This is a genomic window from Streptomyces sp. NPDC126510, assembly GCF_040302345.1.
Classification (GTDB): Bacteria; Actinomycetota; Actinomycetes; order Streptomycetales; family Streptomycetaceae; genus Streptomyces.
The window spans coordinates 1-55,802 of sequence record NZ_JBEORR010000024.1; the positions used below are offsets into that span (position 1 = coordinate 1).

General features: G+C 71.5%; 55 protein-coding genes, 1 pseudogene and 1 riboswitch (1 of these 57 running past the window's edge). Of the genes and pseudogenes, 29 read left to right on the forward strand and 27 right to left on the reverse strand.

The features are described from left to right. Positions 1–91: 91 nt before the first annotated feature. Entirely contained in the window at positions 92–1,066 is a 975-nt protein-coding gene (locus ABTX60_RS29305; RefSeq protein ID WP_352100025.1) for a WD40 repeat domain-containing protein, read from the reverse strand. 123 nt (positions 1,067–1,189) lie between these two features. On the opposite strand from ABTX60_RS29305, the gene ABTX60_RS29310 reads away from it, so the two are divergent. Together ABTX60_RS29310 and ABTX60_RS29315 are read left to right on the forward strand one after the other, a co-directional pair. Further along, positions 1,190–1,864, forward strand: coding sequence for an SGNH/GDSL hydrolase family protein (locus ABTX60_RS29310; protein ID WP_352100026.1), 675 nt, complete (start codon positions 1,190–1,192; stop codon positions 1,862–1,864). Between the two features lie 81 nt (positions 1,865–1,945). Continuing rightward, the gene (locus ABTX60_RS29315; protein ID WP_352100027.1) at positions 1,946–2,938 is read left to right on the forward strand and encodes an aldo/keto reductase; all 993 of its coding nucleotides are present in this window, start codon (positions 1,946–1,948) and stop codon (positions 2,936–2,938) included. A gap of 198 nt (positions 2,939–3,136) precedes the next feature. On the opposite strand, the gene thpR is transcribed toward ABTX60_RS29315, so the two are convergent. After that, a complete protein-coding gene (gene thpR, locus ABTX60_RS29320) occupies positions 3,137–3,709 on the reverse strand; it encodes an RNA 2',3'-cyclic phosphodiesterase (RefSeq protein WP_352100028.1) in 573 nt (190 codons plus the stop codon). Positions 3,710–3,734: 25 nt separating this feature from the next. Here thpR and ABTX60_RS29325 point away from each other — a divergent pair, with 25 nt between their 5' ends. Further along, entirely contained in the window at positions 3,735–4,256 is a 522-nt protein-coding gene (locus tag ABTX60_RS29325; protein ID WP_352100029.1) for a GNAT family N-acetyltransferase, read from the forward strand. 98 nt (positions 4,257–4,354) lie between these two features. Continuing rightward, a complete protein-coding gene (locus ABTX60_RS29330; RefSeq protein ID WP_352100030.1) occupies positions 4,355–4,942 on the forward strand; it encodes a Uma2 family endonuclease in 588 nt (195 codons plus the stop codon). Between the two features lie 7 nt (positions 4,943–4,949). On the opposite strand, the gene ABTX60_RS29335 is transcribed toward ABTX60_RS29330, so the two are convergent. Further along, entirely contained in the window at positions 4,950–6,314 is a 1,365-nt protein-coding gene (locus ABTX60_RS29335; protein ID WP_352100031.1) for an MFS transporter, read from the reverse strand. Positions 6,315–6,343: 29 nt separating this feature from the next. After that, entirely contained in the window at positions 6,344–6,781 is a 438-nt protein-coding gene (locus ABTX60_RS29340) for a MarR family winged helix-turn-helix transcriptional regulator (RefSeq protein ID WP_053672640.1), read from the reverse strand. A 155-nt stretch (positions 6,782–6,936) separates the two neighbouring features. On the opposite strand from ABTX60_RS29340, the gene ABTX60_RS29345 reads away from it, so the two are divergent. After that, complete coding sequence (locus tag ABTX60_RS29345; RefSeq protein WP_352100032.1) at positions 6,937–7,164, forward strand: ribbon-helix-helix protein, CopG family; 228 nt, start codon at positions 6,937–6,939, stop codon at positions 7,162–7,164. On the opposite strand, the gene ABTX60_RS29350 is transcribed toward ABTX60_RS29345, so the two are convergent. After that, positions 7,134–8,585, reverse strand: a complete 1,452-nt coding sequence (locus tag ABTX60_RS29350) for an NCS2 family permease (RefSeq protein ID WP_352100033.1) — start codon at positions 8,583–8,585, stop codon at positions 7,134–7,136. The genes ABTX60_RS29345 and ABTX60_RS29350 overlap by 31 nt on opposite strands. 116 nt (positions 8,586–8,701) lie before the next feature. On the opposite strand from ABTX60_RS29350, the gene ABTX60_RS29355 reads away from it, so the two are divergent. The 3 genes from ABTX60_RS29355 to ABTX60_RS29365 all read left to right on the forward strand — a co-directional run bounded on the left by ABTX60_RS29355 (position 8,702) and on the right by ABTX60_RS29365 (position 12,726). Next, positions 8,702–8,971, forward strand: coding sequence for a DUF2530 domain-containing protein (locus ABTX60_RS29355; RefSeq protein WP_352100034.1), 270 nt, complete (start codon positions 8,702–8,704; stop codon positions 8,969–8,971). A 382-nt stretch (positions 8,972–9,353) separates the two neighbouring features. Next, positions 9,354–10,199, forward strand: coding sequence for a class I SAM-dependent methyltransferase (locus ABTX60_RS29360; protein ID WP_352100035.1), 846 nt, complete (start codon positions 9,354–9,356; stop codon positions 10,197–10,199). Positions 10,200–10,332: 133 nt separating this feature from the next. Further along, positions 10,333–12,726 carry an HAD-IC family P-type ATPase gene (locus ABTX60_RS29365; RefSeq protein WP_352100036.1) on the forward strand — a complete coding sequence of 798 codons (2,394 nt, stop codon included), beginning with the start codon at positions 10,333–10,335 and terminating at the stop codon, positions 12,724–12,726. A 91-nt stretch (positions 12,727–12,817) separates the two neighbouring features. On the opposite strand, the gene ABTX60_RS29370 is transcribed toward ABTX60_RS29365, so the two are convergent. The 4 genes from ABTX60_RS29370 to ABTX60_RS29385 form a co-directional block, all read right to left on the reverse strand. Further along, positions 12,818–13,672 carry a hypothetical protein gene (locus ABTX60_RS29370; RefSeq protein ID WP_352100037.1) on the reverse strand — a complete coding sequence of 285 codons (855 nt, stop codon included), beginning with the start codon at positions 13,670–13,672 and terminating at the stop codon, positions 12,818–12,820. Positions 13,673–13,878: 206 nt separating this feature from the next. Beyond that, positions 13,879–14,745, reverse strand: a complete 867-nt coding sequence (locus tag ABTX60_RS29375) for a DUF5707 domain-containing protein (protein ID WP_352100038.1) — start codon at positions 14,743–14,745, stop codon at positions 13,879–13,881. A gap of 187 nt (positions 14,746–14,932) precedes the next feature. Then, positions 14,933–18,061 (reverse strand): sacsin N-terminal ATP-binding-like domain-containing protein, encoded by a 3,129-nt coding sequence (locus ABTX60_RS29380; protein WP_352100039.1) that lies wholly within the window; start codon positions 18,059–18,061, stop codon positions 14,933–14,935. A 112-nt stretch (positions 18,062–18,173) separates the two neighbouring features. Then, complete coding sequence (locus tag ABTX60_RS29385) at positions 18,174–19,100, reverse strand: DUF3027 domain-containing protein (protein WP_352100040.1); 927 nt, start codon at positions 19,098–19,100, stop codon at positions 18,174–18,176. Between the two features lie 273 nt (positions 19,101–19,373). On the opposite strand from ABTX60_RS29385, the gene ABTX60_RS29390 reads away from it, so the two are divergent. The 4 genes from ABTX60_RS29390 to ABTX60_RS29405 all read left to right on the forward strand — a co-directional run bounded on the left by ABTX60_RS29390 (position 19,374) and on the right by ABTX60_RS29405 (position 22,931). After that, positions 19,374–20,807: an MFS transporter gene (locus tag ABTX60_RS29390; protein ID WP_352100041.1), complete on the forward strand. Its 1,434-nt coding sequence runs from the start codon at positions 19,374–19,376 to the stop codon at positions 20,805–20,807. A 93-nt stretch (positions 20,808–20,900) separates the two neighbouring features. Continuing rightward, a complete protein-coding gene (locus tag ABTX60_RS29395) occupies positions 20,901–21,374 on the forward strand; it encodes a DUF2771 domain-containing protein (protein WP_170320984.1) in 474 nt (157 codons plus the stop codon). Between the two features lie 29 nt (positions 21,375–21,403). Continuing rightward, on the forward strand, positions 21,404–22,054 hold the full coding sequence (locus ABTX60_RS29400) for a futalosine hydrolase (protein WP_502992418.1): 651 nt from the start codon (positions 21,404–21,406) through the stop codon (positions 22,052–22,054). Beyond that, positions 22,044–22,931 (forward strand): 1,4-dihydroxy-6-naphtoate synthase, encoded by an 888-nt coding sequence (locus ABTX60_RS29405; RefSeq protein ID WP_352100042.1) that lies wholly within the window; start codon positions 22,044–22,046, stop codon positions 22,929–22,931. Before ABTX60_RS29400 ends, ABTX60_RS29405 begins: the two co-directional genes overlap by 11 nt. A 4-nt stretch (positions 22,932–22,935) precedes the next feature. Here ABTX60_RS29405 and ABTX60_RS29410 read toward each other — a convergent pair whose 3' ends face one another. After that, entirely contained in the window at positions 22,936–23,319 is a 384-nt protein-coding gene (locus tag ABTX60_RS29410; RefSeq protein ID WP_003991106.1) for a cold-shock protein, read from the reverse strand. A 164-nt stretch (positions 23,320–23,483) separates the two neighbouring features. Here ABTX60_RS29410 and ABTX60_RS29415 point away from each other — a divergent pair, with 164 nt between their 5' ends. After that, positions 23,484–23,732: a hypothetical protein gene (locus ABTX60_RS29415; protein ID WP_053672617.1), complete on the forward strand. Its 249-nt coding sequence runs from the start codon at positions 23,484–23,486 to the stop codon at positions 23,730–23,732. On the opposite strand, the gene ABTX60_RS29420 is transcribed toward ABTX60_RS29415, so the two are convergent. Then, on the reverse strand, positions 23,711–24,334 hold the full coding sequence (locus tag ABTX60_RS29420) for an HAD family hydrolase (RefSeq protein ID WP_352100043.1): 624 nt from the start codon (positions 24,332–24,334) through the stop codon (positions 23,711–23,713). The two genes, ABTX60_RS29415 and ABTX60_RS29420, sit on opposite strands and share 22 nt — an antisense overlap. 63 nt (positions 24,335–24,397) lie before the next feature. Next, positions 24,398–25,396, reverse strand: a complete 999-nt coding sequence (locus ABTX60_RS29425) for a hypothetical protein (RefSeq protein ID WP_352100044.1) — start codon at positions 25,394–25,396, stop codon at positions 24,398–24,400. A 152-nt stretch (positions 25,397–25,548) separates the two neighbouring features. On the opposite strand from ABTX60_RS29425, the gene ABTX60_RS29430 reads away from it, so the two are divergent. From ABTX60_RS29430 to ABTX60_RS29440, 3 genes are all read left to right on the forward strand, one after another. Next, positions 25,549–28,089: a helicase-associated domain-containing protein gene (locus ABTX60_RS29430; protein WP_352100045.1), complete on the forward strand. Its 2,541-nt coding sequence runs from the start codon at positions 25,549–25,551 to the stop codon at positions 28,087–28,089. A 166-nt stretch (positions 28,090–28,255) separates the two neighbouring features. Then, positions 28,256–28,387, forward strand: a complete 132-nt coding sequence (locus ABTX60_RS29435; protein ID WP_352100046.1) for a hypothetical protein — start codon at positions 28,256–28,258, stop codon at positions 28,385–28,387. 105 nt (positions 28,388–28,492) lie between these two features. Next, the gene (locus tag ABTX60_RS29440; protein ID WP_352100047.1) at positions 28,493–28,681 is read left to right on the forward strand and encodes a hypothetical protein; all 189 of its coding nucleotides are present in this window, start codon (positions 28,493–28,495) and stop codon (positions 28,679–28,681) included. Here ABTX60_RS29440 and istB read toward each other — a convergent pair. Further along, positions 28,659–29,936 carry an IS21-like element helper ATPase IstB gene (gene istB, locus ABTX60_RS29445; protein ID WP_502992419.1) on the reverse strand — a complete coding sequence of 426 codons (1,278 nt, stop codon included), beginning with the start codon at positions 29,934–29,936 and terminating at the stop codon, positions 28,659–28,661. The genes ABTX60_RS29440 and istB overlap by 23 nt on opposite strands. Before the next feature lie 181 nt (positions 29,937–30,117). Here istB and ABTX60_RS29450 point away from each other — a divergent pair, with 181 nt between their 5' ends. Continuing rightward, entirely contained in the window at positions 30,118–31,761 is a 1,644-nt protein-coding gene (locus tag ABTX60_RS29450; RefSeq protein WP_352100049.1) for a DNA repair helicase XPB, read from the forward strand. Positions 31,762–31,790: 29 nt separating this feature from the next. On the opposite strand, the gene ABTX60_RS29455 is transcribed toward ABTX60_RS29450, so the two are convergent. Beyond that, entirely contained in the window at positions 31,791–31,979 is a 189-nt protein-coding gene (locus ABTX60_RS29455) for a hypothetical protein (protein WP_351641451.1), read from the reverse strand. Positions 31,980–32,257: 278 nt separating this feature from the next. Here ABTX60_RS29455 and ABTX60_RS29460 point away from each other — a divergent pair, with 278 nt between their 5' ends. Next, positions 32,258–34,297 (forward strand): HelD family protein, encoded by a 2,040-nt coding sequence (locus tag ABTX60_RS29460; protein WP_352100050.1) that lies wholly within the window; start codon positions 32,258–32,260, stop codon positions 34,295–34,297. A 152-nt stretch (positions 34,298–34,449) separates the two neighbouring features. Here the strand turns inward: ABTX60_RS29460 and ABTX60_RS29465 are convergent, their stop codons facing one another. Both ABTX60_RS29465 and ABTX60_RS29470 read right to left on the reverse strand, forming a co-directional pair. Then, a complete protein-coding gene (locus ABTX60_RS29465; RefSeq protein WP_352100051.1) occupies positions 34,450–35,142 on the reverse strand; it encodes a copper homeostasis protein CutC in 693 nt (230 codons plus the stop codon). 100 nt (positions 35,143–35,242) lie between these two features. Continuing rightward, positions 35,243–35,923, reverse strand: coding sequence for a maleylpyruvate isomerase family mycothiol-dependent enzyme (locus ABTX60_RS29470; protein ID WP_352100052.1), 681 nt, complete (start codon positions 35,921–35,923; stop codon positions 35,243–35,245). A 46-nt stretch (positions 35,924–35,969) separates the two neighbouring features. Here ABTX60_RS29470 and ABTX60_RS29475 point away from each other — a divergent pair, with 46 nt between their 5' ends. Both ABTX60_RS29475 and ABTX60_RS29480 read left to right on the forward strand, forming a co-directional pair. Then, positions 35,970–36,632, forward strand: a complete 663-nt coding sequence (locus ABTX60_RS29475; protein ID WP_352100053.1) for an HD domain-containing protein — start codon at positions 35,970–35,972, stop codon at positions 36,630–36,632. A gap of 33 nt (positions 36,633–36,665) precedes the next feature. Continuing rightward, positions 36,666–37,721, forward strand: coding sequence for a GNAT family N-acetyltransferase (locus ABTX60_RS29480; protein WP_352100156.1), 1,056 nt, complete (start codon positions 36,666–36,668; stop codon positions 37,719–37,721). On the opposite strand, the gene ABTX60_RS29485 is transcribed toward ABTX60_RS29480, so the two are convergent. Beyond that, a complete protein-coding gene (locus ABTX60_RS29485; RefSeq protein ID WP_344466263.1) occupies positions 37,691–37,978 on the reverse strand; it encodes a DUF4031 domain-containing protein in 288 nt (95 codons plus the stop codon). The genes ABTX60_RS29480 and ABTX60_RS29485 overlap by 31 nt on opposite strands. A 7-nt stretch (positions 37,979–37,985) precedes the next feature. Continuing rightward, positions 37,986–38,369, reverse strand: coding sequence for a DUF8819 family protein (locus ABTX60_RS29490; protein ID WP_352100054.1), 384 nt, complete (start codon positions 38,367–38,369; stop codon positions 37,986–37,988). A 55-nt stretch (positions 38,370–38,424) separates the two neighbouring features. Between ABTX60_RS29490 and ABTX60_RS29495 the strand changes: the two genes are divergently transcribed. Both ABTX60_RS29495 and murQ read left to right on the forward strand, forming a co-directional pair. Continuing rightward, entirely contained in the window at positions 38,425–39,360 is a 936-nt protein-coding gene (locus ABTX60_RS29495) for a MurR/RpiR family transcriptional regulator (protein WP_352100055.1), read from the forward strand. Positions 39,361–39,406: 46 nt separating this feature from the next. Continuing rightward, a complete protein-coding gene (murQ, locus tag ABTX60_RS29500) occupies positions 39,407–40,339 on the forward strand; it encodes an N-acetylmuramic acid 6-phosphate etherase (protein WP_352100056.1) in 933 nt (310 codons plus the stop codon). Positions 40,340–40,347: 8 nt separating this feature from the next. On the opposite strand, the gene ABTX60_RS29505 is transcribed toward murQ, so the two are convergent. Further along, positions 40,348–41,295, reverse strand: a complete 948-nt coding sequence (locus ABTX60_RS29505; RefSeq protein WP_352100057.1) for an alpha/beta fold hydrolase — start codon at positions 41,293–41,295, stop codon at positions 40,348–40,350. Between the two features lie 95 nt (positions 41,296–41,390). On the opposite strand from ABTX60_RS29505, the gene ABTX60_RS29510 reads away from it, so the two are divergent. Continuing rightward, entirely contained in the window at positions 41,391–42,011 is a 621-nt protein-coding gene (locus ABTX60_RS29510) for a TetR/AcrR family transcriptional regulator (RefSeq protein WP_352100058.1), read from the forward strand. Between the two features lie 75 nt (positions 42,012–42,086). Here ABTX60_RS29510 and ABTX60_RS29515 read toward each other — a convergent pair whose 3' ends face one another. Together ABTX60_RS29515 and ABTX60_RS29520 are read right to left on the reverse strand one after the other, a co-directional pair. Next, a complete protein-coding gene (locus tag ABTX60_RS29515) occupies positions 42,087–44,114 on the reverse strand; it encodes a hypothetical protein (RefSeq protein WP_352100059.1) in 2,028 nt (675 codons plus the stop codon). Between the two features lie 189 nt (positions 44,115–44,303). Further along, positions 44,304–44,495: pseudogene (locus ABTX60_RS29520) on the reverse strand (hypothetical protein); the annotation flags it as partial. 112 nt (positions 44,496–44,607) lie between these two features. On the opposite strand from ABTX60_RS29520, the gene ABTX60_RS29525 reads away from it, so the two are divergent. The 5 genes from ABTX60_RS29525 (at position 44,608) to ABTX60_RS29545 (ending at position 47,995) form a co-directional block, all read left to right on the forward strand. Beyond that, entirely contained in the window at positions 44,608–45,447 is an 840-nt protein-coding gene (locus ABTX60_RS29525; RefSeq protein ID WP_352100061.1) for a helix-turn-helix domain-containing protein, read from the forward strand. Continuing rightward, positions 45,440–45,622 (forward strand): DUF397 domain-containing protein, encoded by a 183-nt coding sequence (locus tag ABTX60_RS29530; RefSeq protein WP_502992420.1) that lies wholly within the window; start codon positions 45,440–45,442, stop codon positions 45,620–45,622. The genes ABTX60_RS29525 and ABTX60_RS29530 overlap by 8 nt, the downstream gene beginning before the upstream one ends. A 209-nt stretch (positions 45,623–45,831) precedes the next feature. Next, complete coding sequence (locus tag ABTX60_RS29535; RefSeq protein ID WP_502992421.1) at positions 45,832–46,683, forward strand: hypothetical protein; 852 nt, start codon at positions 45,832–45,834, stop codon at positions 46,681–46,683. A gap of 86 nt (positions 46,684–46,769) precedes the next feature. Then, positions 46,770–47,411: a Uma2 family endonuclease gene (locus ABTX60_RS29540; RefSeq protein ID WP_352100063.1), complete on the forward strand. Its 642-nt coding sequence runs from the start codon at positions 46,770–46,772 to the stop codon at positions 47,409–47,411. Positions 47,412–47,425: 14 nt separating this feature from the next. Beyond that, a complete protein-coding gene (locus ABTX60_RS29545; RefSeq protein WP_352100064.1) occupies positions 47,426–47,995 on the forward strand; it encodes a hypothetical protein in 570 nt (189 codons plus the stop codon). Between the two features lies 1 nt (position 47,996). On the opposite strand, the gene ABTX60_RS29550 is transcribed toward ABTX60_RS29545, so the two are convergent. The 6 genes from ABTX60_RS29550 to thrC all read right to left on the reverse strand — a co-directional run bounded on the left by ABTX60_RS29550 (position 47,997) and on the right by thrC (position 55,276). Beyond that, a complete protein-coding gene (locus tag ABTX60_RS29550; RefSeq protein WP_352100065.1) occupies positions 47,997–49,556 on the reverse strand; it encodes a carboxylesterase/lipase family protein in 1,560 nt (519 codons plus the stop codon). Between the two features lie 94 nt (positions 49,557–49,650). After that, positions 49,651–50,778 carry an NADH:flavin oxidoreductase gene (locus tag ABTX60_RS29555; protein ID WP_352100066.1) on the reverse strand — a complete coding sequence of 376 codons (1,128 nt, stop codon included), beginning with the start codon at positions 50,776–50,778 and terminating at the stop codon, positions 49,651–49,653. A 241-nt stretch (positions 50,779–51,019) separates the two neighbouring features. Next, a complete protein-coding gene (groL, locus tag ABTX60_RS29560) occupies positions 51,020–52,642 on the reverse strand; it encodes a chaperonin GroEL (RefSeq protein WP_352100067.1) in 1,623 nt (540 codons plus the stop codon). Between the two features lie 333 nt (positions 52,643–52,975). Continuing rightward, complete coding sequence (locus ABTX60_RS29565) at positions 52,976–53,179, reverse strand: cold-shock protein (RefSeq protein WP_003949956.1); 204 nt, start codon at positions 53,177–53,179, stop codon at positions 52,976–52,978. A gap of 446 nt (positions 53,180–53,625) precedes the next feature. Then, entirely contained in the window at positions 53,626–53,901 is a 276-nt protein-coding gene (locus tag ABTX60_RS29570; RefSeq protein WP_062927577.1) for a MoaD/ThiS family protein, read from the reverse strand. A gap of 88 nt (positions 53,902–53,989) precedes the next feature. Then, complete coding sequence (gene thrC / locus ABTX60_RS29575; protein ID WP_352100068.1) at positions 53,990–55,276, reverse strand: threonine synthase; 1,287 nt, start codon at positions 55,274–55,276, stop codon at positions 53,990–53,992. 18 nt (positions 55,277–55,294) lie between these two features. Next, positions 55,295–55,451, reverse strand: a riboswitch (SAM riboswitch). Positions 55,452–55,606: 155 nt separating this feature from the next. Here thrC and ABTX60_RS29580 point away from each other — a divergent pair. Next, positions 55,607–55,802: the 5' end (the start) of a glucosyl-3-phosphoglycerate synthase gene (locus tag ABTX60_RS29580; RefSeq protein ID WP_352100069.1), read on the forward strand. The gene runs 749 nt beyond the window's last position; the window shows 196 of its 945 coding nt (coding positions 1–196); the start codon lies at positions 55,607–55,609; its stop codon lies off the right edge, out of view.

Below are 55,802 nucleotides of genomic sequence, written 5' to 3' on the forward strand. Positions count from 1 at the left end.
TCCTGCACACCTACAACCACCACCGCTGCCACACCGCACTCGGCGGCCACCCACCCATCAGCCGCGTAAACAACCCTGCGGGTCAATACACCTAGCGCCGACGCCTCAGCCCCCGCAGGGCCAGCACCACCACCAGAAGCGCACCCGCGACGATCGCCCCCGTCTTCAGGTTGCCGTTCAGCCCGTCTCCCCCGCCCTCGGACGCCGTCGAACTCCCGCTTCCCGACGACGAGTCGGAGCCGTCACCGCCCGGGGCGTCCTGCGGCTCCACCGGGCTGTCCGCGCCCTCGGCGCCGTACATCAGCTTCTTGCCGTCGGCGGTGTAGGTGACGGACTCCCCCTGCCCCAGGAACGGCACGCCGAGCCGTTCCTTCTTCTTGATCTTCCCGCCGTTCCAGTCGTAGGCGATCGCGCCGAAGTAACTGCGGACGACGAGGTGTTCGCCGTCCGGGGAGAGAGTGGCGTCGGTGGCCTCCAGGTCGGGGACCGCGGCGATCGGACGGAAGACGTTCGTCCCGGACGGGGAGAGCCGCGCCGGACCCTCGTACAGGTGCCCGCCCTTATCGTTCTTGTCGACGATGTAGACGCGGCCGGTCTTCGGGTGCACCACGAGGGACTCGGCGTCCCGCGCGCCGTCGGAGTACTTCACGACGTACTGCGTGGCCTTGATCGTCTCGTCGCGCAGCTTCTTCGGCTCGGGCAGCCGGTAGATCCAGACGTACGGCCAGGTGCCGCCGAGGTTGTCGCCGATGTCGCCGACGTAGATCTGGTCGTCCGGCCCGATGGAGATGGCCTCGACGTCGCGCGGGCTGCCCACGCCGGACATGGTGATCGTGGCGACCGTCTCGCCCGTCGCGCTGTCGACGGCGTAGAGGTACGCCCCGTCGTCGCTGTCGTTGTGCGTCCAGTAGATGCCGGGGTGCTGCCGCGAGGCGGCCAGGCCGCTGGACTCCGTGATGCGCGGGTCCTTGATCGTGAACTTCTCGTCGCCGTCGGCGGCGGAGGCGGGCACGGCGAGGGCGCCCGTGAGGAGGGCCGCGGCGAGAAGGGCGAACGGTCTGCGCATGCCCCCAAGCCTGCCATCTGGCCGCGCGGTTCATCGGCGTAATCGATCACAGCACCACGGCCGCCCGAGGGGCGTGTCCCGACTCACACTCCGTCGGCCGCCTGGATCGTTCATCATGAGCGGATGCTCAGGTTCATGCCCGTCGGTGACTCCATGACGATCGGAAGCACGGGCGAACACACATGGCGCTATCGGCTGTGGCAGCACCTGTGCCGTTCCTACGGCGGCCCCTTCACCCTCGTCGGCCCGCGCGAGACGCTCCACGACAAGCTCGCCGAGGCCCCGGTGTCGTACGAGTACGCCGAACCGGACTTCCCGCGTGCCCACCTGGCCGGCTGGGGCGAGGGCTGGCAGCACATGGCTCCGCTGATCGGCGACGCGGTGCGGTCGTGCCACGCCGACGTGCTCCTGGTCTCCCTGGGCCTGATCGACCTGGGCTTCTACACGAACGCCGAGCAGACCGCGGAGAACGTCCGGGCGTTCGTGTCCGAGGCGCGGGCGGCGAACCGGCGGGTGGGCATGGCGTGGCTGCCGGTCACCCCGAACGTGCGCGCCCAGTCCGACGAGGCGTTCGCCGGCGAGGTCGCCCGCTTCAACGAACTCCTCGCCAAGACGGCCGCCGACCTCGACGAGCCGGGTTCCCCCGTCCTCCTCGCCTCACCCCCGCCCTCGTACGACGTCGCCACCGACACCTACGACGGCACGCACCCCAACGCGAGCGGCGAGCACAAGATCGCGGCGGCTTTCGCGGAGGCGATGCACCAGGGCTGGGGCCTGGCGGGTCCGTACGAGCAGTAGCCCCTCCCGAACGGGAGGCGGGTACACGCACCCGAGTTCGTGCTTGCTTGGAGCGCACTTCAAGACGTTGGCTTGGGCACCATGGAGTACACGCAGCTCGGACGCACGGGACTCAAGGTCAGCCGGCTCGTCCTCGGCACCATGAACTTCGGCCCGCAGACCGACGAGGCCGACAGTCACGCCATCATGGACGCGGCGCTGGACGCAGGCATCAACTTCTTCGACACCGCCAATGTCTACGGCTGGGGCGAGAACAAGGGCCGTACCGAAAGCATCATCGGCAACTGGTTCGCCAAGGGCGAGGGACGGCGTGACAAGGTCGTCCTCGCCACGAAGGTCTACGGCAACATGGGCGCCGACGGCCCGGCCTGGCCCAACCACGACAAGCTCTCCGCGCTCAACATCCGCCGTGCCGTGGACGCCAGCCTCAAGCGGCTCCAGACGGACCACATCGACGTCTACCAGTTCCACCACGTCGACCGGGACACCCCCTTCGAGGAGATCTGGCAGGCGATCGACGTCCTGGTCCAGCAGGGCAAGATCCTCTACGTCGGGTCGTCGAACTTCCCCGGCTACAAGATCGCCCAGGCCAACGAGATCGCCGCCCGACGCGGCGGGACCATCGGTCTGGTCAGCGAGCAGTGCCTGTACAACCTCGCCGAACGGCGCGCGGAGATGGAGGTCGTCCCGGCCGCCCAGGAGTACGGGCTCGGCGTCATCCCCTGGTCGCCGCTGCACGGCGGTCTGCTGGGCGGCGTGCTCAAGAAGGAGGTCGAGGGCAAGCGCCGCGCCTCCGGCCGCGCGGCCGACGCGCTCAACGACCCCACCACCCGGGCGCAGATCCAGTCCTACGAGGACCTGCTCGACAAGCACGGCGTCGAGCCCGGCGAGGCCGCCCTGGCCTGGCTGCTCACCCGCCCGGGCGTGACCGGCCCGATCGTCGGCCCCCGCACCGCCGAGCAGCTCGCCTCCGCGGTCCGCGCGTCGGAGCTGGAACTGTCCGAGGAGCTCCTGACCGGCCTGGACGAGATCTTCCCGGGCCCGGGCCCGAGCCCGGAGGCCTTCGCCTGGTAACACCTGGAGGGCGACGCCCTTCTTTGAAGGGGCGCGGGGAACTGCGCGACAAGCCCCCACCGGCCCGCAGCCGAAAGCGACGGGCAGCCCCCGCCCCTTTACCTCCCCAGCACGGAAGCCAAGGCGACGACGAGAAACATCAGCACGAGCACACCGGCCATGATCCGGTTGCGGGTTTTCGGGTCCACGGCATCGAGCCTAACCGGCACCCCCGAGTGCCCAGCGCCCGACCGCCTCGTACCGGGGCTGCTCCCCCGGGACCCCGGACGTCGGCAGATTGCTCCGTACCAGGCAGAGCTCCCGCACGGTCCAGGTCCGCCCCGAGAATCCCGCGAGGGCGTCCAGGAAGGGCCGCACGTCCCCCGCCGCCCGGCTCCGCGCCACGGTCAGATGGGCCTTGTACCGCCGGTGCTCCCCCATCGGCACCCCCGCCTTGCGCGCCGCCGCCTCGGCCCGCTCGGCCAGCAGCCGGAGGGTCGCCAGGTCTCCCTCGGCCCCGGCCCACAGCGCCTTCCCGTGCCCGAACTGCCCGCCTCCCCGCACGGCCAGGGCGAACGGCTCGGTACGGCGCGCGGCCCGCTCCAGCCGCTCCGACAGCCCGGGGACGACACTGTCGTCGACCTCACCGTAGAACGCGAGGGTGAAGTGCCAGCCGGGACGGCCGGTCCAGCGCATGCCGTCGGCACCGGGCAGCCCGCGCAACTCGTCGACCACGGAGCCGAGTTCACGACACACCTCATCAGGGGGCAGCACGGCCGCGAAGAGTCTCATGGAACCAGCCTGGCACCATGAGGCCATGCGGATCACCATCCGGGACGGCGGGCCCGACGACATTCCCGCGATACTCGGCATGCTCGACAGCGGCGTGGAGTGGCTGGTCTCCCAGGGGCGCACGGGGCAGTGGGGCACACGGCCCCTGTCGCAGAACCCCAAGACGGTGGAGTCGGTCCGCCGGTACATGGCGGAGGGCATCGTGTACATGGCCGACGTCGACGGCGTCCCGGCCGGCACCCTCACCCTCACCGGCTCGGCGGGCGCCTACCTGTCCCACCTCCCCCAGCCGGGCGAGCCCGAGCGCTACATCCACTGGCTCGCCTCCGACCGCCGCTTCAAGGGGCACGGCGTGGGCAGCGCCCTGCTCGCCCACGCCGCCGAGGAGACCCGCCGCGCCGGGATCTCCCTCCTCCGCGTGGACTGCTACGCCGGGGACGACGGCAAGCTCGTCCGCTACTACGAGTCCAACGGCTTCACCCGCACCGAGGCCTTCACGGTGGGCGAGAACAAGTGGCCGGGGCAGGTGCTGGCCCGCAGGGTGTAGGACCGCCCCGCCGTCCCGGACGTGTCCCGGTCACCGTACGCATCGTTGTACCGCGCGGCCGAATCCATCCGCGGTCGCGACCGGGGTGGAGCGCCACGGTGACCGTCCTTGACGACAGGATCGAGATGGCCGACAGCAGCGGCGACCTCAGCCTCGACGTGATGTTCGAGTGGGTGGAGACGGTGCCCTTTCCCGAGGGCTACAAGGTCGAGATCGTCGGGGGGAACATCTTTTTGACCCTGCAGCGGGACGCCCACTGGGACACCATCGCGAACCTCGTCGAGCAACTGCGCACCAAGTACCCGCGCAAGCGCGTGAAGTCCGACGTCCGCGCCGACTACCCGGGCCACCTCAACGGCTTCGCCTCCGACATCACGGTGATGACGGAGGGCGCGGCGAAGAACGACAAGGGCCTGTGGCGCTACCAGGACGTCGAGTTCGTCGCCGAGGTGATCTCCAGGAAGACCGGCGCCAACGACTACGGCCCCAAGAAGGACGCCTACGCCGCCGCCGGTGTGCCGGAGTACCTGATCGTGGATCCGTACACCGGCCGCTGGCATCTGCACACCAAGCCCAAGGACGGCGAGTACCGCGGCGAGCTCAGCCTGGACTTCGGGGACGAGATCGACCTGACGGGCACCGTGGTCGGGCTCGTCCTCGAGACCGGCGAGTTCCCCCGGGACTGACGGCGCCCTACGCCGCCGGAGCCAGCTCCTCCTGATGCTCCCGGGGTACGAACCGCACCCTCGGGTGCCCCCGGTGCCAGCCCACCGACAGCCGCAGGTTGCCGACGCGGGCCAGGATCAGGCCGATCACCGCCGCGGCGAGTGCCGCCACCGCGCCGCCGGCCGCGAGGCCGACCCGGGCGCCGTAGGTGTCGGTGATCCAGCCGACGATCGGCGCGCCGACCGGCGAGCCGCCGAGGAAGATCATCATGTAGAGGGCCATGACACGGCCGCGCATGGCCGGGTCCGTGGACATCTGGATGCTGGTGTTCGTCGTGACGTTGACCGTCATGCCGAACAGTCCCAGCGGGATCATGAACAGGGCGAACATCCACAGCGTGGGGGTCGTCGCTGCCAGGATCTCCAGCGCGCCGAAGGCCATGGCGGCCACGATCAGCAGCCGCAGCCGGGCCGTGCCCCGCCGCGCCGCGAGCAGGGCGCCCACGAGCGAGCCGACCGCCATCAGCGTGTTGAACAGGCTGTAGGCGCCCGCACCCGCGTGGAACACGTCGTCCGCGAAGGCCGACAGGTAGACGGGGAAGTTGAAGGCGAACGTCCCGACGAAGCCGACCAGGACGATCGGCCAGATCAGCTCGGGGCGTCCGGTGACGTAGCGCACGCCCTCCCGCAGCTGTCCCTTGCCGCGCGGGGCGCGCTCCACGACGTGCAGCTCGCGGGCCCGCATCAGCAGCAGGCCGGTGAGCGGCGCGATGAAGGACAGGCCGTTGAAGAGGAACGCGAAGCCGGTGCCGACGCCGGTGATGAGTAGCCCCGCGACGGCGGGGCCGACCAGGCGGGCGGACTGGAAGTTCGCCGAGTTCAGGCTGACCGCGTTCTGCAGCTGCCCCGGGCCGACCAGCTCGGAGACGAAGGACTGCCGGGCCGGGTTGTCCACGACGGTGGCCAGACCGACCGCGAAGGCGGCGACGTACACGTGCCACACCTGGACGTGCCCGGTGAGGGTGAGGACGGCCAGGGCGATCGCCGTGAGCGCCATGGAGGACTGCGTCACGAGCAGCGTGGGCCGCTTGCGCAGCCGGTCGACGAGGACGCCGCCGTAGAGGCCGAAGAGGAGCATCGGCAGGAACTGCAGCGCGGTCGTGATGCCGACGGCGGCGGAGGAGCCGGTGAGGCTGAGCACCAGCCAGTCCTGGGCGATGCGCTGCATCCAGGTGCCGATGTTGGAGACGACCTGGCCCATGAAGAACAGGCGGTAGTTCCTGACCTTCAGGGAGGAGAACATCGAGGACTTGCGCGGCAGCGGATCGGAGGCGGGCGGGGAATCGTGGGGGTCAGGTGCGGGGGCGGAAGCTGCTCCGGGTCCCGAACTCAAAGGGTTCGCCTCCTTGCGACGACTGCTGCTTACAGGTGCGCGAGCTTCTCCAGCACGGGGGCGGCGGCGCGGAGTTTCGCCCACTCGTCCTCGTCGAGGTTCTCCACCAGCGTGGCCAGGAACGCGTTCCGCTTGGCGCGGCTCTCCTCGAGCATGGCCTCGGCCTGCTCGGTGCGTGTGACGACCTTCTGGCGCCGGTCCTCGGGGTGCGGCTCCAGCCGGACCAGCCCCTTGGCCTCCAGCAGTGCCACGATGCGGGTCATCGACGGCGGCTGGACGTGCTCCTTGCGGGCGAGTTCACCCGGTGTGGCCCTGCCGCACAGCGAGAGGGTGCCCAGCACCGACATCTCGGTGGGGCTGAGCGATTCGTCGACCCGCTGGTGCTTGAGCCGACGGGACAGCCGCATCACCGCGGATCGGAGGGAGTTCACGGCGGCCACGTCGTCGCCATGGTTGAGGTCCGGCATGTTCTTTAGCGTAACTCATTACTCTCGCTAAATACCAACCGGAACATGCGAGACCGCCCGTGACGCCCGCCACTGACCCGTGACATCACTCATATGGGTGACAAGGCGGCGGAACGTGTCCCGCCGGACCGAACGGTGCCGCGACCCTCATGCCCATGGGGACCAGCGTGCTCAGCCTGCGAATAGACCACGACCTGCTCGAACGGCTCAGGCACCATGCCGCGAAAAGGGGAATGAGCGTCCAGGACTATGTCGTCCGGACGCTCATTCGAGATGACTTCGACCAGCGCTTCCAGTCCGCCGTGGAGGAGACGGAGAGGTTCTACGGCGCCCCCGACTCCGGCGACGAGGATCAGGTCAGACCCAGCGCCGGCATCAGGTAGTAGAACGCGAACACCGCCGCCACCGCGTACATCGCCGGCGGCACCTCCCGGCCGCGCCCGGCGGCCAGGCGCAGTACCGCGAAGGTGATGAAGCCCATGCCGATGCCGTTGGTGATCGAGTAGGTGAACGGCATCATCAGCATCGTCACGAAGGCCGGGACCGCGATCGTGTAGTCCGCCCAGTCGATCTCCTTCACCGATCCGGCCAGGATCAGGAAGCCGACCGCGACCAGGGCGGGCGTGGCCGCCTGGGAGGGGACCATCGTGGCGACCGGGGTGAGGAAGAGGGCCGCGGCGAAGAGACCGCCGGTGACGACGTTCGCGAGACCGGTCCGGGCACCCTCGCCGACACCGGCCGTCGACTCGACGAACGCGGTCGTCGCGGAGGAGGAGCTGGCGCCACCGGCGGCGACCGCGAGGCCGTCGACGAACAGCACCCGGTTGATGCCGGGCATCTGCCCCTCGCCGTCGGTCAGCTTCGCCTCGTCGGAGACGCCCATGATCGTGCCCATCGCGTCGAAGAAGCACGAGAGCAGCACGGTGAAGACGAAGAGCACCCCGGTGAGCACGCCGACCTTGCCGAAGCCGCCGAACAGGCTGACCTGCCCGATCAGCCCGAAGTCGGGGCTCGCGACCGGGTTGCCCGGCCACTTGGGCGTGGTCAGGCCCCAGCTCGGCACCTTGGCCACCGCGTTGATGATCACCGCGAGGACCGTCATGGCCACGATGGAGATCAGGATCGCGCCGGAGACCTTGCGGACGATCAGCGCGAGGGTCAGCAGCACGCCCAGGACGAAGACGAGGACCGGCCAGCCGTTCAGGTGGCCGTCGCCGCCCAGCTGGAGCGGGACGGTGGTCTGGGCGGCGTCCGGGATCCTGGAGACGAAGCCCGCGTCGACGAGCCCGATCAGCATGATGAACAGGCCGATACCGATGGAGATGGCCTTGCGCAGCCCGTAGGGCACGGCGTTCATGACGCGCTCGCGCAGCCCCGTGGCCACCAGCAGCATGACCACGAACCCGGCGAGGACCACCATGCCCATCGCGTCCGGCCAGGACATGCGCGGGGCGAGCTGGAGGGCGACGACGGAGTTCACTCCGAGACCGGCGGCCAGCGCGATCGGGACGTTGCCGATGACGCCCATGAGGAGGGTGGTGAGCGCGGCGGTGAGGGCCGTCGCGGTGACCAGCTGCCCGTTGTCGAGCTGGTGACCGTACATGTCCTTGGCGCTGCCGAGGATGATCGGGTTCAGCACGATGATGTAGGCCATCGCGAAGAAGGTGGCGAGGCCGCCACGGACCTCGCGGGGCACGGTGCTGCCGCGCTCGGAGATCCGGAAGAAGCGGTCGAGTGCGCCGTACGTGCGCCCGGCTCCCGGCTGATCAGGGGCGGGGACCTTGGCGGGAGCCGAGGAGGACATGTGTTTGTTGTTTCCTACGAAGAGAAGTGGTCAGACACAAACCGTTTCAGTATGAACATATAAAGCCTCATCGGCCATCTCCGCGCGTAGACCTGATCGCCTCGTAAGCTGTCCCCATGGCGAAGTGGACCCCCAGACACGAGGCGCCGGAGCCCCTGGAGGGCCCCGTGGTCGCCACCATCACCGGCGGCACCATCCTGTGGTTCGTCCTCTTCCTGGTCCAGCTCCCCTTCTACGGCTGGTTCGACGATCACGGTCACGCCTGGTGGGTGTGGACCTGCCTGGCCGGTGGCGGGCTGGGCCTGATCGGCATCTGGTACGTCCGCAAGCGCGACGCCGCGATCAAGCGGGCGGCGGCACAGAACCCGACGGCCACGCCCCAGTAGCCCGAGCCGAGACGCACCCGCGTACGGCGAGAAGGGGCCGTGTCGGGGGGTGTCCGCCCGCAGCGGTTGTCGCGTCAACGAAGAGTCAGTCGGCGTGCAAGCCCATCGCGACGTTCCGAGGACGGACACCCCCCGGCGCGGCCCCGACCCACCACCGGCGCCAGGCGAAGACGCGCACCCCCACCCGGCGCCACGCGAACGCGCACCCCACCCGGCGCCACGCGGAGACGGACGGGCCCTCACCCCCCGGCGCCAGACGAAGACACAAACCGCACTCTCCGACGAGACACGCCCCCGCCCTCTCCCTACGCTCGGGAGATGGCGGCGAACGCTCGAAGACCGTCGGCGCGCACCCGCCGCCCGACCGGTGAGGAGCGCAGTGATGACGACGCAGAACAGCGCGGTCGAGGCCGACCGTGCCCTGAAGTCCAAGCACCGGGCGATGTGGGCCCAGGGCGACTACCCGTCCCTGGCCACCGAGGTCATCCCCGAGCTGGGAGCGATCCTGGTCGAGGCGTGCGGAGTGCGCCCCGGCCTGCGGGTGCTGGACGTGGGCGCCGGCTCCGGCAACGCCGCGATCCCGGCGGCCCTGGCCGGTGCTGACGTGGTGGCCTCCGACCTGACACCGGAGCTGTTCGACGCCGGCCGGCGGGCGGCCGAGAAGCAGGGGGCGCGTCTCGACTGGCAGGAGGCCGACGCCGAGGCCCTGCCCTTCGGGGACGCGGAGTTCGACACCGTGATGTCCTGCGTCGGCGTCATGTTCGCCCCGCACCACCAGCAGGCCGCCGGCGAACTCGTCCGGGTCTGCCGTCCGGGCGGCACCATCGGGCTGCTGAGCTGGACGCCGCAGGGCTTCATCGGCCGGATGTTCGCCGTGATGAAGCCGTACGCGCCCCCTCCCCCGCCCGGAGCCCAGCCGCCGCCGCTGTGGGGGGACGAGGACCATGTCCGCGCCCTCCTCGGCGACCGGGTCACTGACGTCCGCGCCGAGCGCCGCACGGTCCGGGTCGAGCGCTTCGGGACGCCCGAGGCGTTCCGCGACTACTTCAAGGAGCGCTACGGCCCCACCATCAGCGTCTACAAGAACCTCGCCGGTGAACCCGAACGCGCCGCCGCCCTCGACGGCGCCCTCGTGGACCTCGCCCGCGACGGGGACCTCGCAACGGGCTCCGGAGGAACCGTCCTGGAGTGGGAGTACCTGCTCCTCACGGCCCGCCGGGCGGGCTGACGGCGGGGCCCGGCACCGTGGTCCCACGGCGTACAACTGCCGTACGACCACGGCACGAAGTCCGTCCTTCCCGGGTCGGATCTTCACCACATTCAGCGGGTGAAGCGGCAAATCCGCACGTACCGTCGAATGCATGACGCATCTCGACGCGGGTGCTCCGCCCGACTCCGCGCGGCCGGCGACGGTCACCTCCCGCGAGACCGGCCTGACCGGTGCTCAGGTCGCCGAACGGGTGGAGCGCGGGCAGGTCAACGACGTACCGGTGCGCAGCAGCCGGTCCACCGTCGACATCGTCCGGGCGAACGTCTTCACCCGCTTCAACGCGATCATCGGCGTGCTGTGGCTGATCATGCTGGTGGTCGCGCCGATCCAGGACAGCCTGTTCGGATTCGTGATCCTCGCGAACACCGGCATCGGGATCGTCCAGGAGTGGCGGGCGAAGAAGACGCTGGACTCGCTGGCACTGATCGGCGAGGTCAGGCCGACCGTGCGGCGCGACGGGGCGGCCGGGCAGGTCAGCACGTCCGAGATCGTGCTGGACGACCTGATCGAGATCGGGCCCGGGGACAAGGTCGTCGTCGACGGGGTCTGTGTCGAGGCGGACGGTCTCGAGATCGACGAGTCGCTGCTCACGGGCGAGGCCGACCCGGTCGTGAAACAGCCCGGCGACCAGGTCATGTCGGGCAGCTTCGTGGTGGCGGGCGGCGGGGCCTTCCAGGCGACGAAGGTCGGCCGTGAGGCCTACGCCGCCCAGCTCGCCGAGGAGGCCTCGCGCTTCACCCTCGTGCAGTCCGAGCTGCGGTCGGGCATCTCCACGATCCTCAAGTACGTCACGTGGATGATGGTCCCGACCGCGATCGGCCTGGTCGTCAGCCAGCTGTTCGTGAAGGAGAAGGGCTTCGACGACTCCGTCGCGCGCACGGTCGGCGGCATCGTCCCGATGGTCCCCGAGGGCCTCGTCCTGCTCACCTCGGTCGCCTTCGCCATCGGCGTGATCCGGCTCGGCCGCAAGCAGTGCCTGGTGCAGGAGCTGCCCGCGATCGAGGGGCTGGCCCGGGTGGACACCGTCTGCCTGGACAAGACCGGCACCCTCACCGAGGGCGGCATGGACGTCACCGAGCTGCGGCCGCTGCAGGGCGCAGACGAGACGTACGTACGGAAGGTGCTCGGCGCGCTCGGCGAGTCGGACCCGCGGCCGAACGCCTCCCTGAAGGCGATCATCGACGCCTACCCGGCCGTCGAGGGCTGGCGCTGCACCGACGCCCTGCCGTTCTCCTCCGCCCGCAAGTACAGCGGCGCCGCGTTCGACGAGGGCGACGGGCAGTCCGGCCGGTGGCTGCTGGGCGCGCCCGACGTGCTGCTGGCGGAGGACGATCCGGCCCTGGCCGAGACCGGGCGGCTGAACGAGCAGGGCCTCAGGGTGCTGCTGCTCGCCCGGGTCGCGCGGGACCTGGACGATCCCGAGGTGGCGAAGGGGGCGAAGCCCGTCGCCCTGGTCGTGCTGGAGCAGCGGCTTCGTCCGGACGCCGCCGACACCCTGCGTTACTTCGCCGACCAGAACGTCCGGGCCAAGGTCATCTCCGGTGACAACGCGGTGTCGGTCGGCGCGGTCGCCGCCAAGCTCGGGCTGTCGGGCAGCACCGTGGACGCGCGGCGGCTGCCCGCCGAGCAGGAGGGGATGGCCGACGCCCTCGACGGCGGGACGGTGTTCGGCCGGGTCACCCCGCAGCAGAAGCGGACCATGGTGGGCGCGCTGCAGTCCAGCGGGCACACGGTCGCGATGACGGGCGACGGGGTGAACGACGTCCTCGCCCTGAAGGACGCCGACATCGGCGTGGCGATGGGCTCGGGCTCGGAGGCGACCCGGGCGGTCGCGCAGATCGTGCTGCTGAACAACAGCTTCGCGACGCTGCCGTCGGTGGTCGCCGAGGGGCGCCGGGTCATCGGCAACATCACGCGGGTGGCGACGCTGTTCCTCGTCAAGACGGTCTACTCGGTGCTGCTGGCCGTGCTGGTGGTGTGCTCGCAGGTGGAGTACCCGTTCCTGCCGCGCCACCTGACCCTGCTGTCGACGCTGACCATCGGCATCCCGGCATTCTTCCTGGCCCTCGCGCCCAACAAGGAGCGTGCGAAGCCGAACTTCGTGCGGCGGGTCATGCGGTACGCGATCCCGGGCGGGGTCGTGGCGGCGCTGGCGACGTTCGCGACGTATCTGATCGCCCGGGAGCACTACACGGGGGCCGGGGCGCTGGACGCGGAGACCAGCGCGGCGACGCTCACGCTGTTCCTCATCTCCATGTGGGTGCTGGCGATCATCGCCCGCCCGTACACCTGGTGGCGGGTCGCCCTGGTCGCCGCGATGGCCGGGGCGTTCCTGGTGGTGCTGGTCGTACCGTGGCTGCAGCACTTCTTCGCGCTGAAGCTGGTGGGGGTGACGATGCCGTGGACTGCCGTCGGCATCGCGGCGGTGGCGGCGGCCACCCTGGAACTCCTGTGGAGGTGGGTGGACCGCCGCTTTCCCGCTTAGCGCTCGGCTCGGGCGGTGACTTCTGCCGAGTTTCATCCGCGCGCCGTATGTGGTTGTTCGCGCAGTTCCCCGCGCCCCTGACGGGGCGCTGCTACTTCACGTCGACGTAGTCGCCCGTGGCGTTGACGGCGGGGGTGGTCGTCGTGCCGGCGAAGCTGAAGCGCCAGTAGCCGTCGTAGGCGGCGGTGGCGGTGGCCTTCAGGTTGCCGTACTTGTCGGAGTACACCGTCTTGACGGTGGTGTACGTGCTGGTGCCCGCCTTGCGGAACTGGAGCTTGACCGGCTGGTTGGTGTAGCCGTGGTAGGCGTTGTCCTCCCAGTTGGCGCGGGACAGCTTGCCCGTGGACGTGATGGTCTTGCCCTTGTAGACGGGCTCGGGGCCGGCGTTGACGGTCAGCTTCGAGTAGCGCTGCACCTTGGTGGTGCCGAGGCCGCCCTGCATCTTCTCCTCGTCGTCGCTGGTGACGGCGAGGGCACCGGCGCCCCAGGTGCCGGCGTCGGAGTTGTACAGGTCGCCGTCGGCCGGGCGGATGCTGATGACGCCCTTGCAGTTGAGGACTGTCGAGGAGGCGGCGGTGCAGGTGGCCGGGTCGTCGCTGATGAAGAGGTTGTCCGCGGCGTCGACCGAGGAGCCGTGGTAGATCAGCGGGCCGGTGGCGAAGTTGTCGGAGCTGGTGTCGAGGTCGGCGGCGTGCGTCACGGAGTAGGTGACCGGCACGCTCACCACGTTGGTGGTGCCGACGACGATGTTCTTGCCGCTGTTGACCTTCACGTTGGAGAAGGTGACGTCGAGGGTCGAAGCGGTGGTGCCCGTGCCCGCGTCGGCCGAGGCGGAGCTGAAGGCCTGCTTGCCGGACGGGGCGTCGGCGGCGTGCGCGGCCGGGACGACGAGGGCGGAAAGGGCCAGGGCGCCGGAGACGGCGGCCACGGTGGCTCGCATGTGCATGTGTTCCCCAGGAGGAGAAGTGAGCTAGGAGTCTGACTGACTCGGATGATCAGATTCACGAACCCCGGTCGGGGTTGTAGGGCGCGGACCGGGTTTTGCCGTGTCATCCGCAACGTTTGACGCGCTCGTGGCATATGCGCGGTGCGGAGACGGCGCCGCCGGCCCCGGCATGGCTCCGGGACCGGCGGTGTCGTCGCTGGGCGGTGTTACTGCACGTCGACGAAGTCACCCGCGGCGTTGACCGCCGGGGTGGTCGTGGTGCCCGCGAAGGAGTAGCGGAAGTAACCGTCCGACGAGGCGGTGACGGTGGTCTTCAGCTCGCCCGTGCTGTTGGACTTGATGGTCTTGAGGGTGGTGTAGGTGTCGCTGCCCTTCTTGCGGAACTGCAGCTTCACGGACTGGCCGGTGTAACCGTGGTACTTGTTGTCGTCCCAGTTGGCGCGGGACAGCTTGCCGGTGACCGTGATGGTCTTGCCCTTCTTCACCGGCTCCGGCGAGGCGTTGACGGTCAGCTTGGAGGCCCGCTGGACCTTGGCCGTCTTGTAGGCCTCGCGGATCACGTAGTCGCCGTCGTTGCCGGTGGCGGCGGCCCACACCTTCCAGGTACCGGCCAGGATGTTGCTGTAGACGTTCTCGTTCGGGTCGGCGATCAGCGTGACCTTGCAGGTGGCGGTGGTCGCGCTGGAGTTGGTGCAGTTGCCGACCTGCTCGTTGTCCAGGCTCTCCGGCACGATCGCGCCGTCGGCGTTCTCGGTGTCCGGACCGTGCCACAGCATCGCGAAGGCGTCCTGGACGCCCTCCGGGTCCGTGGCCGTCACGGAGACGGTGAAGGACTTCTTGACGGTCGTGCCGACCACGATGTTCTTGCCGCCGTTGACGGTCACACCCGTGATCTTGGTGTCGCCCAGGGACTCGTCCGCCGGGGCGGCGGCGGTGAACGGCGTGGCCTTCGAGGTGGACGGGACCAGCGACGCCAGGTTCGGCGCGTGGTTGTCCGCCTGCGCGGCCGGCACGGCGAGGGCGGAAAGGGCCAGGGCGCCGGTGACGGCGGCCACGGTGGCTCGGATACGCATGCGTTCTCCAGGTGGAGAGGGACCCCGGTGCTCATCGTCGGCTCTCGGGGCCCAAGTGATCGTGGAGTCTGTTGACTCACGTGATCAGATAGCCCAGTGATACGCATGGTTGTACGACAGGTGAAAAAAATGTGCGGGAGTTTTCACCAACTGCCGTACGCCGCCCCTGCCGTACCTCACCACCGGCTCAGTCGAACCACCGGTCCCGCGCCAGTTCGTCCGTGCGGGACGGATCCTCCAGCAGCGCCGCCACCTCGAACCGCCGCGGCCACTGCCCCGCCGCCCAGGCGAGCCCCGCGGCGACGCCCTCCAGAGTCGAGGCGTGCAGGACGCCGTCGTCGGTGAGCCGCCAGTCGATCTCCACGCCGTCGACGACGAGTCCCTCGTGCTCGACGTAGGAGGCCGGGGTCTGCCGGCCGAGCAGCACCAGCACCGGCTCGGGCACGTCGTGCTCGGTGCCCTCGGAGGTGACCTCCCCGGTGACCGACTCGCTCAGCCGCCGCACCTGGAACAGTTCGGCCAGCTCGGCGGCGCGTGACGGGCGTACGGGAAGCAGCGGCACGCCCTCGGTGAACGGCAGCAGGTCGGGCGAGTCGCAGACCACCGCGTCGGCCGCGTCCACGACCTCCACCCGGCCGTCGACGACGGCCCGCAGGTCGTCCGGCAGGGTCACCTGCTCGGGGTCCAGATCGGCCAGAGATCCGTACAGGGCGTGCAGTTGAGCGCCCGTCACCTCTCGCTCGGGGTCGGCGAGCCGGTCGAGCAGCTCGGCCGCGCCGCCGGGCTCGTCCAGCAGCGCGGCGACGGACGTCCGCACCCCCAGCGCCCGCAGCACCTGCTCGTCCTCGAACCCGGTCGCGTCGGCCTCGTCGTACAGCCCGCGCAGCAGCGGGTCGCCGCCGGCGGCCCGCAGTCCGGCCGGGCGGCGGCCGTCGAGCACCGGGTTCCCGCGCAGCCACCACGCGGTGTACGGCCGGACGACCTCGTGCGTGCCGTCCGGCAGCAGGATCCGCACGGGCTGCACGATCGCGTCCCTGAGCGGCGGCCGGGACAGCAGCGCCAGCGCCTGCGCCCACTTGTCCTCGTCCACGAGGTCCAGATCCCGTACGGCGACGATCTCGGTGGCGACGGGCGGCACCGGGCTGTCCGGGAAGCGGTCGAGGACGTCCTCGCACCACACGTCGACGGCGTCCAGCAGGCCCGCGTCGTCGGGCTCGGCGAAGTCGCCCTCGCGGGGCTCCAATTCGTCCGGGTCGAGGACGACGTCGGTGGCGCGGACGATCGCGAAGTCCACCAGGACACCGCAGGCGGCGAGCGGCTGTTCGCCCCACTTGGCGGCCAGCTCGGCGTCCACGCAGGCGAGCTCGCCCTCGCGCATGACCTGGGCGAAAGGCCCGCCGGGGAAGACCAGTTCGCAGGCCGGGGCCGGTTCGCCGTCCTCGTCGGGCAGGGCGAGCGCGCCGAGCCAGGGCTCGTCGCCGGGTTCGAGACCGGCGTCCCGCACCAGCGCGAGCACGGTGTCGGCCAGTTCCTCGGCGTCGAGGGAGTCCTCTTCCCAGTTCACGCCGCCGTCGTCGTCCAGGGACGCGGCGACGGCGACCCGGACCTGCGGGGTGGTGAGGACCGCCCGGGGTGTCGCGGGCAGGGCGCCGAGCTTCTCCAGGATCGGGTGGGCGGCGTCGGGGTGGGCGACCTTCAGGCCGAGCCGGGCCAGCACCTCGGGGTCGATCCGCGCGGTCTCCGCGCCCGGCAGCAGCACCTGCCGGGGCCCGATGGTCGTCCGGCCGTCCGCCAAGGGGACCGGAAGCCCCGACAGGCGGTCCGGGTCGACACCGGCGAGGCTGTCGTAGAGCCGCCGCCACCAGCCGGGGTCCTTCTCCAGACCGGCCAGCCGGTCGATCGCGTCGGTCAGCGGGACGCGGGCGACGCCCAGGGTCCGCAGCTCGGCGCGGCGCTCCAGACCGGCGGGAAGCAGGGTGGGGAGCACCTCGGCGAGCACCCGCACGGTGTCCGCGCCCGCGCTCTCGACGACCTCGGCGTCGCGGGGCCGCAGGCTTTCCGGCAGCTCGTCGTCCTCGCGGGGCGGGAGCGCGGGCGGCAGGAAGGAGGTCCGCGGCAGCCGCTGGAGGATCGCCTGGCGCAGGGCGCCGTCCAGTTCTCCCTTGCCGAGCGGGCCCGGCACGAGGTCGATGATCCCGGACGTCACCGGCCGCCAGTCGCCGAGGAGTTCGGCGTAGGCATCGGCCGCACGCTCCACGAGGAAGTCGGTGAGCGCACCGGGAGCGGCGTGGCGGCGGGTGGAGTCCAGCGGGAACGAGGCGATGAGCAGGGCAGGGACGCCGAGCGGCTCGTCGCTCGGGGTGGGGGCGTGCACGACCGCGCTGGTGCGGGGCCGGGCCGGGCTGCCGTCGCTGCCCACGGGCACGGCCCAGGTGACGGACCAATGGGGACGCAGCCGCTCCTCGACGGGCCGGTCGGCGAGGAGATCGGGGGTGAGAGGGCCGTGGGCGGCGGCGGTGCGCCAGTGGGTGACGCCGTGGGCGGAGTCGTCGACGACGGTGAAGGGACCGTCGGTGCTGCGGGTCAGGGTGCGCGGGCTCTCCCCGTTGATCTCGACGACCAGCTCTTCGAGTCCGGGGAGGGCGAGCAGCAGGGCGTCGTCGACGGCCCGCAGGAGCCGCTCGGCGAGATCGGCGGCCGGGGTGTCCCGCAGCGGCAGGATGACGGCGGTGTCGTAGGGGGCGGGGGCGGTGCCCTCGGCGGCGTACGGCAGCCGCAGCAGGGGTACGTGCCCGTCCCGCCGCCGGACCTCGTCCCCGAGGCCGGGGCTGTGCCGGGCGGTCTCGGCGGCCAGGGCCCTGGCCTCGGCCAGCGACCACCGCACACCGCCGTGCCGGCCGACGACGGCGGGCTCGTCGGTGACGGACAGCACCGCGGCGAAGCCGACTCCGAACCGCCCCACGGAGGACGTGTCCCCGGTGTCCCGCTTGGCCGACGCCCGCAGGGTGGACAGCGACTCGACCCCGGCCGCGTCCAGCGGGGCGCCGGTGTTGGCGGCGACGAGCACGTCGTCGCGCAGGGTGAGCCGCAGCCGCCCCGGTACTCCGGCCCGGGCGGCGGCGTCGGCCGCGTTCTGGGCGAGTTCCACGACGAGCCGGTCCCGGTAGCCGCCGAGGACCAGGTCCTCCTCGGCGTTGGCGTCCTCACGGAACCGGGCGGGGCTGGTGGCCCAGGCGTCGAGGACACCGCGCCGCAGACGGGCGGTACCGAACGGATCGGCCCCCTCGGCGGCGGGCCGCACGAACTTGCTGCTCACGTTCCGTTCCTTCTCCTCGTGGACGTGAGGAGAAGGTACCGCTTGAGGAGCGGACGGCGTGCCCCCGCCCGGCGCGGGCGGCCGGGCGGGCGGTGTCCTGAGGACGCGGGGGCTAGGAGTGCCCCAGTTCCTCCGTGTCCGCGTCCGCCGTAGGTGTCACCGAGCCCGAGTCCGGGGCCGGGCGCAGCGGGAAGGGGTCGACGCGGGTCTCGTCGATGACCGGGGCGGGCGGCTGGGGCGGGCGGGGCATGACAGCCGCCTCGGAGTGGCCGCCGCAGCCGTAGGCGAGGGAGACCAGGCGGCCGTCCGCCGGGGAGAACTCGTTGGCGCAGGCGCCGAAGGCCTGGCCGAGGGAGCCGCCGATGGGAACGAGGAAGCCGCAGCTGACGCAGGCGGCGGGGGCCGACTGGGCCATGGGGGTCTTGGGGCCGAACGCCTCCTCCCAGCGGTCGGCCGCGCTGTGCAGGCCGTAGCGGGACAGGACGCGGGCCCGGCGCATGCCCAGTTCCTCGGCGACCGCCGGGATCGAACCGCGGGAGGGGGCCAGCGTGAAGCCGGACGCCGAGCCCGTGGTGAGGTCCGCGTCCTCCGCCTCGACCAGATCGGCCATCTCGTGGGAGACGGGGACGTTCGGCGCCGGCTCGTCCTCGCCCGAGTAGCCCGGCTCCAGCCGCAGGTCCTCGGCGTCGGTGGGCAGCAGATCGCCCGGCCCCATGTCGCCGGGACGCAGCCGCTCGCTCCACGGCACCCACTCGGGCGCCAGCACCGCGTCCGGTCCGGGCAGCAGCGCCGCCTCGTCCACCGTGACGATCTTCGCCCGGGAGGCCCGGGCCACCGTCACGGCCCAGCGCCAGCCCCGGTACCCGAGCTCCCGGCACTCGAAGAAGTGCGTGACAACGCGGTCCCCCTCGGAGACCAGCCCGACGTGCTCGCCGACGATTCCTGGCGCGGCGGCCTCCTCGGCTGCGGCGCGTGCGAGGTCGACGGCCTCGGCGCACAGACGGTCAGGGGTGCGGCTTCGCGTTGTCGCTGCGCTCACAGGTATCGCTTCTCTCCATACGCCGTCTCACGAGTGCGCCACTCCCGGCGCGGGGGGCGGACGGAGCGGACCGGGGGACCGCGTCGACGTCCTTCATCCATTTTGCGGGATGGCTGAGATACGCACGCTACCCTTCCGCCCCACGTCGCGTACACCGACGGTCCTGTTGCACCGCCCACCGGCACCCTGGCCGCCGCCCCGAACCGTCACCCCACAGGCCCTATACAAGCGGTAATGGCACTACCCACGGCCTTATCGGGGCACTATGACGTCGTGGCAGCCGCGAAGACACCCCCGGGCGCCACCGGGACCGGTGGGTCGAAAGGGGTCAAGGGAAGTATCCGACCGGGCGGACCGGGCCGTACGGGCGGCTTCTTCCGCACGGTCGGCCGTGCCCTGCACTTCCCGGTGACCGGCACGGCCCGCGGCATCCGCAAGGCCACCCACGCGCACGGCGCCGGTGAGTCCGGCCTCGGCAAGCTGATCGAACTGCACGGTGTGAACGGCGCCGGCGACGTCATGATCACGGTCGCCCTCGCCTCCACCGTCTTCTTCTCCGTGCCCACCGACGAGGCGCGCGGGCGCGTCGCGCTCTACCTCGCCATCACCATGGCGCCCTTCACCCTCCTCGCCCCCGTCATCGGCCCCCTCCTCGACCGCCTGCCGCACGGCCGCCGTGCCGCCATGGCCGGCGCGATGCTGGCCCGGGCGCTGCTCGCGATCGTGCTGTCCGGCGCGGTCGTCAGCGGCGGCCTGGAGCTGTACCCGGCCGCGCTCGGCGTCCTCGTCTCGTCGAAGGCGTACGGCGTGGTCAGAAGTGCCGTCGTGCCCCGGCTGCTGCCGCCGCGGTTCTCCCTCGTGAAGGCCAACTCGCGCGTGACCCTCGGCGGGCTCCTCGCCACCGGCATCGCCGCGCCCATCGGTGCCGGACTCCAGCAGATCGGGCCGCGCTGGCCGCTCTTCGGCGCCTTCGTGCTCTTCGTGGCGGGGACGATCCTGTCGTTCACGCTGCCGCCGAAGGTCGACTCCGCCAAGGGCGAGGACCGCGCCCTGCTGGCGGCGGACGAGGAGCACCTGCACGGTCCGCACCGGCAGCCGGTCAAGCGCCCCGGGCTGCGCACGGTCGGCCCGGCCGTCACCCACGCGCTGGCCGCCAACGCCGCCATCCGCTGCCTGACCGGGTTCCTGATCTTCTTCCTGGCGTTCCTGCTGCGCGAGCACCCGGTCTCCGGCCAGAGCGCCGCCGTGTCCCTGGGGATCGTGGGCGTGTCGGCGGGCGCGGGCAACGCGCTCGGTACGGCCGTCGGCGCGTGGCTGCGCTCCCGGGCGCCGGAGATCATCATCGTGACGGTCGTGGCGTGCGTGGCGGGCGCGGCGATCACGGCGGCGGTGTTCTTCGGCGCGGTCCTGGTGGCCGGTCTGGCCGCGATCGCCGGGTTCGCGCAGGCCCTGGCCAAGCTGTCCCTGGACGCGCTGATCCAGCGGGACGTGCCCGAACTGGTCCGCACGTCGGCCTTCGCCCGCTCCGAGACGCTGTTGCAGATGTCGTGGGTGCTGGGCGGCGCGGTCGGCATCGTGATGCCGCTCAACGGCACGGCCGGGCTGGCGGTGGGTGCCGCGATCGTCGGCGTCGGATGGCTGGCGACCGTGCGGGGGCTGATCGACTCGGCCCGGCGCGGGGGCACGGGGCGGGCACGGGTGGCCTAGGTCCGCGCGGGGCGTAGGGCCCTTCTGATGGATCTCCCCGGGAGCCGTACCCCGCGTGGGCGGTCCGTTGCCCGGGCCCGATAGCCTTCGCCCATGAACACGTTGCAATCCGTTGTGCGACGCCGCCGCGCCGTCGCCGTCGCCGGCGTCGTATCCGCCGGACTGCTCGTCCTGTCGGCCTGTGACAAGCCGACGCCGATGGCCACGGTCACCGTGGGCAGCGACTCGGTGAACTCCGAGGCCACCTGCGGCGGCGAGGGCGACGCCCTGAAGCCGTCCGATCTCGCCGGGTGCCTGAAGGACAAGGGCATCAAGAGCATCTCCGTCGACCCCGACGAGACGGTGCGCTTCGGGGTCGACCCGGAGATCGCCGACGAGGGCTGGACGATCCTGATGAACGGTCAGCCGCTGACCGACTCCAGCACGAAGACCTACCGCACGATTCCGGGCAGCGTGTTCTTCAACGCCCAGTACGGCGCGCAGGGCAACTCGACGCTGGTGTCCATCAAGGAAGGCGACAAGGACCCGTCCGGGCTCTGGAACTTCAAGCTCAAGAAGGACGCCTGATCGCTGCCGCTGGCCTGTGCCGGGTACTCGTGGCCACCGCTGTTCCCGTGGAGAGGGACGCGGTGGCTCAGGCCTGCCTGAGTGACAGTGGCATCGAGGTGATCTCCGCAGGTGTCGGGCCCGCGCTCGCCGCTGCCTCCACCGCCTCCGCTCTCACCGCCGCTGCCCTGAAGGGCGAGCCCTACGGTCTCGTCGTGTCCGCCGGGATCGGGGGCGGGTTCCAGCCCGAGGCGCCCGTGGGGTCGCTGGTCGTCGCCGACGGGATCGTCGCGGCCGATCTGGGGGCCGAGACCGCGGAGGGGTTCGTTCCGGTCACCGAGCTCGGGTTCGGGGCCGTCAGGCATGAGCCGCCCGCCGATCTCGTACGGCGGGCCGCCGAGGCCACCGGGGCCCGCACCGGCGCCGTCCTCACCGTGTCGACCGTGACCGGGACGGCCGCCCGGGCCGCCGCGCTGCGGGAGCGGCACCCCACCGCCCTCGCCGAGGCCATGGAGGGCTTCGGCGTCGCCGAGGCCGCCGCCGCGCACGGCGTGCCCGTGCTGGAGATCCGGGCGATCTCCAATCCCGTCGGCCCCCGTGACCGCGCCGCGTGGCGGATCGGCGACGCCCTGGCAGCCTTGACGGAAGGGTTCGGGAAGCTCGCGCCCGTACTGGAGGGTTGGAACCGGCATGACAGTTGAGCAGCTGCAGATCGCGTACTCGCCCTGCCCGAACGACACGTTCGTCTTCGACGCCCTGGCCCACGACCGGGTCCCGGGCGCCCCGGCCCTCGACGTGACCTTCGCCGACATCGACATCACCAACGGCATGGCCGAGCGCGGCGAGTTCGACGTGCTGAAGGTGTCGTACGCCGTGCTGCCCTACGTCCTCGACGACTACGCCCTGCTGCCCTGCGGGGGTGCGCTGGGGCGGGGCTGCGGGCCACTGGTGCTGACGCGGGAGGCGGGAGGTGGGGGCACCTCCCTGCTCGAGCGAAGCCGAGAGCTTGCGGGACTCACGGGGCGGACCGTCGCGGTGCCCAGTGAGAAGTCGACCGCCTATCTGCTGTTCCGGCTGTGGGCCGCGGACACGCTGGACGGCGGGGTCGGCGAGATCGTCGTCATGCCGTTCCACGAGATCATGCCGGCCGTGCGGGACGGCAAGGTCGACGCGGGGCTCGTGATCCACGAGGCGCGCTTCACCTACGGCCAGTACGGACTGCACAAGCTCGCCGACATGGGCGAGCACTGGGAGAACACCACCGGGCTGCCGATCCCGCTGGGCGCGATCATCGCCAAGCGGTCACTGGGGGAGCAGAAGCTGCGGCTGCTCGCCGACTCCATCCGGACGTCCGTGCGCGCCGCCTGGGACGATCCCGAGGCGTCCCGGCCCTACGTCATGGAGCACGCCCAGGAGATGGACCCGGCCGTCGCCGACCAGCACATCGGGCTGTACGTCAACGAGTTCACCGCGGGTCTCGGCGAGGACGGCTACGCGGCCGTACGCGGACTGCTGACCCGCGCGGCGGCCGAGGGACTCGTACCGCCCCTCGGCCCGGACGCGCTGCGCTTTCCCTGAGGTCTCAGACGTCCAGCTGGTCGGCGACCGCGCGCAGCAGGCCGGCGATCTTCTTGCCCGCGGTCTTCTCGGGGTAGCGGCCCCGCTCCAGCATGGGCGTGATGTTCTCCAGCAGCGTCGTCAGGTCCTGGACGATGGAGGCCAGCTCGTCCGGCTTCTTGCGGGTCGCGGCGGCGACGGACGGGGTCGGGTCCAGGATCGCCAGGGACAGCGCCTGGTCGCCGCGCTGTCCGGCGACCACGCCGAACTCCACTCGCTGGCCCGGCTTGAGCGTCTCGACTCCGGCGGGGAGGACCGAGGAATGGACGAAGACGTCGCCGCCGTCGTCACGGGAGAGAAAGCCGAAGCCCTTCTCACTGTTGAACCACTTGACCTTGCCGGTGGGCACGTCTGTCCTCGTCCTCGTACTCGTCGGAAAACTGCTTCTGGAAACGGCTCTTGATAGCACTCGGGCGGGTCGTACGGACCCGCCGGTACCAAGGCTAATGCTCTGGCGGTCGGTGACAAGACGTCACCCGGTTGTTCCTTCGCGCTGGGAACTACCCTGGTCGGGTGCGTGACAAAACCCAAACGAATTCCGCCGCTCCCGGTGACCGCCTGGTCCGGGCCGGAGCCGTCGTGTTCTTCATCGGCGCCCTGGCCACACTGGTCACGGTCGCCCCGCTGTTGCTCGGAACGACTCCCTTTCCGACGTACATGTTCGGATTGAGCATGCTCATGGCCGTCGGATTCCTGATGGCCGGTGCGGGAGTGCTGCGTTCCGTGGCGGCGGGCCGGCGTCAGGCGCGTGCGGGACGGTAGTCCGAAAGCCACCGCGGGAATTCGGTCAGATCGGTGAGCACGACGTCCGCGCCCGCCGCGCGCAGTTCCTCCGGCGGGCAGGGGCCGGTGGCCACCGCGACCGAGAGGGCCCCGGCGGCCCGAGCCCCGCGGACGTCCCCGACGTGGTCGCCCACGTAGACGCCCGCCTCGTGCTCGCGCAGGGCCTCCGCCTTCTGCTCGGCCCACAGGTCGCCGATGACGGCGTCGGGCTCGATGCCGAGGTGGGCGAGGTGCAGTTTGGCGTTGGGCTCGTACTTGGCGGTGACGACTATCGCGCGTCCGCCGGCCTCCCGTACGGCCGCGATGGCCTCCCGGGCGCCGGTCAGGGCCGGGGTCGCGGTGATGGCGATCGCCGGGTACATCTCCCGGTACAGGTCCGCCATGGCCGGGACCTCCTCGGCCGGGAACCAGTTGATCAGCTCCTCGGCCAGCGGCGGCCCGAGCCGGGTGACCGTCAGGTCGGCGTCGATGTACGTGCCCGTGCGCTCGGACAGTGCCTGGTAGCAGGCGCGGATGCCGGGCCGGGAGTCGATGAGGGTCATGTCGAGGTCGAAGCCGACGGTGAGTGCCATATGGGCCATTGTGCCCAGGCGGTGTGAACGGCAGACGTCCGCCTGTGATCGGCGGCCCCGCAGAGGTGTCCGCTAGCGCGAGCGCTGGGAACGCCACACCAGGAACAGCGCCGATGCCACCGCCGCGCCCCTGACCACCCAGGGCCAGGTCTCCGACACCGCCGCATTCATGTGGCCCTCGGCGATCGGGGTGCCCCAGCGGCCGTTCATCCGGCCCCACAGCCAGACCAGGCCCCCCGCCAGGGAGAGGCCGGGCAGGATCACGACCGCCCACTTGGTCTCGGCCTGGGTGAGACGGCGGGAGGCGTAGGCGATGAGCCAGCCGAGCAGCAGGACGAACCAGTTGCCGAGCACCGCACCGGCGACGAGGAGGCCGGCGGCGATCAGGAGGAGCGGGTTGCTCCAGTTCCCGGCGGGGAGGCGCGGGAGACGGCGGCGACTCCCCGTCCCGGTCACCTCGGCCGCCTCGACGGCCGGGACCGTTTCCTCGGCAGCCGGCTTCTCCTGCTCCGCCTTCCGCGGCGCCGGCGGCTTCAGCAGGTCGGGCAGCTCCACACCGCCGACGAAGCCGGGCACCTCGTCACCCACGCCGAAGGGGCCGCTCTCCACCCGCCACCAGTCCGGCTGGAGCCCGCTGTCCCCGAGTTCGTGAGCGGCGGCCAGATGCGGCGGGGCCGCACCGTCGGAGGCCGCGGGGTGCGGGTCCTCGGCGGGCCGTGCCGGGCGGGGGCGCGGTACGACGCGCCACATGACGCCCTTCGCCCGCTCGCCCCGCACCTCCGGCTCGGTCTCGCGCTGCACCGGTACGGCGGCGGGAGCGGCGCTGTACGGCTCACCCGTCGTGCCGCCCGCCGCCGCGGTCACGATGTCGTCGGGGCTGCCGAGGCGGGACAGGATGCGGCGGACGGCGGCGGGCGAGTCGACGGTGGCCTTCGAGCGGCGCTTGTCGATCTCGTTGCGCAGGTCCGCGACCAGACGCATGCGGGTGGCCGACGACAACTGCCGCTGCTGGGCCACGTCGCCGACACGGCTCAGATACTCGTAAACGACCTGGTCGCTCTCAATCCCCACGAAGTCCCCTCCGGGGCGGGTGCGTTGCGTGACGCCGTCGCACGACGGTACCGCGAGTGCCCTCTCAGCGGCCAAAAGCCCGTCCCGCGTACGGGGGCGAGGCGGCGCACGACCGCCCCGGCCGCCGGGGGCGACCCGCTACCGTGGACCGGATGAGCACCGAGGACAGGCCCCCGGCCCCCCGTTCCCTCGCGGAAGCGCTCCGCGCGCGGGGCGATGCTTCGCTGGGCGCGCTCCTGCGCAGCCGCCCGGATCTCATCACGCCCGTCCCCACCGACCTCACCCAGCTCGCGACCCGGGCCGGCACCCGTGCCTCGGTGGTGCGGGCCCTGGAGCGGCTGGACCGGTTCGCGCTGCAGACGGCGGAGGCGCTGGCCGTGGCCGCGGACCCGGCGACGTACGGCGAACTGCTCGGGCTCATGGCCGGGGACGACGCCGACCAGGCCGTCGTCGCGGCCCTGCCGCACGCCGTCGGCCTGCTGCGCGAGCAGGCCCTGGTGTGGGGTGACGACGACCGGCTGCGGCTGGTCCGCACGGCGCGGGAGCTGCTGGCCCCCTCGCCGCAGCACCCCTCGCCGACCGGGCTCGGCCCGACGGTCCAGGAGGCCACCGCCGGGATGTCCCCGGGCCGGATCCAGGAGATCGTCGCGGCCGCCGGACTGGCCTCGACGCACGACTCGGTCTCCGCGGTGACCACCCTGGCCGGGCTGTTCACGGACCGGACCCGGATGGCCGCGCTGCTCGCCGAGGCCCCGGCCGACTCCCTCGACGTGCTGGAACGTCTGGTGTCGGGGCCGCCGTACGGGCAGGTCACCGCCGATCCCGCGCCCCGGCTGCGCTGGCTGCTGGACCGCGGACTGCTGCTGCCGACGGCGCCCGGGACGGTCGTCCTGCCGCGTGAGGTCGCCCTGCACCTGCGGCGGGGTCTGGCGCACCGGGAGCCCGAGCCGGTGCCGCCGGTGGTCGAGGCGGCCGCCGCACATCGTCCACAGGTTGTGGACGGCACCGCGGCCGGGCAGGCGTACACCGCGCTCGCGACCGTCGAGGAGCTGCTGAAGGACTGGGACGAGGGTGGGCCGGCGGTGCTGCGGGCCGGCGGGCTGAGCGTGCGGGACCTGAAGCGGACCGCCGTCGCCCTCGACGTGCCCGAGCCGGCGGCCGCGTTCTGGGTGGAACTGGCGTACGCGGCCGGTCTGATCGCCTCGGACGGCGAGGCCGACGAGCGGTACGCGGCGACCCCCGCCTACGACGAGTGGCTGGAGCAGCCCGCCGCGGAGCGCTGGTCGCGGCTGGTCACGGCGTGGCTCACGGCGACCCGGACGGCCGGTCTGGTCGGCGGGCGGGACGCCAAGGACCGTACGTTGTCGGCGCTCGGGCCGGGCCTGGACCGCTCGGCGGCGCCCGAGGTGCGGCACCGGGTGCTGGCGCTGCTGGCCGGGCTGCCGGAAGGCGTCGCGCCCGCCGCCGCGTCGGTGCTGGCGCGGCTGCGCTGGGAGCGGCCCCTGCGCGGCGACCGGCGCGAGGACGACCCGCGCGCCCGGCTCGCCGAGTGGGCGCTGTCCGAGGCGGAGCTGCTGGGTGTCACGGGCCGGGGCGCGCTGTCGGCGCAGGGCCGGGCGCTGCTGGGCGCGCCCGCGGCTCCCGCGCCGGGTCCAGAAACGGAACCCTCCGGGCCGGGGGACAAGCTGCCCGTCCACCACCATCACCGCGCCATCCCGCTCGCTCCCCTGTCCCCCGCCGAACAGGCCGCCGCCTCCGCCGCCGCGGCCCGGCTGCTCGCGCCGCTGCTGCCCGAACCGCTGGACCACGTGCTGCTGCAGGCCGACCTGACGGCGGTGGCGCCCGGGCCCCTGCAGCGGCCGCTCGCGGACATGCTGGGCGTGCTGGCGGACGTCGAGTCCAAGGGCGGGGCGACCGTGTACCGGTTCACGCCCGGCTCGGTGCGGCGGGCGCTGGACGCCGGGCGGGCCGCCTCCGACCTGCACGATTTCCTCGCCGCGCACTCCCGTACTCCGGTGCCGCAGCCGCTCGCGTACCTGATCGACGACGTGGCCCGGCGGCACGGCCATCTGCGGGTCGGCGCGGCCTCGGCGTACGTGCGCTGCGACGACGACGCGGTGCTCAGCGAGATCCTCGCCGACAAGCGGGCCGCCGGGCTCGGGCTGCGCCGGCTCGCGCCGACCGTGCTGGCCGCCCAGGCCGACCCGGCCGGGCTCCTGGAAGGCCTGCGGGCGATGGGGTTCGCGCCGGCCGCCGAGTCCGCCGAGGGCGATGTGCTGATCACCCGCGCCCTGGCCCACCGCACCCCGCCCCGCACCCCGCCCGAGCCGGTCCCGGACGGCCCGCCCGTCCCCGACGACACCCTCCTGGCGGCCGCGCTGCGCGCCATCCGGGCCGGCGACCTCGCGTCCACCACCCCGCGCAAGCCGGGCACGGCCCCCGCGGCCAACGGCGAGCTGCCCCGCACCGGTGCCGCCGAGACCCTCGCCACCATGCAGGCCGCCGTCCTGACCGGCGAGGCCCTGTGGATCGGCTACGTCAACGCCGAGGGCGCCGCCAGCCAGCGGGTCATCGCCCCGATCCGCGTCGAGGGCGGCTTCGTCACGGCGTACGACCACACCGCGGACGAGGTCCGCACGTATCCGCTGCACAGGATCACCGGGGTCGCCGAGCTCGCCGACGACGCGGGCTGACGGCACCGCGGGGCCGCGTCACCCGTTCGGGTGCGGGCGGGCGTTCATGCACGCCACGCCGGGGATGTCCCACGCTCGGGCGACCTTCCCGGGCGTGCCGCATCACGCCGGGTGCGCGCGGGCAGCCACCGGGTGTCCTGTGAGCCGTCCCGAAAGGAAACCCCCCATGCGCGCTGTCCGTCGAGTCGCCGCCGTCCTCGTCACCGCCGCCCTGATGACGTTCGGGGGGCTCGCCACTCCGGCCTCCGCGGTGAGCATCGACGCCGCCGGGCTCGTCCTGGAGACACCGCAGATCTGATCCGCTCCCGCGCACCTCGGGCCGGTCCAGGTGTGTCCTCGGGCCGGCTCGCGGTGCGGTGTCGCCGTCCCCCGACCCCAGTCTCCGAAAGGCCGTGCCGTCCCCATGCGTGAGAACCTGCCCGCCGCCGCTCTCTGTGCCGTCGCGCTCGTGGGGGTGCTCGCGCCCTCCGCGGCGACGGCCCCCGCGGCGCCGCTGCCCCTGCCGGTCGCGGCTGTGGAACCTCTGGTCACCGAGGGGGTCAGCATCGAGGGCCCGCTGGTCCAGAACGTCAGTCTGCCCACTCTGCAGTAGCGCGACGGGTGCGGTAGCTGTCCCCGTCGAGCCGCACGAGGTCGGCGTGGTGGGCCAGGCGGTCCGTCATCGCCGGGGCGGACGTGCCGAAGACCTCGTCCCAGCGGCCGAGCGGGCGGTCGCTGGTCACGATCAGCGAGGCCCGCTCGTAGCGGTGGGCGACGAGCCGGAAGAACAGGCCCGCGGTCGCCGCGTCGAAGGGCGTGTAGCCGATCTCGTCGACGATCAGGAGGGGATGATCGTCGAGAGCGGTCAGCTCCGCGTCGAGCCGGCCGGCGGCCTGGGCTTCGGTGAGCCGGGCCGCCCACTCGGCGGCGGTCGCGAAGAGCACCCGGTGCCCGGCCTGGCAGGCGCGGACGCCCAGGGCGACGGCGAGATGGGTCTTGCCGGTGCCGGGCGGCCCGACGAGGACCACGTTGCGCCGGGCCGCGACGAACTCCGCCTTGCCGAGCCGGGCCACGGCCTCCCGGTCGAAGTCCCGGGGGTGCTGCTGGTCGAAGTCCTCCAGCAGCTTGCGGGCGGGGAAGCCGGCGGCACGGATGCGGGCCTCGGCGTCGGCGTCCGGGGCGGGCTGCCGGGGGACGGCCGGCGCGGCCGCCGGGGCCTCGGGTTCCGGCCGGGCCCGGTGCGGGTCTTCGAGGTCGCTCTCCTCCTGGCCCACGGTCCGCGTGTGCCCGGCCGGTGCGTGCCGTGCCCGTGCGTGCCCGGCCTGCGCACGGTCGGCGTGGCCGCGGTCCGACTGCGCGACCATCGGCCCGGACATGTAGGCGAGGATCGCCGCCGAGGCGATGAACGCCATGTGGATCACCGTCCCCCACAGCAGGGCGTGCCGGGAGGTGTGGTGGACGTCCACGAACATCTGGAGCAGGTGCACGGAGGAGATGCCCACGATCGCCGTGGCGAGCTTGACCTTCAGCACGTTGGAGTTGACGTGTGAGAGCCATTCGGGCTGGTCACGGTGGCCCTGCAGGCCGATGCGCGAGACGAACGTCTCGTAGCCGCCGACGATCACCATGATCAGCAGGTTGGCGATCATGACGACGTCGACCAGCTTGAGCACCGCGAGCATCACGTACGTCTCGGTGGCGTGCCCGCTCACGCACATGAGGATTAAGGTCCAGAGCTCCTTGAAGAACTTGTAGACGTAGACGCCCTGGGCGGCCACCAGCCCGAAGTACAGCGGGGCCTGGAGCCAGCGGGTGGCGAACAGGGCGTATCCGAGCGTGGTGGTCGTCGGGTTGCGCACCTGCGCCATTCTTCGGGGCCGCGATGGAAAAACTGAATTCACACCACACGTTGGGATGAATAGGCATTCAGTACGACCGGACGCGCGGATCACACCACCCGACGCGGTCGATCAGGCACACTGGACGTTTGGCCGGGGCGTCGCGCTGTCGAGCCGTCCGAGCCCTCCGGCCGCAGAAAGGGTGCCTCGCGTGAATGGTCCGCTGATCGTCCAGTCCGACAAGACCCTGCTCCTGGAAGTCGACCACGAGCGGGCCGACGACTGCCGTCGTGTCATCGCCCCCTTCGCGGAGCTGGAGCGGGCGCCCGAGCACATCCACACCTACCGGGTGACCCCGCTCGGCCTGTGGAACGCCCGCGCGGCGGGCCACGACGCCGAGCAGGTCGTGGACGCACTGGTGGAGTACAGCCGCTATCCGGTGCCGCACGCGCTGCTCGTCGACATCGCCGAGACGATGGACCGCTACGGCCGTCTCACGCTGTCCAAGCACCCGGCGCACGGACTGGTCCTGACCACCACCGACCGGCCGGTGCTGGAGGAGATCCTGCGGTCGAAGCGGATCACGCCCCTGGTCGGCGCCCGCATCGACCCGGACACGGTCGCCGTGCACCCCTCCGAGCGCGGGCAGATCAAGCAGACGCTGCTGAAGCTGGGCTGGCCGGCCGAGGACCTCGCCGGGTACGTCGACGGCGAGGCGCACGCGATCGAGCTGGCCGAGGACGGTTGGGCGCTGCGGCCGTACCAGAAGCAGGCCGTGGAGAACTTCTGGCACGGCGGCTCGGGCGTCGTCGTCCTGCCCTGCGGCGCCGGGAAGACGCTGGTCGGGGCCGGGTCGATGGCCCAGGCGAAGTCGACCACCCTCATCCTCGTCACGAACACCGTCTCGGCCCGGCAGTGGAAGCACGAGCTGGTGAAGCGGACCTCGCTGACCGAGGACGAGATCGGCGAGTACAGCGGCACCCGCAAGGAGATCCGGCCGGTCACCATCGCCACCTACCAGGTGCTGACGACCCGGCGGAAGGGCGTCTACCCGCACCTGGAGCTGTTCGACTCGCGGGACTGGGGGCTGATCGTCTACGACGAGGTGCACCTGTTGCCCGCGCCGGTCTTCAAGTTCACCGCCGACCTCCAGGCGCGGCGGCGGCTCGGCCTGACCGCGACCCTGGTCCGCGAGGACGGCCGGGAGTCGGACGTGTTCTCCCTGATCGGGCCCAAGCGGTTCGACGCGCCGTGGAAGGAGATCGAGGCGCAGGGCTACATCGCGCCCGCCGACTGCGTGGAGGTCCGGGTCAATCTGACCGACTCCGAGCGGCTCGCTTACGCCACGGCCGAGACGGAGGAGAAGTACCGCTTCTGTGCGACGACCGCGACCAAGCGGAAGGTCACCGAGGCGCTGGTCCGGAAGTTCGCCGGGCAGCAGATCCTCGTCATCGGGCAGTACATCGACCAGCTGGACGAGCTGGGTGAGCACCTCGGGGCGCCCGTGATCAAGGGCGAGACGTCGAACGCGCAGCGGGAGAAGCTCTTCGACGCCTTCCGGGAGGGCGAGATCAGCGTGCTCGTCGTGTCCAAGGTCGCGAACTTCTCGATCGACCTGCCGGAGGCGACCGTCGCCATCCAGGTCTCGGGCACCTTCGGCTCCCGGCAGGAGGAGGCCCAGCGCCTCGGCCGGGTGCTGCGCCCCAAGGCGGACGGTCACCAGGCGCACTTCTACTCGGTGGTCGCCCGGGACACCATCGACCAGGACTTCGCCGCGCACCGCCAGCGCTTCCTGGCGGAGCAGGGGTACGCGTACCGGATCGTGGACGCTGACGAGCTGCTCGCGGAGAGCTGACGCGCCGGGCCGGTCCGCTCATCGTCGGCTCACTTGCGGCGGACGACGCCGACTTCCTCTCCGTACTGGCCGAGGACGATCACGTCGAAGGCGGCGCCCGCGAAGACCTTGACGGCGCGCAGGGCATCGCCGAGGCGGTGGCGGTGACTGCCTGCCACGGCGGTGGCGCCGGGCGGGCGGCCCGGTGCCGGGGCGGGGTGGATGGTTGCTGCGCTCATGTCTCCATGGTGCTTTTCGGCCCGTAAAGTCCGCGTCGGTCTCGGGGCGGAATCCACCGGGGGTCGTGTACGCCGCTGGGCCGATCCGCTGCCCGCACGGATGAGGGCCGTCCCGGGGCCCGTCCCCTAGGGGACGGGAAAACCGTTGGCGGTCACCGCCCCCGCCCCTCTAAGATCTCCGCTCTTGCCCGCCTCCCTCACGGAGCGCCGCCGACCGGACGGAAACCGGCCGGCATCTCACCGCCCACTCTTCAGCAGGTCCCTCCGGAGGCACCCCCTTGTCCACGCCCGTCGACGACCCGCTCGCGCGTGAGCGCTCCCACCTCTCCTCGTCCCGGTCCGCCCTGCGCGCCATGCGTGAGGACGTCGAAGCCCTCGACATCAGCGACGTCACCGCGAACTGGGTCAACGCGGAGGTGCTGGCCCGCCAGATCGAGGAGCGCATCAAGGCGCTGGCCGATCTCAGCGACACCCCTCTGTTCTTCGGTCGGCTCGACTACCTGCACGCCCCCGGCGCCGAAACGGCGGAGGGCGCGGAGGGGGAGCGCTTCTACATCGGTCGCCGCCATGTGCACGACCACGACGGCGACCCCATGGTCATCGACTGGCGCGCGCCGGTCTCGCAGCCGTTCTACCGGGCCTCCAAGAAGGACCCGATGGACATCGCGCTGCGCCGCCGCTTCGGCTACACCCGCGGCGACATCACGGCGTACGAGGACGAGCACCTGTCGGACCCGGCGGAGGCGGCCAGGACCAGCAAGCTGCTCCAGCAGGAGATCGAACGGCCGCGTGTCGGCCCGATGCGGGACATCGTCGCGACGATCCAGCCGGAGCAGGACGAGATCGTCCGGTCCGGCCTGTCCGGCACGGTGTGCGTGCAGGGAGGCCCGGGCACCGGGAAGACCGCCGTCGGCCTGCACCGGGTCGCCTACCTCCTCTACGCCCACCGCGAGCGCCTCGCCCGCACCGGCACCCTGGTCATCGGACCGAACCGGTCCTTCCTGCACTACATCGAGCAAGTCCTGCCCGCACTGGGCGAGTTGACCGTCCAGCAGGCGACCGTCGACGACCTCGTCCGCCACGTCGAGATCAGGGGCACGGACGACGCGACGGCCGCGATCGTCAAGGGCGACGCCCGGCTGGCACGGGTGCTGCGCCGGGCCCTCTACTCGCACGTCACGATGCCCACCGAGCCGGTCGTGGTCGTGCGCGGCTCCCGCCGCTGGCGGGTCCCCGCGTACGAACTGGAGGACATCGTCCGCGAGTTGCTCGACCGCGACATCCGCTACGGCGCCGCGCGCGAGGCCCTGCCGCAGCGCATCGCGCACGCCGTGCTGGTGCAGATGGAACGGTCGGGTGAGGCGCCGGACGACCGGGTGCAGGACGCGGTGGCCCGCAACAGCGCGGTCAAGGCGGCGGTGAAGGCGGTCTGGCCGGCCGTCGACCCGGCGAAGCTGGTGCTGCGGCTGCTGTCGGACGCGGAGTTCCTCGCCGTCCACGCCGAGGGGATCCTCGACGAGGACGAGCGGAAGGCGATCCTCTGGGCGAAGCCGGCGCGCAGCGTGAAGGCGGCGAAGTGGTCCACGGCGGACGCCGTCCTGATCGACGAGGCCACCGACCTGATCCAGCGCACGCACTCCCTGGGGCACGTCGTCATCGACGAGGCGCAGGACCTCTCCCCCATGCAGTACCGGGCGGTCGGCCGCCGCTGCACCACCGGCAGCGCGACCGTCCTCGGCGACCTGGCGCAGGGCACGACGCCCTGGGCGACCCGGAGCTGGCAGGAGGCGCTGACCCATCTCGGCAAGCCGGACGCCCTGGTGGAGGAGCTGACGGCCGGCTTCCGCGTCCCGACGGACGTCATCACCTACGCTTCCCGGCTGCTCCCGCACATCGCCCCCGGCCTGACACCGGTGGCCTCGATCCGCGAGAACCCGGGCCACTTCGAGGTCCGGCCGGTCTCCGGCACGAAGGACGTGGTCGAGGCCTGCCGCGAGTCGCTGCGCCACGAGGGCTCGACGGGCCTGATCGCGGCGGACGCCCGCGTGCCCGAACTGGCCGGGGCCCTGACGGAGGCCGGCATCCCGTATCTCGGCCCCGGCGAGGAAACCACCCAGGACACCCGCCTGACCCTGGTCCCGGCATCGCTCGCCAAGGGTCTGGAGTACGACTACGTGGTCCTGGACGAGCCGCAGGCCGTGGTCGACGGCGAGCCCGACGAACGGACAGGGCTGCGCCGCCTGTACGTGGCCCTGACCAGGGCGGTATCGGGTCTGACGGTGACCCACACGGCTCCGCTGCCGCCACAACTGACTTGACCGCGGGCCCGCGCGCCGGGCCCGCCACGGGCACGCGCGCCGCCCCAGCTGCGGGCATGCGTGCCGCTAGGGGCGGCACGGGTGGGCGCAGCGGCACCCCGCTCCGCCGGGCTGCGAAACGCCCCGACCCCAGCCCCCACGCCGAGCACCCTTCAAGAACCGTCCACCGCAGCCCGCCACGCCGAGACCAGCTCCGCGGAGACCGGCTCGTCCCACCCCCGAGGCCGAGCCGCCCCGCCGATGTGAAACCCGTCGACCCCGGCCTTCAGCAATACCGGCACGTGATCGAGCCGCAACCCACCCCCCACCAGCAACCGCTGCTCATACCCCGGCTCCCCCGACCGCCCGGCCTCCGCGAGCAGCACGGGCAACCCCTCGTCGACCCCCTCCGCGGACCCGGCCGTCAGGTACGTGTCCAGCCCCGGCATCCCGTCCAACTGCTTGCGCAGGGCGTCCCGGTCGGCGGCCCGGTCGATGGCCCGATGGAACGTCCAGGGGCAGCCGTCCAGAACCGCCACGACCCGCTCCACGGCCGCCAGATCGACCGCACCCCCTCCATCGAGGAAGCCCAGCACGAACTCCGACGCCCCGGCTTCCCGCAGCTCACCGGCCACCCGCACCAGCCGTTCGGCATCCCCCGCCGCGAACCCGTCCGCCAGACGGATCATCACCCGCAGGGAGATGTCGACCGCGCGCCGGATCCCGGCGACGGTGGCGGCCGACGGGGTGAGCCCGTCGGCCGCCATGTCGGTGACCAGCTCGAGGCGATCCGCGCCTCCCGCCTGGGCGGCGACCGCGTCCTCGACGTCGAGGGCGATCACCTCCAGGACTGCACGCTTGCTCATGGGGCCCCTTCGTCGGCATGCGTCGGCGTTCGATGACAGGTCTAGTCCAATCAAGACTACGCTGCCCATCCGCGCCGCCTCCGATGCCCCGGGGGCGGGCTCAGCCGAAGATGTTCAGCTCCTTCGCCTCCACCCCGGCCAGCTCGAACGCCGGCGCCCCGTCGACCGGCCGCCCCGTGTACAGCCGTACGAGCGTCGGTCCGTCCCCGATGAACCGGCCCGGGGGCCGCTCCCCGCCGCTCTCGCCGAGCCGCAGCGGCTCGTCCAGGTCGTCGAGGTCGGCGTGGACCGGTACGTGCCCCCGCTCGCGGGTGATCCGGGCGAGGAGCGCGAGCGCGTCCGCCAGCCCGGCCCCGCCGTACGCCCCCGGCTCACCCAGGGCCTCGCGCACGTCCCCGGCGTGCACCCACTCCCCCAGGGCGAGAAGGTCCAGCTTCCCTCCGGCCCCGGCGATCAGGGGGCCGGCCCCGCCCATCCCCCGCTCCAGTTCGTCGACGATCTGCGCGTCGCTCCAGTCGGCCCGATCGGCGATGTCCCGGTCGTTGGCCTCGGGCGTGAACACGCCCTTCTCGAACCTGCCCTCCGCCACCCGCGTCAGCGCGGCCGAGCAGTGCGCCAGCACGTCCCGCACCGTCCAGCCCGGACACGCGGCGACCGGCCGCGCGAAGTCCTCCCCGGCCCGGCCCCGCAACAGCGGGATCAGCGCGTCACGCTCGATCGTCAGCAGCCGCCCGGGCTGCTCGGGGTCCCGTACGTCATGCACATCAGCAGGTGTCGTCATACACCCACGCTAGGTGCCCGGGCCCGCTCGGCGGGAGAATGCCCCCATGGCCGATCTCGACTCGCTGCGCACCCGCTTCGCCCGCGCCCTGGAAGCGGCCCGGGGCCCGGCCGCAGGCCCGGACCCGGCGCCGTACGCCGACCATCTGCTCACCCTCTGGCAGGAACCCCAGCGCCGCTACCACACGGTCGAGCACCTCACGGCGGTCCTCGACCGGGTCGACGAACTGCAGCGGTACGCGCACGACCCGGACGTGGTCCGGCTGGCGGCCTGGTTCCACGACGCCGTCTATCTGCCCGACCGCTCCGAGAACGAGGAGCGCTCGGCCCGCCTCGCCGAACGCGCCCTCGCGGAGGCGGGCGTTCCCGACGCGAAGACCGCCGAGGTGGCCCGCCTGGTCCGGCTCACCGTCACCCACGACCCCGCCGACGACGACCCCGACGGCCAGGTCCTGTGCGACGCCGACCTCGCGATCCTCGCCTCGCCCCCGTCGGCGTACGCCGCCTACACCACCGCCGTCCGCGAGGAGTACCACTTCGTCCCCAGCGACGCCTTCCGCGAGGGCCGTGCCGCGATCCTGCGCCAACTGCTCAACCTGCCACGCCTGTTCAGGACACCGCACGGCACCGACGAGTGGGAGGCAACGGCCCGCTACAACCTGGCCGCCGAGCTGGAAATGCTGTCGCTCCCACCCCACGACCCCTCGTAGCCTGCCCCCATGTGGACAACGGGCGCGGAACAGGTGGAGCAGGCCGTCGGCGAGTGTGCCGGGCTGCTGGGGGCGGTCGCCGAACGGGACTGGGAGGGCGTTCGGGCCGGGCGGCTGGAGTGGAGCTGCCGGGAGACGGCCGTGCACATCGCGGGCGATCTCATCGCGTACGCCGGGCAGTTGGCCGGACGGGAGCCCGAGGGGTGGACGCCCTTCGAGATCTCGCTGGACGAGGGAACCGACAACGCGGGCGCCGTGCAGGTGATCCGCACGACGGGGACCCTGCTCGCCGCGGCGGTCCGCACCACTCCGCGTGACGTGCGGGCCTTCCACCCCTACCCGTTCCGCAGCGCGAACCGTGAGGGGTTCGCCGCGATGGGCGTGGCCGAGGTGCTGCTGCACACCCACGACATCGCCGAGGGGCTGGGCGTGCCGTACGAACCGGCGCCCGAGCTGTGCGACTTCGTGCTCACCCGGATCTTCCCGTACGTCCAGCCGGGCCCCACCCCGTGGCCGACCCTGCTGTGGGCCACCGGCCGCGGGGAGCTGGCCGGCCGCGCCCCGGTCACGCAGTGGCGCTGGAACAACAATCTGGTGATCGGCACCGAGCGGCTCACTCTGGAGGGCGTCACCCCGGCGGCCGCGGCCGACCTGTCCACGGTCGGCGACGGCGGCTTCGAGTGGATCGAGGGCGGCCCGATGGAGGGCACCCGGGTCGGCACCGGGCTGGTGTACAAGCAGTACGAGGACGGCGTCCACCGGCCGGAGTGGGGCACGTACGTGCTGGTCCGGCGCGAGGACGGCCGCGCGGTCGGCGCCATGGGATTCCACAGCGTCCCGGACGCGGACGGCCGGGTCGAGGTCGGCTACGACCTGGTCGAGGGCGCCCGCGGCCACGGCTACGCCACCGAGGCGCTGCGTGCCCTGTCGGCCTGGGCACTGGAGCGGGACGAGGTGCGGACGGTCGTCGCGAACGTCGAGCGGGGCAACCTGCCGTCGCAGAACGTGCTCGCGCGCGCCGGGTTCACCCAGGTCGCCGAGGACCCCGAGCACCTGACCTACGAGCTGCGCGAACCCCGCGAGGGATAGCGTCCCTTGGGCCGCCGCAGTCCCGCCGCGTGCAGCAGCCGCACCACCTCGCGGCTGCTGACCTCCACCGCCCCGGCCCGCACCGCGTCGGCGTACCGCTGGTCGGGGATGTCGTAGTGGTCCCGTTCGAAGGCCCGGGGCGGGACGCCGAGGCGGGCGGCGAAGGTGTGCAGTTCGTCGTAGGAGACGTCGCTGACGAGGTGGGACCACAAGCGGCCGTGGCCGGGCCAGGTCGGCGGGTCGATGTAGATCGTCATCAGGGCCTCAGGTGGACGCCGGCCCGCCGATGGCCTCGCCCAGCGAACCCACCGCGGCGACCTTCACGCCCGCCTCGCTGCACACCCAGTGCGGGTCGGGCCCCAACTCGGGTTCCACATCGAGGGCGTGCGGGTCGCCGGTGCCGCAGACCGGGCACAGCGGCCAGCGGCCGTACCGCTCCAGCAGGGCGTCCTGGACGTCCTGCGCGACCAGGCCGGCCACGTACCGGGCGCCCTCGGGCCACTGCTCTACCCACCATCGACGCTGCTTGACGGACTCCTCGACCAGCGACACGACATCCGCCTCGGCGACGCGGCCCGCGACGAGGTCGGCCAGCACGAGGGCGCGCGCGGCGTGCAGCGCCTGCTCCAGGGGGCTGATGGGTTCCATGCCCCCATTGTGCGCACTCTTGACCCGGGCGCCGAGCCGAAAATATCTTTCACATGTGACCCGTGACGTGAAGGAAATTTTCGCCCGGGAGCGTGGCGGCTCCGCCGGGGCGAGCGGCGCCCCGCCCGCCCCGGCCGCTCTCGCGGCAAAGGTCCGCACGCTGGGCCCGTCGATGACGCGTTCCATGCGGCGCGTCGCCGAGGCCGTCGCGAGCGACCCGGCGGGTTGCGCGGCCCTCACGGTCACCGGCCTCGCCGGACTGACCGGCACCAGCGAGGCCACCGTCGTACGCACCGCCCGCCTGCTGGGCTATCCGGGTTACCGGGACCTGCGCCTGGCCCTCGCCGGCCTCGCAGCCCAGCAGCAGTCGGGCCGCGCCCCGGCCATCACCACGGACATCGCGGTGGACGACCCGATCTCCGACGTGGTCGCCAAGCTCGCCTATGACGAGCAGCAGACCCTCGCCGACACCGCCGCCGGTCTCGACACGGTGCAACTGGCCGCGGCCGTCACCGCACTGACCACGGCCCGCCGCACCGACGTCTACGGGGTCGGGGCGTCCGGCCTGGTCGCACAGGACCTCACGCAGAAGCTGCTGCGCATAGGACTGATGGCGCACGCCCACAGCGATCCGCACCTGGCCGTCACCAACGCCGTGCAACTGCGCGCGGGCGACGTCGCGATCGCCATCACGCACTCCGGGTCGACGGGGGACGTCATAGAGCCGCTGCGGGCGGCCTTCGAGCGCGGGGCGACGACGGTGGCGGTCACCGGCCGCCCCGACGGCCCGGTCACGCAGTACGCCGACCACGTCCTCACCACGTCCACCGCACGGGAGAGCGAGCTGCGCCCGGCGGCCATGTCGTCCCGGACCGGTCAGCTCCTCGTGGTGGACTGCCTGTTCGTGGGGGTGGCGCAGCGGACGTACGAGAAGGCGGCGCCGGCGCTGTCGGCGTCGTACGAGGCGCTGGCCCACCGGCACCGTTCCTGAGGCAGCCGCCCCGCCCAGCACCGGAAAGACACGGAAAGAGCCGTCCATGACCTCCACCTCCCACCCCCGTGATCTCAGGACCGAGTTGGAGTCCCTGACCACCGAGGCCTTCCGGCCGGAGCTCGCGGACATCGACCGGCTGCCCACCCTCGACATCGCCCGGCTGATGAACGGGGAGGACGCCACGGTGGCCGGGGCGGTCGCGGCGCGGCTGCCGCAGATCGCCGCCGCGATCGACGCCGTCGCGCGGCGGATGGCCCGGGGCGGCCGGCTGGTCTACGCGGGCGCGGGAACGGCGGGCCGGCTGGGCATCCTGGACGCCTCCGAGTGCCCGCCCACGTTCAACACCGACCCCGCCAGGGTCGTCGGCCTGATCGCGGGCGGCCCGGACGCCGTGGTCACCTCGGTCGAGGGCGCGGAGGACTCCCGGGAACTGGCCCGGGCGGACCTGGACGCCCTCGCGCTGACCCCCGACGACACGGTGGTCGGCATCTCCGCCTCGGGCCGCACCCCGTACGCCATCGGCGCGGTCGAGCACGCCCGCGCCCACCGCTCCCTCACCATCGGCCTCGCCTGCAACCCCGGCAGCCCGCTCGCGGCGGCCGCCGACCACGGCATCGAGATCGTGGTGGGCCCCGAACTGCTCACGGGCTCCACCCGCCTGAAGTCCGGCACGGCGCAGAAGCTCGTCCTCAACATGATCTCGACGATCACGATGATCCGGCTGGGCAAGACCTACGGGAACCTGATGGTCGACGTCCGCGCCTCCAACGACAAGCTCCGCGCCCGCTCCCACCGCATCGTCGCCCTGGCCACCGGCGCCGCGGACGACGAGATCGACCGCGCTCTGGCCGCCACGGACGGCGAGGTGAAGGACGCCATCCTGAGCATCCTGGCCGACGTGGACGGCCCGACGGCGGCCCGCCTGCTGGAGGAGTCCGGCGGGCATCTGCGGGCGGCGCTGGAGGCTCGACCGTAGACCTGCCGTCAGGCGGTGACGTGTGACACCCGCCCTGTGTGGCGCAGGATCTCGCCGGCCAGGCGGTCGTCCAGTGCCGAGGGCAGGGTGTGGCCCATGCCCTCGATCAGGACCAGGCGGGCACCGGGGACGGCCGCGGCGGTGGCTTCGGCGTGGGCGGGCGGGAACATCGGGTCCTCGGTGCCGTGCAGCACCAGCGTCGGTGCCGTGACGGAGGCCAGGTCCGCGGTGGAACCGAGGGGGGCGGCCCCTGCGAGGGTGTGGTTGAGTGCGGCCCGCAGATCATGCGCCCGCTCGTACACCCGGTGCTCCATCGCGCGGTACTCCTCCTCGCTGAACGGCAGCACCGCGCCGTGCAGGACACGCCACAGCGGCAGCCGGGCTGCGAGGTAGTCCTCCAGGCCGGCCTGCGGCTCGGGGAAGGCCGAGGCGAGCGCGGCCAGCAGCCCGGGCTCGGGCGGAGGCAGTTCGCCGGGGAGCGGAGGGGCCCCCTCCAGGGCGCGTCGGACTGCCGCCGCCGTGTCCGTTCCGAGCGGCTGGGACGACAGGCTCGTCAGGGTCAGCACCCGGTGCGGGTGGGTGACGGCCAGCCGCTGGCCGATGATGCCGCCGAGGGACGCGCCCACCACGTGCGCTCGCTCCACCCCGTACGCGTCCAGGACCGCGAGTGCGTCGGAGGCCATGTCGGCCACGGCGTAAGGCCGGTGGGTGAAGTCGACCCTGGAAGAGCGTCCGGTGTCGCGGTGGTCGTATCGGATGACCCGGCGGCCTCCGTCGACCAGGCGGCGGACGATGCCGTCGTTCCACTGGATGCCCTGTGCCTGAGCGCCCATCACCAGGAGCACCGCGGGGTGGTCCGCCTCCCCGAAGTCCTCCGTCCACAACTCGAGGTCCTCCGTGCGGACCATCCGCTCGCGGCCCGTCAGGCATGCGTTCTTCGATTCATTTTCCTGCATGGTCGTTCAGGTTAATGGGTGTGGGCAGCGTGCGCACCCGCTTTCCCGGCCGAGGGGAGTTGGACGCCGCGGTGCGCTGCGGGCACGCTGATCCCATGGTGGGTGTCAAGGGACAGGTGCAGAGGCGTGGCGTGGAGCGCCGCCGCGCCATGGTCGACGCGGCGATCGAGCTGTTCTCGCGCCAGGGGGTCCGCGGCACGGGGGTGGCCGCGATCGCCGAGCGTGCCGGCGTAACCCCGTCCGCTCTCATCCACCACTTCGGCAGCAAGGACGGTCTCGTGCGAGCCGTGCTGGAGGAGGCGGACCGGCGTGCCCTGGAACGGCTGTCCATCACGGAGGGCGCCGAACCCACCCTGGACGAGGCGTTCGACTGGTTCGTCCGGGACGCCGAGCACACCGCCGCCACCGAACGGGACCTGGCCGCCCTGCACACCACCCTCACGGCGGAGAACCTGGATCCCGGATCCGTGCTCCACCTCTGGTTCCGGGACCGTGGCCGGGGCCTGCGCACGCACCTGGCCTCCCTGTTCGCGCGCGCCATGGCCGACGGTTCCGCGCGCGCGGATCTGAACCCGGCCGTCCTGGCCGCCGAGACGGCCGCGTTCATCGAAGGGGCCCACCTGCTCTGGCTGCTCGACCCGGAGCAAGTCGATCTGACCTCCGTGCACCGCAGTTACTTCGAGGGGCTGGCGTCGCGGCTTCGGCCGGCGGCCTAGCCTCGCTGCGGTGTCGACGATGCGGCGGAACCAGGCGGCGAAGCCCATCCGGCGGGTGAGGGGGAAGTACGACGATCAGCCGGAGACCTGGACGAACGCCCCCTCGACCGCGTGCCGTTCCTCCTGTTCCTCCAGCGCCTTGCCCGCCAGGGCGTTGACGGCGGCGTTGAACCGCTCCATCGAGGTGGGTCGGTCCGGGCCCAGGACGTACTCCTTGAGGATCCGGCGCTCGGGTGCCATCGGGTCGTGCCGCGGCCCGCGCACCGCGTCGAGGATCTGCGGCAGCCGGGCGCAGTCCCGGTCGAGGAGGTAGGCGCCCCCGGCGGTGGTGTACGCCGCCCGGAAATCCGCATCGGGCAGGTCGTTCGCGTTGGTCAGCACGTACGGCTTGAGGCTCGCCACGAAGTCCGCGACCACGGACGACACATCACTGATGAGGATGTCGGCCTGGTCGAAGCACTCGTACAGCGTGGGCAGTTGCCGCGTGATCACCTGGTGTCCGACGGGGCCCCGGCTCTCCCAGAAGATCCGGTGCCAGGCGGCACGCAGCTCGTGCCACTCGGCCTCCCCCTCCAGGCCGGTCACCCGGGCCTCGCGCGTCTGCTGCGCGTCGTCGCCGGTGAGCCGCCCCGACAGTTCGCCGAGCCGGGCCTGGATCTCGGCGAGCCGCGGCCGGGCGGCGGCCATCGCGGCCTCGGCCTCCCGGGCGTCACGCCGCTCGTTGTCGGCGCGCAGCAGCTCCCGGATGGCCCGGTCCGCCTCGGCCGCCACGCGCGAGCGCTTCCCGGTGAGGGGATGCGGCTTGTAGAGGACCCGTACGTTCTCGGCGAGCAGCTTCTCGATCAGCGGCACGCCCATCGGGATCAGCGACGTGTGGCAGTCGTCGTCGCTCCAGCCCTCCCAGGTCGGCGCGTACAGCACGGTCGGCAGCGGCCCGGGCACGTGGTCGGCGTGCAGCCGGATCGACGACAGCTGCGGACGGCCCACCTCGACGATCGCCTCGTCGCTGATGGCGTGCCGCACCCGCTGGTAGCGGTCCCGCCCGGCCCGGCCGGCCACCCAGATCTCGTCGTACACCTTGCTGACCCGGTTGCTGCTGGCGAGCTTGTCGCTGTCGCCGTGCCCGATGAACACGTGCTTGGCCTCGGCCACGCGCAGCATGTGCACGTTCTTGCCCGCGTTGCCCGGGTAGAGCACCACCCGCAGTTCGGGCAGCTCCAGCTGTGCGACATCATCGGCCTTCGGCACGCACACGACCGGGATCGACGTACGGCCGAGGTACCGGAACGAGGCCCGCTCCCGCAGGATGATCAGCGGCCGCCGGTCGAGCTGCTCCAGCGTCTCGATCCACATGTTGACCTGGTACATGAAGTCCCGGGACACGGACGCGAAACTGAAGTAAAGCGCCACCTCCGGCCGGTATCCGGCGAGTTGGCGGTTGACCTCGGTGATCACCTCGTCGCCCGACGGCATCCGGCGGGCCCGGCGCAGCTGCCCCAGCAACGCCGCCACGGCCGCGGCCGCGAGCCCGGCGGTGAGCGCGAAACCGATGCCCGCGGGCTGCCAGGCCCCCGCCGCGAGCGCGACGAGCAGCCCCGCGTGGGCGGGCAGGTCCAGGTGCAGCAGCTTGCGCAGGAAACGCCGGTAGAGGAGGGCGGGGGGCGACTGCGGAATGCCCGCCCCGCTCATGTCGAGGTTGCGCACCACGACCGGCAGCGTGCGGCGCCGCCGGATGGCGTGATGCACGGCTGTGAACATGATGACCAGGGTGAAGTGGGCGGCGAGCACGGCGAGCGCGGCCACCAGCACCGCGTCCGGCGCGTCCATCCGCTCGGCCAGCGCGAGCAGCATCACCGTCCGCACGGCGAAACGCATCGTGCGGGTCAGCTGCAACGCGGCCAACCGTCGCACGAAGGCGGGAGAGCGCGTGTGCAGCACCTCGTCAACGACGTACGTCACGGCCGAGGCGACGGCGAAGCCCCACAGGGACGGGAGCAGCGCGAAGACGGGCAGTGCGGCGAAACCGGCGGCGAACAGGAACACAAGCAAAAGGTCGGTCTTCCCGCGCACACGCAGGACACCGCACAGCCAACGGAACGTCATAAGACAGGATTCCTCTGGGGAAAGGATGTGATTTCCGGAGTGGCGTGCGGTGGGGCGAACGCCGGCGTATGCGCGATACGCCTGTTCGACGGTGGTGAAGGGCGAATGGTTGTACATCCACCGTTGGCTATTACGTCACCGTGACTTCACCTCCCGGTTGACCTGCCGCACGCGAGCCCGCAGCGTCTCGCCCACGGGCAGCGAGCGCAGTACGTCGGTGAGGTGCTCGGCCGTCCGTACGTTGCACCGCCCCAGATCGACCAGGGCGAACGGCTCGTCACTCGCGCCGGTCACGGGGTCGACGCCCAGCGACGGCAGCACCACCCCGACTCCGGCGAGGGCGTCCCGCAGCGACTGCACGATCTCTTCGGTCGAACGCACCGTTTCTACCTCCACGCTGAGTATGTGATTCACCACACAGCGTGGCCGACACGTCTCTAACCTGGCCAGATACGGCGGTCCAACAACCCGATCTGTCGACAGGGAGTTGCCCATGCCCGGTTCCAGGGACCTCGACCCGTCCTCCTCCCCTCGGGCCCTCCTGGGCGCCGAACTCCGCCACGCCCGCGAGAAGGCCGGCCTGAGCCAGGAGGAACTGGGACAGCGGCTGTTCGTGAGCGGGTCGTTCATCGGGCAGCTGGAGGCGGGGACGCGACGTTTGCAGGCGGAGTACGCCCGTTTGCTGGATGAGGAGTTGGGGACGGGAGACTTCTTCTCACGGAACTGTGGGGCGGCGGCGAAGTCGAAGTATCCGGAGCACTTCGCGGAGGCGGCGGAGGCGGAGGCCCGGGCCAAGGCCATCAGGGAGTTCGCGTCGATGCTGATTCCCGGCCTGCTCCAGACCCCCGCCTACGCCCGCGCAGTGTGCCGCGCGTATCAGCCGACTGCACCGGATGAGGAGATCGAGAGGAGGGTGGCCACCCGCATGGAGCGGACCCACATCCTCGACGACCCAACAACGCCGTTGTTGTGGGCCGTGATTGACGAGTCGGCGTTGCGCCGGGTGACAGGCGGGCCGGATGTCATGGCCGAAGCGCTGCGACACATCACCGACCTGGCCCGCCGCAGCCGGACCATCGTGCAGGTGCTGCCGTTCGATGCGGGGGCGCACCCGGCCATGCAGGGCTGCGTCAAGCTGATGGACTTCGCCGACGCACCTCCGCTGGCGTACCTGGAAGGCGTCGGCACCGGGCGACTGGACGACGACCCCGCCACCGTCGCGGAGTACCGCTTCTACTACGAGTTCCTCGCGGCCTCCGCACTCTCGCCTCAGAAGTCTCTAGCCCTGCTCGAAGCGATGACGCAGGATTACGACCATGAGGAACATGTCTGAGTGGTACAAGTCCAGCTACAGCGGCGGGAGCGGCGACAACTGCCTGGAAATCACCCAGGCATTCCCTGATGTCATCCCCGTCCGCGACTCCAAGACCCCCCACGGCCCGAAGCTCGTGTTCCGGGCCACCGCCTGGTCCGCGTTCGTCGAGAACCTCAAGGACGAGACGGCCTGAGCTTCGGGACCCGGGCTTCGAGCTCTCTTTTCAAGGAATGGGTGGAGGGCCTCAACCCACCCTCCCACCCCGCGAGTTGACGCGACGCATCCGGTTTGCCACGGACAGTCACCTACCTCTACCGTTCCTGGACAAGCAACAGCCCCCGCCCGGTGCTACCAACACCTGCGGGGGCTTGACCACTTAGATCGAAGGAAAAGTTCGATCCCATGGCTGAAGCCAACTTTAGTGCCGCCTCCTCGTCCCCGCACCCCATGGCGGGGCCGGGCTACGGCAAACGCACGACCCCCGGCCAACCCCCGCGCACGAACCACGACTTCGCGCACCTCCCACTCCGCGAAGCCGCCATCGCCGCCTACCTCGACCGGCTCCCCGACGGCGCCGACATCTCCGTGAAGACGCTGGCCAAACAGCTCCCCTACGGCCAGTGCGCCCTCGGCACGGCCCTCAACCGCATCCAGCAGGCGGGGCACCTGCGCCGAGGCCGGGAGTGCGTGACGGCCGACGACGGCAGCTCTCGCTGGATCACCCGAACGTGGTTCACCCGCACGGCCCGGGATGACGACTGGTGGGCCGCCTTCACCCGCGGCGACGCACCGCAACAGCCGGCACGCCCCACCCGCTCCCGCGCCCACATCCTCCTGGCCGCCCTCGGCCGCACAGCCCCCGTCCTGTCCCTCTCGGAGGCGGACTGCGCGACCCTCGCCCCACTGGTGGCGGACTGGTTCGAGCGGGGCGCCTCGGAGGACGACGTACTGCGTGCGCTCACCGCCGGCCTGCCGAGACCCGTCCACCACGCCGCAGCCCTGGTCCGAAACCGCCTGACCAGCAAACTTCCACTCCCGCCCCCTCCACGCCCACCCCTACGGGTCCTGGAGTGCGCGAACTGCGGCGCTCCGGGCCGTCCGGAAACCCTGCCAGGGGGGCGTTGCAGCGCCTGCCGGGGCGAACGCGCTCCCGCGCAACCCCCTGCACCCCTGTCCGCCCCCACGGTCCACGACCGCGCGGCCCAGATCCGGGCCGCGATGTCCCAACAACGCCGAGAGAAGGCACGCACATGACGGCTCCTACGGTGGGACGTCGCTCCCCCAGGGCACGATGGAAGGGAGGAGGCACCATGACCCCTGGTACCGCTGACCACCCGTTGATGCCCATCGAGGACTTCGAGGATCTGGCCGAGGTGGCCCCGAAGGGCGTGCGACTCGAGTACGTCGACGGTCGCGTCCGAACGAAGGACGCGCTCAGCGTCGAGGACTTCGAAGAGCTGGAGCGCCACGCCCCGGAGACCGTGCGGCTTGAGTACATCAACGGAAAACTAGAGGTCAAGGCCATGCCGGACGGCAACCACACGTCGATCTTCATGTGGCTGTTGCGCCAGTGCATGCAGCACCTCCCAGACCTTGATCTCGCACCGGAGCGGGGAGTCAAAGCAGAGGCTTACCGGAAGGGCCGAGCACGCACGGATGGCTTCCTGGCACCTGTGGACCACTTCAAGGGCGACCGCGAGTGGTCCGACCCCGATGGTTCCCTCATGGCCGTGGAGATCACCTCCCGCGACCGAGACACCAACCAGCGCGACCGCATCGACAAGCCCGTGGGCTACGCGGAAGCCGACATCCCCGTCTACCTCCTCATCGACCGCGACAACAACACACTCACCGTCCACAGCGAGCCGAAAGACGGCCGCTACCAGCAGATCTCCCGACACCCCTGGGGCGCCACCGTCGAGCTCCCCGCCCCCGTGAACATCACCCTGGACACCGAGAAGCTCAAGGACTACGCCGACTGAGGACAATGGGCACCATGAACCACGCTCAGCTCACCGCCCTGGGCCGTGCCCTGCGCCTCCTCGGCGAGCACGGGGAGGCCCTCACCTCCGACACCCCGGACGGCAAACTGCACGAGGTCAAGGCCGACCTGAAGCGCGCGCTGGACCTGCTGGAGGACAGCGTGACCACGGCGGCGCCCAGTACGCGCTGCCCCGAGCACCCGAACGGCCCCGTCGACGAGGCCGCCCCCGACCTGTGCCTGCTGTGCGAGACGCGGCGCAGGGCGGCCCGCCGGGCGGAGTTCAACGGGCCCGCCCCCCAGCAGCAGCCCGCCGAACCCGCACCCTCCCGCTACGGCGTGCGCGGCGACCGCCCCCAGCCCCAGCAGCGCTGGCTTGCGGAGCTGTGGAACGGCCAGGCCTGGCAGCTGTGCGGCACCCCGCGCCGGGACCGACGGGAGGCCGAGCTGTTCATCAACGCCCAGCGCAAGGCCCCCCGGGCCGCCATGGCGTACCGGCTGGTGCACGAGTTCACCGACTACGAGGTGCTGCGGGTGTGGGGGACGCCCGTGCGGGTCGACATCGAGCCCATGGGCAACCTCTAGGTCATCCCAGCAGCGGCAGGGGCAGGAACTCGTGCCCCTCCCACAGCCTCCGCGACGCCTCCTCCGGGTACGCCCTCACCTCCGGCTCCGCGTCCAGCACCTGCACCAGCCGCCGCTCGTCGTCGTACGCCGGCCAGCCCGGGTCGCCCGTCCTCGCGAACCCCGTCCAGGACGCACGGAAACGGGACGACAGCGACAGCGCCTCGGCGGACGGCTCCGCGCCCGCGAACAGCAGCAGCCCCAGGTCCGCCCCGTACGTGCCGAAGAGCAGCGGGATGTCCAGGGCGTGGCAGGCGCCGAGCGCGCCACCGTTGCCCGGGGCCGGCCAGGTCAGTTCGTAGAGGTGCGCGCGTCCGCCGCCCGCGCGCTGCGCCTCGGCCAAGTGCAGGGTGGGCATGCTGAACAGCCAGTCCGTCTGGACGCGCTCGTAGAGCTCCGAAGGGGAGGCCTCCGGGAAGGCCGCGCGGTAGGCCTGTTCACCGTCGGGGCCGGGGGCGAAGAGACGCAGGGCCGAGGCGGCCCGTTCCTCACTGATCTGGCCGAGTTGGCCCGCCATGGCGACGAACAGCCGGTACTCGTCGCGGTTGTGACCGACGAGCAGTTCGACGTCCTTCGCCGCACCGGCCGCCAGCGCCTGCCAGGGCATGGCCGGCAGCACCTCTCCGTCGACGACCGGTGAGAACGGCGTGACCGTCGGTGCCGCCTGGCCCCAGCGGTCGATGTACTGGGGCATCTTCGGGCCGAGTGTCTCGCCCGCCGAGGTCAGCTTGCGCGGGGCGATCGTCGACAGGTCGGCGACCGTGGGGCGCAGGCCCAGCTCGGCGGCGAGGGCCGTGCCCATGTCGCGGGCCAGGGCGTCGGAGAAGAAGGTCCCCGGCACGCTCTGCGCGATCGCCCGCCGGAACAGACCGGCCGCGCGGGGCATGGAGAGCAGCGAGGCGACCGAACCGGCGCCGGCCGACTCGCCGAAGACCGTGACCTGGCCGGGGTCGCCGCCGAAGGACTCGATGTTGTCCCGCACCCATTCCAGGGCGGCCACCTGGTCGAGCAGTCCGCGGTTGGCGGGGGCTCCCTCGATGTGGGCGAAGCCCTCCATGCCGACGCGGTAGTTGAGGGACACGACGACGAGATCGCCGTCGGCCGCGATACGGCGGGCGTCGTAGCCGGGGCTGCCCGCGTGGCCGAGCTTGTAGGCGCCGCCGTAGATCCACACCATCACCGGGCGGTGGGCCGCCGGGTCGGGATCGGGGGTCCAGACGTTGACCGTGAGCCAGTCGTCGCCCTGGGGCACGTCGATCAGACCCGGGCCGCCCAGCAGGCCGAGGTCCTGCGGGGGCGGCGGGCCGAAGGCGTACGCGTCGCGTATGCCGTCCCAGGTGGGGGCGGGGCGCGGGGCCTGGAAGCGGGCCTCGCCCACCGGGGGCGCGGCGAAGGGGATGCCGCGGAAGACGGCGAGGCCCTCTTCCTTCCGTCCGCGTACCGCACCGGCGGTGGTGCGCACCACCGGGCCGGGCTGCTCGGAGGGATCGCCCGGCGAGGGGCGGGAGTCGGTCGTCGTCATCTGCGGGTCTCCTCACGGGGTGCCGGTGAACAAGCGTCCGGTCAGTCTCCTTGACTGACTCGAGCAGATCCAGGCACCCCGTTCGGAGGCGGGGTCAGCTGAGGGTCTTCAGCGCCGCCGGGCTGTACGGGGCCAGCTCCTCGAAGCGGCCGTCGAGCACCTTGCGAGCCCACTCCGGGTCCTGGAGCAGGGCGCGGCCGATGGCGACCATGTCGAACTCGTCGCGCTCGAAGCGGTAGAGGAGGTTGTCGAGGTCGCCGACCTCGGCGCCCTCGCCCTGGAAGGACTTGAGGAAGTCGCCGCCGTCCAGGCCGACCGAGCCGACGGTGATGGTGGGCTTGCCGGTGAGCTTCTTGGTCCAGCCGGCCAGGTTGAGGTCCGAGTCGTCGAACTCGGGGACCCAGTAGCGGCGGGTGGAGGCGTGGAAGGCGTCGACACCGGCGGCGGCCAGCGGCGCGAGGATGGACTCCAGCTCCTCCGGCGTCTCGGCGAGGCGGGCGCGGTAGGCCTCCTGCTTCCACTGGGAGAAGCGGAAGATGACGGGGAAGTCGGCGGAGACGGTCTCGCGGACGGCCGTGACGATCTCCTCGGCGAGCTTGGCGCGGGCGACGCGGTCGCCGCCGTAGGCGTCGGTGCGGCGGTTGGTGCCCTCCCACAGGAACTGGTCCAGCAGGTAGCCGTGGGCGCCGTGCAGTTCGACACCGTCGAAGCCGATGCGCTCGGCGGCGGCAGCGGCCTCGGCGAAGGCGCCGATGACGGCGTCGATGTCGGCCTGGGTCATGGCCTTGCCGGTGGGCTCGTCGGCGCCGATCCGCAGGCCGGAGGGGCCGACGGCCGGGGCGTCGGCGAAGGGGGGCTCGCCCTGGTTGCGGACCATGCCGATGTGCCACAGCTGCGGCACGATCGTGCCGCCGGCGGCGTGCACCGCCTCGGCGACCTTCGCCCAGCCCGCGAGCTGCTCGTCGCCGTGGAACCGCGGCACGCTGTCGCTCTGCCCGGCCGAGTCGTGGCCGACGTAGGTGCCCTCGGTGACGATCAGGCCGACTCCGGCGGCGGCGCGGCGCGCGTAGTACGACACGACGTCCTCGCCGGGTACGCCGCCCGGGGAGAACATGCGGGTCATCGGCGCCATCGCGATCCGGTTCGGAACAGTCAGGCCGCCCAGCGTTACGGGCCGGGACAGGATTTCGGCGGCGCGGGAAGCGGAGGCGGCGACAGTCACGTGGGGGCTCACTTTCGGATACCGGAAGGTATGTGCATACGCATAGGACCTAACCTTCAACCATCCGGCCCCGCCCGGCCATCCCGCCCCCGCTGTGATCCCGGACACGCGCCCCGCACACACCTCGCACGCACCCCGGACACGCCGAAGGGCGGCAACCCGGACACGCCGAAGGGCGGCACCCCCTGCCGGAACAGGGAGTGCCGCCCTCGGTAAGGACGTCGATCAACCCTCAGGTCGATCAGAAGTCCATGTCACCGCCCGGCATGCCGCCGCCGGCGGGCGCGGCGGCCTTCTCCGGCTTGTCGGCGATGACGGCCTCGGTGGTGAGGAACAGCGCGGCGATGGAGGCGGCGTTCTGCAGGGCAGAGCGGGTCACCTTCGCCGGGTCGATGATGCCCTCGGCGATCATGTCGACGTACTCACCGGTCGCGGCGTTCAGGCCGTGGCCGACGGTGAGGTTGCGGACCTTCTCCACGACGACGCCGCCCTCGAGACCACCGTTGACGGCGATCTGCTTCAGCGGGGCCTCCAGCGCGAGCTTCACGGCGTTGGCGCCGGTCGCCTCGTCACCGTCGAGCTCCAGCTTCTCGAAGACCTGGGAGGCCTGCAGCAGGGCCACGCCACCACCGGCGACGATGCCCTCCTCGACGGCCGCCTTGGCGTTGCGCACGGCGTCCTCGATGCGGTGCTTGCGCTCCTTGAGCTCCACCTCGGTGGCGGCACCGGCCTTGATGACCGCGACACCGCCGGCGAGCTTCGCCAGGCGCTCCTGCAGCTTCTCGCGGTCGTAGTCCGAGTCGCTGTTCTCGATCTCGGCGCGGATCTGGTTGACCCGGCCGGCGACCTGGTCGGCGGAGCCGGCACCGTCGACGATGGTGGTCTCGTCCTTGGTGATGACGACCTTGCGGGCCTTGCCCAGCAGGTCGATCGTGGCGTTCTCCAGCTTGAGGCCGACCTCCTCGGAGATCACCTCGCCGCCGGTGAGGATGCCGATGTCCTGCAGCATCGCCTTGCGGCGGTCGCCGAAGCCCGGGGCCTTGACGGCGACGGACTTGAAGGTGCCGCGGATCTTGTTGACGACCAGGGTCGACAGGGCCTCGCCCTCGACGTCCTCGGCGATGATCAGCAGCGGCTTGCCGGACTGCATGACCTTCTCGAGGAGCGGCAGCAGGTCCTTGACGTTGCTGATCTTCGAGTTGGCGATCAGGATGTACGGGTCGTCGAGGACGGCCTCCATACGCTCCATGTCGGTGGCGAAGTACGCCGAGATGTAGCCCTTGTCGAAGCGCATACCCTCGGTGAGCTCCAGCTCCAGACCGAAGGTCTGGGACTCCTCGACGGTGATGACGCCTTCCTTGCCGACCTTGTCCATGGCCTCGGCGATGAGCTCGCCGATCTGGGTGTCGGCGGCGGAGATGGAGGCCGTGGAGGCGATCTGCTCCTTGGTCTCGACGTCCTTCGCCTGCTCCAGCAGGGCGGCGGAGACGGCCTCGACGGCACGCTCGATACCCCGCTTGAGGGCCATCGGGTTGGCGCCGGCGGCTACGTTGCGCAGACCCTCCTTGACCAGGGCCTGGGCGAGAACGGTCGCGGTGGTCGTACCGTCACCGGCGACGTCGTCCGTCTTCTTGGCGACTTCCTTGACCAGCTCGGCGCCGATCTTCTCGTACGGGTCCTCGAGCTCGATCTCCTTGGCGATGGAGACACCATCGTTGGTGATCGTGGGCGCGCCCCACTTCTTCTCGAGGACGACGTTGCGGCCCTTGGGGCCGAGCGTCACCTTGACGGCGTCCGCGAGCTGGTTCATGCCGCGCTCGAGGCCGCGCCGCGCCTCCTCGTCGAACGCGATGATCTTGGCCATGTGAAGTGGTCCCTCCAGGACTGGGGGTGATTACTTCGGACCGCGCCCGCGCCCGCGACGGACGGCTCGCTTGCCTTGTGGTTCCTTCCCCACCTGGCCTGCGGGCCTCACCGACCCGGTCCTTACGTTGTCACTCTCACCTTCAGAGTGCTAACGCAATGATTAGCACTCGGGCATGGCGAGTGCAAGCGCCTCCCGGGGATCGGGCCGGGGCGTCAGCCGCCCGCGAACACCGCCCGACAGGTGCCCGAGCAGGCCGAAGGGCCCGTACCCCGGGGGGTACGGGCCCTTCAGAGAAGACCGGTCGCTTGATGCGTTGGTCGTGGTGCGCGTTCAGGCAGCGACGCGAACCATGTCGGCCTGCGGCCCCTTCTGGCCCTGCGAGATCTCGAACTCGACCCGCTGACCCTCTTCAAGGGTGCGGTAGCCGTCCATCTGAATCGCGCTGTAGTGGACGAAAACATCCGCACCACCGTCGACCGCGATGAAGCCGTACCCCTTCTCCGCGTTGAACCACTTGACGGTGCCCTGAGCCATGCCTAACTCCCCTATTACTGGCCCTTGCACAGATCCACACTTCGCGGACCCGGGTCAGACCTCACCCCCCACGGTTGGGGGCGTGCGCCGGAACGCGTCGACCGCGGCTGAATGTATCTGTCCAACTGCCGTCTGCAACAGGTCAATCGGACGAGAATTCTGGACGCGCAGGGTCCGGAATGTGGGGAGAATTCGCCCGAATTCAGGGCAAGTCGGGCCACACAAAGGGAACAAAAGCCGCAAAAGACATACACACTTTGGCTACATCTTGTCGGGCTCGTAGCGGGAATTCAGGGTTCCGATCAGGGAATCGGGACCACGTTCCCCAACTGTACCCCGCTCAACCACACAGAATTGCCCCCTCCGCTTCTCTCACGGAGGGGGCAATTCGATAAACTCTCAGTGACCGTCGTTACCGAAGGTAACAAACAAGCCGGTCGACCGGTTCAGCCGCCGGCGACGGCGGGGATGATCGACACACCGGCACCGTCCGGCGTCGCCGTCTCCAGACCCTGCTCGAACCGCACGTCGTCGTCGTTGACGTAGACGTTGACGAACCGCCGCAGCTTGCCCTGGTCGTCCAGCACCCGGGCGGCGATCCCGGTGTGGTTCTTCTCCAGATCGGCGATGACCTCGCCGAGGTTCGCGCCGTCGGCGGCGACCTCGGCCTGCCCGCCGGTGTAGGTACGCAGGATGGTGGGGATCCGAACGGTGACGCTCATGACTTCAAAACCTCCGGTTGGGCGAGATACCTAGGGGCGCGGGGAACTGCGCGACCAGCCCCCACCGCCCCGCAGCGAACAACGACGCTCAGACGAGCCCGGCCTCACGGAACGACTCGAGGTTGGGGCGAATGGTCGCCGTCAGGCCCGTGCCCGCCACCGCGTCCAGCGTCTTGAGACCATCCCCGGTGTTGAGCACCACCGTCGTCTTCGACGGATCCAGCAGCCCGCTCTCGATCAGCTTCTTCGTCACGCCCACCGTCACCCCACCGGCGGTCTCCGCGAAGATCCCCTCGGTCCGAGCAAGGATCTTGATCGCGTCGACGACCTGCTCGTCGTTCACGTCCTCCACCGCACCACCGGTCCGCCGCGCGATGTCCAGCACGTAGGGCCCGTCCGCCGGGTTGCCGATGGCGAGGGACTTGGCGATGGTGTTCGGCTTCTGCGGGCGGACGACGTCGTGCCCGGCCTTGTAGGCGACGGACACCGGCGAGCAGCCCTCGGCCTGCGCACCGAAGATCTTGTACGGCTTGTCCTCGACCAGACCGAGCTTGATCAGCTCCTGCAGGCCCTTGTCGATCTTCGTGAGCTGCGAGCCGGAGGCGATCGGCACCACGAGCTGGTCCGGCAGCTGCCAGCCGAGCTGCTCACAGATCTCGTACGCCAGGGTCTTGGAGCCCTCCGCGTAGTACGGCCGCAGGTTGACGTTGACGAAGCCCCAGCCCTCACCGGCCGGGTCGCCGATCAGCTCGGAGCAGAAGCGGTTCACGTCGTCGTAGTTGCCCTCGATGCCGACGAGCTCACCGCCGTAGATCGCGGCCATGACGACCTTGCCCTGCTCCAGGTCGTGCGGGATGAAGACGCAGGAGCGGAAGCCGGCGCGGGCCGCGGCGGCACCCACGGCACCGGCGAGGTTGCCGGTGGAGGAGCAGGAGAGCGTGGTGAAGCCGAAGGCGCGGGCGGCCTCCAGGGCCTGGGCGACGACGCGGTCCTTGAAGGAGTGCGTCGGGTTGCCGGAGTCGTCCTTCACGAACAGCTTGCCGGGGTCGACACCCAGCTCGCGCGCGAGGTTGTCGGCCTTGACGAGCGCGGTCCAGCCCGGGTTGATGTTCGGCTTGTCCGCCACGTCGGCCGGGACGGGCAGCAGCGGGGCGTAGCGCCAGATGTTCGCGGGGCCCGCTTCGATGCGCTTGCGGAGCTCTTCGGTGTCGTAGGCCGAGAAGTCGTAGGCGATCTCCAGCGGGCCGAAACACTCCTCGCACGCGAAGACCGGGCCGAGGGGCACGCGGTGGCCGCACTCGCGGCAGCTGAGCGCTGCGGCGGGGCCGAGGTCTACGGTGGATTCAGTGGTGCTTGCAACAGTCTGCGCAGCCATGTGAGGCGAGGCCCTTTCTCCTCATCTTCCTCACGACGCATCTCGCCGTGAGACGGATTTGGCACCTTCCCGAGCCGGGAGCCTCGCGCGTGTGGTCGACAGTGACCTACGAGTACCGACTGGAGGGTTGCCGGGGCTTCATCGGGCCGTTTCCCTCTGCCCCTCTGGATGAGCTGTATGTGGTTGTAGGCGGCGGGTGACCCCGGACATGCGATGGTCATCCGCCTTGTTCAAGACTGTAACCGACGACCAGGACAGTTGAGATAGTCGTCCGAACCGCGAGATGGATCACGTTCTGTCCCGCCGAGAGTACGCAGAGGAGCCGCCACGGTGCTGGAAGAAGTCGAGCGCTGGCTGAGCACCCGTTCCTGGTCCGCGAACGATCGTCCGCTCCACCGGATACTCGCCGCCAAGCAGCGCACGGGCCAGACGGTCAGTGTCGTGCTGCCCGCGCTCAACGAGGAGGCGACGGTCGGCGACATCGCCGCCGTCATCCGCCACGACCTGATGGAGCAGGTACCGCTCG

Coding starts and splice junctions, on each gene's coding strand:
- ABTX60_RS29345 (WP_352100032.1), top strand. CDS start 6,937: ATGGGGACCAGCGTGCTCAGCCTGCGAATAGACCACGACCTGCTCGAA.
- ABTX60_RS29515 (WP_352100059.1), bottom strand. CDS start 44,114: ATGACGTTCCGTTGGCTGTGCGGTGTCCTGCGTGTGCGCGGGAAGACC.
- istB (WP_502992419.1), bottom strand. CDS start 29,936: ATGGCGCAGGTGCGCAACCCGACGACCACCACGCTCGGATACGCCCTG.
- ABTX60_RS29455 (WP_351641451.1), bottom strand. CDS start 31,979: ATGAGCGCAGCAACCATCCACCCCGCCCCGGCACCGGGCCGCCCGCCC.
- ABTX60_RS29355 (WP_352100034.1), top strand. CDS start 8,702: ATGGCGAAGTGGACCCCCAGACACGAGGCGCCGGAGCCCCTGGAGGGC.
- ABTX60_RS29350 (WP_352100033.1), bottom strand. CDS start 8,585: ATGTCCTCCTCGGCTCCCGCCAAGGTCCCCGCCCCTGATCAGCCGGGA.
- ABTX60_RS29565 (WP_003949956.1), bottom strand. CDS start 53,179: ATGGCTCAGGGCACCGTCAAGTGGTTCAACGCGGAGAAGGGGTACGGC.
- ABTX60_RS29430 (WP_352100045.1), top strand. CDS start 25,549: ATGAGCACCGAGGACAGGCCCCCGGCCCCCCGTTCCCTCGCGGAAGCG.
- ABTX60_RS29365 (WP_352100036.1), top strand. CDS start 10,333: ATGACGCATCTCGACGCGGGTGCTCCGCCCGACTCCGCGCGGCCGGCG.
- ABTX60_RS29540 (WP_352100063.1), top strand. CDS start 46,770: ATGCCCATCGAGGACTTCGAGGATCTGGCCGAGGTGGCCCCGAAGGGC.
- ABTX60_RS29545 (WP_352100064.1), top strand. CDS start 47,426: ATGAACCACGCTCAGCTCACCGCCCTGGGCCGTGCCCTGCGCCTCCTC.
- ABTX60_RS29465 (WP_352100051.1), bottom strand. CDS start 35,142: ATGAGCAAGCGTGCAGTCCTGGAGGTGATCGCCCTCGACGTCGAGGAC.
- ABTX60_RS29530 (WP_502992420.1), top strand. CDS start 45,440: ATGTCTGAGTGGTACAAGTCCAGCTACAGCGGCGGGAGCGGCGACAAC.
- ABTX60_RS29375 (WP_352100038.1), bottom strand. CDS start 14,745: ATGCGTATCCGAGCCACCGTGGCCGCCGTCACCGGCGCCCTGGCCCTT.
- ABTX60_RS29360 (WP_352100035.1), top strand. CDS start 9,354: ATGACGACGCAGAACAGCGCGGTCGAGGCCGACCGTGCCCTGAAGTCC.
- ABTX60_RS29340 (WP_053672640.1), bottom strand. CDS start 6,781: ATGCCGGACCTCAACCATGGCGACGACGTGGCCGCCGTGAACTCCCTC.
- ABTX60_RS29440 (WP_352100047.1), top strand. CDS start 28,493: ATGCGTGAGAACCTGCCCGCCGCCGCTCTCTGTGCCGTCGCGCTCGTG.
- ABTX60_RS29420 (WP_352100043.1), bottom strand. CDS start 24,334: ATGGCCCATATGGCACTCACCGTCGGCTTCGACCTCGACATGACCCTC.
- ABTX60_RS29525 (WP_352100061.1), top strand. CDS start 44,608: ATGCCCGGTTCCAGGGACCTCGACCCGTCCTCCTCCCCTCGGGCCCTC.
- groL (WP_352100067.1), bottom strand. CDS start 52,642: ATGGCCAAGATCATCGCGTTCGACGAGGAGGCGCGGCGCGGCCTCGAG.
- ABTX60_RS29570 (WP_062927577.1), bottom strand. CDS start 53,901: ATGAGCGTCACCGTTCGGATCCCCACCATCCTGCGTACCTACACCGGC.
- ABTX60_RS29370 (WP_352100037.1), bottom strand. CDS start 13,672: ATGCACATGCGAGCCACCGTGGCCGCCGTCTCCGGCGCCCTGGCCCTT.
- ABTX60_RS29535 (WP_502992421.1), top strand. CDS start 45,832: ATGGCTGAAGCCAACTTTAGTGCCGCCTCCTCGTCCCCGCACCCCATG.
- ABTX60_RS29505 (WP_352100057.1), bottom strand. CDS start 41,295: ATGCAGGAAAATGAATCGAAGAACGCATGCCTGACGGGCCGCGAGCGG.
- ABTX60_RS29510 (WP_352100058.1), top strand. CDS start 41,391: ATGGTGGGTGTCAAGGGACAGGTGCAGAGGCGTGGCGTGGAGCGCCGC.
- ABTX60_RS29325 (WP_352100029.1), top strand. CDS start 3,735: ATGCGGATCACCATCCGGGACGGCGGGCCCGACGACATTCCCGCGATA.
- thpR (WP_352100028.1), bottom strand. CDS start 3,709: ATGAGACTCTTCGCGGCCGTGCTGCCCCCTGATGAGGTGTGTCGTGAA.
- ABTX60_RS29490 (WP_352100054.1), bottom strand. CDS start 38,369: ATGGAACCCATCAGCCCCCTGGAGCAGGCGCTGCACGCCGCGCGCGCC.
- ABTX60_RS29395 (WP_170320984.1), top strand. CDS start 20,901: ATGAACACGTTGCAATCCGTTGTGCGACGCCGCCGCGCCGTCGCCGTC.
- thrC (WP_352100068.1), bottom strand. CDS start 55,276: ATGGCTGCGCAGACTGTTGCAAGCACCACTGAATCCACCGTAGACCTC.
- ABTX60_RS29405 (WP_352100042.1), top strand. CDS start 22,044: ATGACAGTTGAGCAGCTGCAGATCGCGTACTCGCCCTGCCCGAACGAC.
- ABTX60_RS29550 (WP_352100065.1), bottom strand. CDS start 49,556: ATGACGACGACCGACTCCCGCCCCTCGCCGGGCGATCCCTCCGAGCAG.
- ABTX60_RS29435 (WP_352100046.1), top strand. CDS start 28,256: ATGCGCGCTGTCCGTCGAGTCGCCGCCGTCCTCGTCACCGCCGCCCTG.
- ABTX60_RS29315 (WP_352100027.1), top strand. CDS start 1,946: ATGGAGTACACGCAGCTCGGACGCACGGGACTCAAGGTCAGCCGGCTC.
- ABTX60_RS29310 (WP_352100026.1), top strand. CDS start 1,190: ATGCTCAGGTTCATGCCCGTCGGTGACTCCATGACGATCGGAAGCACG.
- ABTX60_RS29485 (WP_344466263.1), bottom strand. CDS start 37,978: ATGACGATCTACATCGACCCGCCGACCTGGCCCGGCCACGGCCGCTTG.
- ABTX60_RS29305 (WP_352100025.1), bottom strand. CDS start 1,066: ATGCGCAGACCGTTCGCCCTTCTCGCCGCGGCCCTCCTCACGGGCGCC.
- ABTX60_RS29470 (WP_352100052.1), bottom strand. CDS start 35,923: ATGACGACACCTGCTGATGTGCATGACGTACGGGACCCCGAGCAGCCC.
- murQ (WP_352100056.1), top strand. CDS start 39,407: ATGACCTCCACCTCCCACCCCCGTGATCTCAGGACCGAGTTGGAGTCC.
- ABTX60_RS29475 (WP_352100053.1), top strand. CDS start 35,970: ATGGCCGATCTCGACTCGCTGCGCACCCGCTTCGCCCGCGCCCTGGAA.